Source organism: Limnobacter sp., assembly GCF_043511195.1.
GTDB lineage: Bacteria > Pseudomonadota > Gammaproteobacteria > Burkholderiales > Burkholderiaceae_B > Limnobacter.
Window position 1 is genome coordinate 746,561 of record NZ_CP121330.1, and the last position, 57,671, is coordinate 804,231.

The 57,671-nt window shown below is 51.5% G+C and carries 55 protein-coding genes, 2 pseudogenes and 1 riboswitch (2 of these 58 running past the window's edge); of the genes and pseudogenes, 38 read left to right on the forward strand and 19 right to left on the reverse strand.

Annotated elements, in window-relative coordinates:
- From P0D43_RS03560 to P0D43_RS03585, 6 genes are all read right to left on the reverse strand, one after another.
- On the reverse strand, positions 1–827 hold the 5' portion of the coding sequence (locus P0D43_RS03560) for an aldehyde dehydrogenase family protein (protein ID WP_236550758.1). Its footprint begins 952 nt before the window's first position; 827 of the gene's 1,779 nt are visible here — the first part of the coding sequence; the start codon lies at positions 825–827; the stop codon falls past the left edge of the window.
- Positions 820–2,490 (reverse strand): GMC family oxidoreductase, encoded by a 1,671-nt coding sequence (locus tag P0D43_RS03565; RefSeq protein WP_159567881.1) that lies wholly within the window; start codon positions 2,488–2,490, stop codon positions 820–822. Before P0D43_RS03565 ends, P0D43_RS03560 begins: the two co-directional genes overlap by 8 nt.
- Positions 2,491–2,523: 33 nt before the next feature.
- The gene (locus P0D43_RS03570) at positions 2,524–4,794 is read right to left on the reverse strand and encodes a fatty acid desaturase (RefSeq protein WP_394673250.1); all 2,271 of its coding nucleotides are present in this window, start codon (positions 4,792–4,794) and stop codon (positions 2,524–2,526) included.
- Between the two features lie 179 nt (positions 4,795–4,973).
- Positions 4,974–6,206: an NAD(P)/FAD-dependent oxidoreductase gene (locus P0D43_RS03575; protein ID WP_159567883.1), complete on the reverse strand. Its 1,233-nt coding sequence runs from the start codon at positions 6,204–6,206 to the stop codon at positions 4,974–4,976.
- 123 nt (positions 6,207–6,329) lie between these two features.
- Entirely contained in the window at positions 6,330–7,751 is a 1,422-nt protein-coding gene (locus P0D43_RS03580; protein WP_394673251.1) for a cytochrome P450, read from the reverse strand.
- 15 nt (positions 7,752–7,766) lie between these two features.
- Positions 7,767–8,087, reverse strand: coding sequence for a 2Fe-2S iron-sulfur cluster-binding protein (locus P0D43_RS03585; protein ID WP_159567885.1), 321 nt, complete (start codon positions 8,085–8,087; stop codon positions 7,767–7,769).
- A gap of 134 nt (positions 8,088–8,221) precedes the next feature.
- Between P0D43_RS03585 and P0D43_RS03590 the strand changes: the two genes are divergently transcribed.
- Positions 8,222–9,280 carry an AraC family transcriptional regulator ligand-binding domain-containing protein gene (locus tag P0D43_RS03590; RefSeq protein WP_394673252.1) on the forward strand — a complete coding sequence of 353 codons (1,059 nt, stop codon included), beginning with the start codon at positions 8,222–8,224 and terminating at the stop codon, positions 9,278–9,280.
- Between the two features lie 8 nt (positions 9,281–9,288).
- Here the strand turns inward: P0D43_RS03590 and P0D43_RS03595 are convergent, their stop codons facing one another.
- Positions 9,289–9,945, reverse strand: a complete 657-nt coding sequence (locus P0D43_RS03595; protein WP_159567887.1) for a TetR/AcrR family transcriptional regulator — start codon at positions 9,943–9,945, stop codon at positions 9,289–9,291.
- A 192-nt stretch (positions 9,946–10,137) separates the two neighbouring features.
- Here P0D43_RS03595 and P0D43_RS03600 point away from each other — a divergent pair, with 192 nt between their 5' ends.
- The 4 genes from P0D43_RS03600 (at position 10,138) to P0D43_RS03615 (ending at position 13,756) form a co-directional block, all read left to right on the forward strand.
- Complete coding sequence (locus P0D43_RS03600; protein WP_236550759.1) at positions 10,138–10,677, forward strand: PaaI family thioesterase; 540 nt, start codon at positions 10,138–10,140, stop codon at positions 10,675–10,677.
- On the forward strand, positions 10,674–11,165 hold the full coding sequence (locus P0D43_RS03605; protein ID WP_159567888.1) for a PaaI family thioesterase: 492 nt from the start codon (positions 10,674–10,676) through the stop codon (positions 11,163–11,165). The genes P0D43_RS03600 and P0D43_RS03605 overlap by 4 nt, the downstream gene beginning before the upstream one ends.
- Before the next feature lie 88 nt (positions 11,166–11,253).
- Positions 11,254–12,057, forward strand: a complete 804-nt coding sequence (locus tag P0D43_RS03610; RefSeq protein WP_201301379.1) for an alpha/beta fold hydrolase — start codon at positions 11,254–11,256, stop codon at positions 12,055–12,057.
- A gap of 40 nt (positions 12,058–12,097) precedes the next feature.
- Positions 12,098–13,756 (forward strand): GMC family oxidoreductase, encoded by a 1,659-nt coding sequence (locus P0D43_RS03615; protein WP_394673253.1) that lies wholly within the window; start codon positions 12,098–12,100, stop codon positions 13,754–13,756.
- A 270-nt stretch (positions 13,757–14,026) separates the two neighbouring features.
- Here P0D43_RS03615 and P0D43_RS03620 read toward each other — a convergent pair.
- From P0D43_RS03620 to P0D43_RS03640, 5 genes and pseudogenes are all read right to left on the reverse strand, one after another.
- A pseudogene (locus tag P0D43_RS03620) lies at positions 14,027–14,180 on the reverse strand (IS3 family transposase); the annotation flags it as partial.
- Between the two features lie 26 nt (positions 14,181–14,206).
- Entirely contained in the window at positions 14,207–15,130 is a 924-nt protein-coding gene (locus tag P0D43_RS03625; RefSeq protein WP_394673254.1) for a hypothetical protein, read from the reverse strand.
- Positions 15,131–20,566 carry a hypothetical protein gene (locus P0D43_RS03630; protein WP_394673255.1) on the reverse strand — a complete coding sequence of 1,812 codons (5,436 nt, stop codon included), beginning with the start codon at positions 20,564–20,566 and terminating at the stop codon, positions 15,131–15,133.
- Positions 20,567–20,708: 142 nt separating this feature from the next.
- Positions 20,709–21,512: a DUF3800 domain-containing protein gene (locus P0D43_RS03635; protein ID WP_394673256.1), complete on the reverse strand. Its 804-nt coding sequence runs from the start codon at positions 21,510–21,512 to the stop codon at positions 20,709–20,711.
- A 429-nt stretch (positions 21,513–21,941) separates the two neighbouring features.
- Entirely contained in the window at positions 21,942–22,739 is a 798-nt protein-coding gene (locus P0D43_RS03640) for a DUF3800 domain-containing protein (RefSeq protein WP_341236976.1), read from the reverse strand.
- A gap of 196 nt (positions 22,740–22,935) precedes the next feature.
- Here P0D43_RS03640 and P0D43_RS03645 point away from each other — a divergent pair, with 196 nt between their 5' ends.
- From P0D43_RS03645 to P0D43_RS03680, 8 genes are all read left to right on the forward strand, one after another.
- Entirely contained in the window at positions 22,936–23,988 is a 1,053-nt protein-coding gene (locus P0D43_RS03645) for a hypothetical protein (RefSeq protein ID WP_394673257.1), read from the forward strand.
- A gap of 545 nt (positions 23,989–24,533) precedes the next feature.
- Complete coding sequence (locus P0D43_RS03650) at positions 24,534–24,917, forward strand: hypothetical protein (protein WP_394673258.1); 384 nt, start codon at positions 24,534–24,536, stop codon at positions 24,915–24,917.
- Between the two features lie 285 nt (positions 24,918–25,202).
- Complete coding sequence (locus P0D43_RS03655; RefSeq protein WP_394673259.1) at positions 25,203–26,123, forward strand: calcium/sodium antiporter; 921 nt, start codon at positions 25,203–25,205, stop codon at positions 26,121–26,123.
- A 55-nt stretch (positions 26,124–26,178) separates the two neighbouring features.
- On the forward strand, positions 26,179–26,580 hold the full coding sequence (locus tag P0D43_RS03660) for an SRPBCC family protein (RefSeq protein ID WP_394673260.1): 402 nt from the start codon (positions 26,179–26,181) through the stop codon (positions 26,578–26,580).
- A complete protein-coding gene (locus P0D43_RS03665) occupies positions 26,580–27,434 on the forward strand; it encodes a DNA alkylation repair protein (RefSeq protein WP_394673261.1) in 855 nt (284 codons plus the stop codon). The genes P0D43_RS03660 and P0D43_RS03665 overlap by 1 nt, the downstream gene beginning before the upstream one ends.
- 68 nt (positions 27,435–27,502) lie before the next feature.
- Positions 27,503–28,090 carry an HD family hydrolase gene (locus tag P0D43_RS03670; RefSeq protein WP_394673262.1) on the forward strand — a complete coding sequence of 196 codons (588 nt, stop codon included), beginning with the start codon at positions 27,503–27,505 and terminating at the stop codon, positions 28,088–28,090.
- A gap of 5 nt (positions 28,091–28,095) precedes the next feature.
- Positions 28,096–28,725: a cold shock and DUF1294 domain-containing protein gene (locus P0D43_RS03675; RefSeq protein WP_159567898.1), complete on the forward strand. Its 630-nt coding sequence runs from the start codon at positions 28,096–28,098 to the stop codon at positions 28,723–28,725.
- Between the two features lie 75 nt (positions 28,726–28,800).
- Positions 28,801–29,259 carry an SRPBCC family protein gene (locus P0D43_RS03680; protein ID WP_159567899.1) on the forward strand — a complete coding sequence of 153 codons (459 nt, stop codon included), beginning with the start codon at positions 28,801–28,803 and terminating at the stop codon, positions 29,257–29,259.
- A 47-nt stretch (positions 29,260–29,306) separates the two neighbouring features.
- Here the strand turns inward: P0D43_RS03680 and P0D43_RS03685 are convergent.
- Positions 29,307–29,690: pseudogene (locus P0D43_RS03685) on the reverse strand (SDR family oxidoreductase); the annotation flags it as partial.
- A gap of 25 nt (positions 29,691–29,715) precedes the next feature.
- Between P0D43_RS03685 and P0D43_RS03690 the strand changes: the two are divergent.
- The 17 genes from P0D43_RS03690 to P0D43_RS03770 all read left to right on the forward strand — a co-directional run bounded on the left by P0D43_RS03690 (position 29,716) and on the right by P0D43_RS03770 (position 43,200).
- On the forward strand, positions 29,716–29,826 hold the full coding sequence (locus P0D43_RS03690) for an AraC family transcriptional regulator (protein ID WP_394673263.1): 111 nt from the start codon (positions 29,716–29,718) through the stop codon (positions 29,824–29,826).
- A gap of 48 nt (positions 29,827–29,874) precedes the next feature.
- Positions 29,875–30,432, forward strand: a complete 558-nt coding sequence (locus P0D43_RS03695) for a lipocalin family protein (protein WP_394673264.1) — start codon at positions 29,875–29,877, stop codon at positions 30,430–30,432.
- 3 nt (positions 30,433–30,435) lie between these two features.
- Positions 30,436–30,657: a TIGR02450 family Trp-rich protein gene (locus P0D43_RS03700; RefSeq protein ID WP_341236930.1), complete on the forward strand. Its 222-nt coding sequence runs from the start codon at positions 30,436–30,438 to the stop codon at positions 30,655–30,657.
- A gap of 37 nt (positions 30,658–30,694) precedes the next feature.
- Positions 30,695–30,899: riboswitch (cobalamin riboswitch) on the forward strand.
- A 64-nt stretch (positions 30,900–30,963) separates the two neighbouring features.
- On the forward strand, positions 30,964–31,752 hold the full coding sequence (locus P0D43_RS03705) for a TonB-dependent receptor (RefSeq protein WP_394673265.1): 789 nt from the start codon (positions 30,964–30,966) through the stop codon (positions 31,750–31,752).
- Between the two features lie 35 nt (positions 31,753–31,787).
- Complete coding sequence (locus P0D43_RS03710; protein WP_394673699.1) at positions 31,788–32,822, forward strand: TonB-dependent receptor domain-containing protein; 1,035 nt, start codon at positions 31,788–31,790, stop codon at positions 32,820–32,822.
- 17 nt (positions 32,823–32,839) lie between these two features.
- A complete protein-coding gene (locus P0D43_RS03715) occupies positions 32,840–33,415 on the forward strand; it encodes a bifunctional adenosylcobinamide kinase/adenosylcobinamide-phosphate guanylyltransferase (RefSeq protein ID WP_394673266.1) in 576 nt (191 codons plus the stop codon).
- Between the two features lie 29 nt (positions 33,416–33,444).
- Entirely contained in the window at positions 33,445–34,248 is an 804-nt protein-coding gene (locus P0D43_RS03720; RefSeq protein ID WP_236550830.1) for an ABC transporter substrate-binding protein, read from the forward strand.
- A complete protein-coding gene (locus P0D43_RS03725) occupies positions 34,245–35,231 on the forward strand; it encodes a FecCD family ABC transporter permease (RefSeq protein ID WP_394673267.1) in 987 nt (328 codons plus the stop codon). The genes P0D43_RS03720 and P0D43_RS03725 overlap by 4 nt, the downstream gene beginning before the upstream one ends.
- Before the next feature lie 7 nt (positions 35,232–35,238).
- The gene (locus tag P0D43_RS03730) at positions 35,239–36,027 is read left to right on the forward strand and encodes an ABC transporter ATP-binding protein (protein ID WP_394673268.1); all 789 of its coding nucleotides are present in this window, start codon (positions 35,239–35,241) and stop codon (positions 36,025–36,027) included.
- Between the two features lie 16 nt (positions 36,028–36,043).
- Positions 36,044–36,625, forward strand: coding sequence for a cob(I)yrinic acid a,c-diamide adenosyltransferase (gene cobO, locus P0D43_RS03735; protein ID WP_159567908.1), 582 nt, complete (start codon positions 36,044–36,046; stop codon positions 36,623–36,625).
- Positions 36,579–37,334: a 5,6-dimethylbenzimidazole synthase gene (gene bluB / locus P0D43_RS03740; RefSeq protein WP_394673269.1), complete on the forward strand. Its 756-nt coding sequence runs from the start codon at positions 36,579–36,581 to the stop codon at positions 37,332–37,334. The genes cobO and bluB overlap by 47 nt, the downstream gene beginning before the upstream one ends.
- Positions 37,335–37,336: 2 nt before the next feature.
- Entirely contained in the window at positions 37,337–38,296 is a 960-nt protein-coding gene (gene cbiB / locus P0D43_RS03745) for an adenosylcobinamide-phosphate synthase CbiB (protein WP_394673270.1), read from the forward strand.
- Complete coding sequence (locus P0D43_RS03750; RefSeq protein WP_394673271.1) at positions 38,293–39,264, forward strand: aminotransferase class I/II-fold pyridoxal phosphate-dependent enzyme; 972 nt, start codon at positions 38,293–38,295, stop codon at positions 39,262–39,264. The genes cbiB and P0D43_RS03750 overlap by 4 nt, the downstream gene beginning before the upstream one ends.
- Positions 39,261–40,724, forward strand: coding sequence for a cobyric acid synthase (locus tag P0D43_RS03755; protein WP_394673700.1), 1,464 nt, complete (start codon positions 39,261–39,263; stop codon positions 40,722–40,724). Before P0D43_RS03750 ends, P0D43_RS03755 begins: the two co-directional genes overlap by 4 nt.
- An 18-nt stretch (positions 40,725–40,742) precedes the next feature.
- Entirely contained in the window at positions 40,743–41,819 is a 1,077-nt protein-coding gene (gene cobT, locus P0D43_RS03760; protein ID WP_394673272.1) for a nicotinate-nucleotide--dimethylbenzimidazole phosphoribosyltransferase, read from the forward strand.
- Positions 41,816–42,646, forward strand: a complete 831-nt coding sequence (locus P0D43_RS03765) for an adenosylcobinamide-GDP ribazoletransferase (RefSeq protein ID WP_394673273.1) — start codon at positions 41,816–41,818, stop codon at positions 42,644–42,646. The genes cobT and P0D43_RS03765 overlap by 4 nt, the downstream gene beginning before the upstream one ends.
- Positions 42,646–43,200, forward strand: coding sequence for a histidine phosphatase family protein (locus P0D43_RS03770; RefSeq protein WP_394673274.1), 555 nt, complete (start codon positions 42,646–42,648; stop codon positions 43,198–43,200). The genes P0D43_RS03765 and P0D43_RS03770 overlap by 1 nt, the downstream gene beginning before the upstream one ends.
- Here P0D43_RS03770 and P0D43_RS03775 read toward each other — a convergent pair.
- From P0D43_RS03775 to P0D43_RS03790, 4 genes are read right to left on the reverse strand one after another with little or no spacing between them, the layout of a single operon-like run.
- Positions 43,197–45,098: a hypothetical protein gene (locus tag P0D43_RS03775; protein ID WP_394673275.1), complete on the reverse strand. Its 1,902-nt coding sequence runs from the start codon at positions 45,096–45,098 to the stop codon at positions 43,197–43,199. The genes P0D43_RS03770 and P0D43_RS03775 overlap by 4 nt on opposite strands.
- A 19-nt stretch (positions 45,099–45,117) precedes the next feature.
- Positions 45,118–46,233: a Gfo/Idh/MocA family oxidoreductase gene (locus tag P0D43_RS03780; RefSeq protein ID WP_341236940.1), complete on the reverse strand. Its 1,116-nt coding sequence runs from the start codon at positions 46,231–46,233 to the stop codon at positions 45,118–45,120.
- A gap of 24 nt (positions 46,234–46,257) precedes the next feature.
- On the reverse strand, positions 46,258–47,403 hold the full coding sequence (locus P0D43_RS03785) for an ATP-grasp domain-containing protein (protein ID WP_341236941.1): 1,146 nt from the start codon (positions 47,401–47,403) through the stop codon (positions 46,258–46,260).
- Positions 47,396–48,514, reverse strand: a complete 1,119-nt coding sequence (locus P0D43_RS03790; RefSeq protein WP_341236942.1) for a DegT/DnrJ/EryC1/StrS family aminotransferase — start codon at positions 48,512–48,514, stop codon at positions 47,396–47,398. Before P0D43_RS03790 ends, P0D43_RS03785 begins: the two co-directional genes overlap by 8 nt.
- Positions 48,515–48,691: 177 nt before the next feature.
- Between P0D43_RS03790 and P0D43_RS03795 the strand changes: the two genes are divergently transcribed.
- Together P0D43_RS03795 and P0D43_RS03800 are read left to right on the forward strand one after the other, a co-directional pair.
- The gene (locus P0D43_RS03795; RefSeq protein WP_394673276.1) at positions 48,692–49,537 is read left to right on the forward strand and encodes an undecaprenyl-diphosphate phosphatase; all 846 of its coding nucleotides are present in this window, start codon (positions 48,692–48,694) and stop codon (positions 49,535–49,537) included.
- 19 nt (positions 49,538–49,556) lie between these two features.
- Positions 49,557–50,936: an FAD-binding domain-containing protein gene (locus tag P0D43_RS03800; protein WP_394673277.1), complete on the forward strand. Its 1,380-nt coding sequence runs from the start codon at positions 49,557–49,559 to the stop codon at positions 50,934–50,936.
- Here the strand turns inward: P0D43_RS03800 and P0D43_RS03805 are convergent.
- Positions 50,931–51,596 (reverse strand): TetR/AcrR family transcriptional regulator, encoded by a 666-nt coding sequence (locus tag P0D43_RS03805; protein ID WP_159567923.1) that lies wholly within the window; start codon positions 51,594–51,596, stop codon positions 50,931–50,933. The two genes, P0D43_RS03800 and P0D43_RS03805, sit on opposite strands and share 6 nt — an antisense overlap.
- Before the next feature lie 101 nt (positions 51,597–51,697).
- On the opposite strand from P0D43_RS03805, the gene P0D43_RS03810 reads away from it, so the two are divergent.
- From P0D43_RS03810 to P0D43_RS03825, 4 genes are read left to right on the forward strand one after another with little or no spacing between them, the layout of a single operon-like run.
- A complete protein-coding gene (locus P0D43_RS03810; protein ID WP_394673278.1) occupies positions 51,698–53,155 on the forward strand; it encodes a hypothetical protein in 1,458 nt (485 codons plus the stop codon).
- A gap of 24 nt (positions 53,156–53,179) precedes the next feature.
- A complete protein-coding gene (locus P0D43_RS03815) occupies positions 53,180–54,517 on the forward strand; it encodes a DUF1329 domain-containing protein (RefSeq protein WP_159567925.1) in 1,338 nt (445 codons plus the stop codon).
- Between the two features lie 32 nt (positions 54,518–54,549).
- Positions 54,550–55,107: a YaeQ family protein gene (locus P0D43_RS03820; protein WP_341236946.1), complete on the forward strand. Its 558-nt coding sequence runs from the start codon at positions 54,550–54,552 to the stop codon at positions 55,105–55,107.
- 14 nt (positions 55,108–55,121) lie between these two features.
- Positions 55,122–55,730: a flavin reductase family protein gene (locus tag P0D43_RS03825; protein WP_341236947.1), complete on the forward strand. Its 609-nt coding sequence runs from the start codon at positions 55,122–55,124 to the stop codon at positions 55,728–55,730.
- On the opposite strand, the gene P0D43_RS03830 is transcribed toward P0D43_RS03825, so the two are convergent.
- Entirely contained in the window at positions 55,727–56,398 is a 672-nt protein-coding gene (locus tag P0D43_RS03830) for a GntR family transcriptional regulator (protein WP_341236948.1), read from the reverse strand. The two genes, P0D43_RS03825 and P0D43_RS03830, sit on opposite strands and share 4 nt — an antisense overlap.
- Before the next feature lie 168 nt (positions 56,399–56,566).
- Between P0D43_RS03830 and P0D43_RS03835 the strand changes: the two genes are divergently transcribed.
- Positions 56,567–57,286: a haloacid dehalogenase type II gene (locus P0D43_RS03835; RefSeq protein ID WP_341236949.1), complete on the forward strand. Its 720-nt coding sequence runs from the start codon at positions 56,567–56,569 to the stop codon at positions 57,284–57,286.
- Between the two features lie 34 nt (positions 57,287–57,320).
- Positions 57,321–57,671: the start of an Asp/Glu racemase gene (locus P0D43_RS03840; protein WP_159567929.1), read on the forward strand. Its footprint extends 402 nt past the window's final position; only the first 351 of its 753 coding nucleotides appear in the window; it begins with the start codon at positions 57,321–57,323; the stop codon falls past the right edge of the window.

Below are 57,671 nucleotides of genomic sequence, written 5' to 3' on the forward strand. Positions count from 1 at the left end.
CCCCATACGATCAGGTCATGCGTGGCGGCAGCGCCCGTAATGTGAATGCTCTCCACCAAGGGATGTTCGACCAAATACGCCCCCAGTTGGTTTCCGCCGCGCACAATCCGAAGAGCATTGCGATCAATTAATGGTTTGAACGCAGCGTGTAAATAATCAAAAAGATAATCATTGATCGGGTTGAGTTTAAGCAACACGACCTCGTTTTCAACGAAGAGTTTGTGGAGTGAGTCCAATGGACTGATCGCTGCCACATTGCCTGCTCCTAACACCAAGGCCAGTTTTCCAGATCTTTCACTGGCAGGTAGATCGTAGGCTGAAGCAGCTTTAATCGAAACTTCATTTACGCCGCGCTGCATCCACACCTCTGCCTTTACACCTGATAAAAGCAGTTTGTCCCAAAGGGTATGCGGAAATACTTTCAATGCAAGTTGACCTTTCGCGACACGGCGATAGGGTAGTTGCGCTAGAAATGCCCTGTTCTCTATTTTGGAGAGTGTTTCAATAAGGCCATTGCAAGTGGCCATTACTGCCAACGGACCTGCAAACCATTCTTCCCCTGTCAATGTAGAGCTTGCTGGTAAACGCTTACGACGTGCTGCAATTCCAGCCCAGCCCTCAGATTGTTGAAGAAGCGCAGTCTTAATTTCTTGAAGAATGAGAATGCGAACAGCGCAATCGGTACGAGCCCACTCATGCTTGTTCTCATCAAGAACCAACAAAGCGTCGTTACAGCGTTGAATCTCTTCAGACGCAGTTTTCTCCCCAGAGGTTAAGTTCTGAACGGATATCTGCCCTATCGATAAATTGTCTAACGAGTCAGACATGGCTCACCTCCTTCTCATTTATCCGGGGGCTTGCGTTTGTTTTTGCGATTCGTTTCTTACCAAGGATCATGTCAGCCGCTTTTTCCGCGATCATGATTGAGGGTGCATTCGTATTGCCAGAAACCAAGGTGGGCATAACGCTCGCGTCTACCACTCTCAGTCCCTCTAGTCCATGCACACGTAGCTGTGCATCAACAACCGACATTGAGTCAGTTCCCATTTTACAGGTTCCTACAGGATGATAGATGGTGTCGGCTTTGGCGCGAATTTTTGATTCCCACTGAGAATCACTCATGCCTTCATGCACGCCGAAAAGCTCTTCATGCCGGTAGTTCTCTAATGGTTTTTGCATCAAAATTTCACGTGTGATTTTTGCTCCATTGATCAAAGTTTCAAGATCCCTGTGATCCGATAGGAACTTTGGATCAATCCCCGGATCATCTAAAGGATCGGCCGATTGCAAGAAAACCTCCCCGCGAGAGTAGGGACGAAGCGCGCACACATGGCAAGAAAAGCCGTAGCCTGCATGTAGTTTACGCGCGTGGTCTTCAACTACAGAAATTACAAAATGCAATTGTAAATCTGCACGATCAATTGACTTCGATGATTTTAGAAATGCAGCTCCTTCCGCAAAAGGCGAGGACAGCATACCCGTGCCATTTCGACACCACAAAGTGAGGTGCTTGAAAAATCCCAGCGCGCCTGCCAAACCCAATCCAAAGTTGTCAGTATCGAGTGACTTGAACGCCAGTGTGAAATCCAGGTGATCCTGCATGTTCTGCCCGACACCTGCTAACTCGTGCACCATGCCAATGCCATAGGGCGTGATGTCTTGTGATCTACCCACGCCCGATAACTGCAAGAGTTGGGGGGAGCCAAATGCGCCTGCAGAGATGATCACCTCGCGACGGGCTTTAACCAGAAATTCCTTGCCACTATGCCGATAAAAAACGCCCTTTGCGCGCTGGTTCTCCAAAAGAATGCGACAGGCGTGAGCGTTTGTAAGCACCGTTAGGTTTAAACGCTCGGCCATTATGGGATGAAGGTAAGCGGCCGCCGCTGAGCAACGCTCACCGTGCTTATTCATGTCATGAAATTGTGTTACCTGATACAGCCCGGTCCCTTCATTGTCACCGGTATTGAAGTCTTGCTGCTCTGGTAGTCCCCAGGCTTTTGCTGCTTCAATAAACGCGCGTGTCACCGGTCTCGGGCTGTTCTGATCCGACACATGAAGTGGTCCATTGGCTCCGTGAAACGGATCAGTACCTCGTTCGTTGTTTTCGGCGTCTTTAAAGTAAGGCAATACATTGTCCCAGTCCCAGCCATCACAACCCAAATTTGCCCAGCCATCATAGTCTTGTCTTTGACCTCGGATGTACAGCATGGCATTAATTGCTGAAGAGCCACCAAGTGTTTTGCCACGGGGTTGGTAGCCGATACGCCCATTCAAGCCGGGTTGAGGGACGGTATTAAAAGCCCAGTTATTCAGTTTTCCATATCCGGGGACCATCGCAACCATTCCAGCAGGCGTTCGAATCAAGGAACTTTCTCCACGACCACCAGCTTCAAGCAGACACACAGTTACTGACACATCTTCGCTCAAGCGCGCTGCCAGTGCTGCTCCAGATGATCCACCACCCACGATTACAAAATCGAATTCCATCATAATCTCCAAGCTAAGAATTAGTTGCTTCTATCAAGTCGAAGACGCTATCGAATCAAGAGACCATTGGCGGGGGTCATAGTCGACCAACTCTTTAATTCCACTTCGCTGATTGGCACGAAGAGCCAAGATTCGTTCCTCCTGGGAAGCAAAGTGTCGGTCCCACTCAACTAGTTTTGATGTCATGAGCTTGTGCCAAAGGGGGGGGCAAAGCGTCAAGAAAATTGTGGTCAGGTATCCGCCGATCATCACAGGCGCATCAGGCAGTGGCATCAAGTTCTGGTAGGGCACCTCGCCTTGCGCATGGTGGTGAGAATGGCGACTCAGGTTGAACATGCCCCACGATGTCATTCGACGGTTTGTATTCCAGGAGTGACGTGGCTGAACAGGCTGCTCAGGTAAGCGCACCATGCCGTAGTGCTCCATGTAGTTCACGATTTCAAGTAAGGATTTACCAAATAAAGCCGCCAAGGTGAAGCACAGTGCGCCTGTCCAGCCAGCTACCGAAAACGCGGCTATATTCAACACCACGCTCATGAGCAGGCCTCGCATGTAAGCATTGTGATAAGACAGAATTGGTAATCCCTTTTTGTTCAAGCGTTCAGCCTCAATCTTCGCAGCACTGATATTTCCCTTGATAGTCGAGAGAACCACATGAAGGTATACATTGCGTCCTCGTGGCGCTGTCGCTGGATCATGCTCAGTTGACACATAACGATGATGACCGTAGACATGCTCAATGGCAAAGCCTACGTCGTAACTAAACGCCAGTAGCCAACGACCAACCCACAATGAAATGGGGTCCCAAGTCCGATGTGTCAGTTCGTGACCAACCACAGTGCCCATGAATCCAATTAGAAAGCCGTAGTAAATAATTCCTGAAAAATAGCGATCTACAGACGAGGTCGCTTCTCGTGCCGCAAAGACGTCGTAACCGGTAAGACCCATGACAAATTCACCTAGGCCAAATGGATCTCCTGTCGATATCGTCCACATAAAGCAAAAACCAATCAACAAAAGGAGTGGCAAAGCTAACCACAATTGAACGGTCAAAATCCAGGGCTTGCGGTACTCGGGCGTCACTGTGTCGTCGCCCGTCAATATGTCACCTAGAACATAGAAGCCCAACAAACTCGCAAAACCTGCAGAGATCCAGGCGCCACCCGCCAAATATGCGACGACTGCGATTACTCCCATCAAATGAAACATCATGAACTTCAGATAATCACCAATGGTCGCCGGAGTTCTCTCAATCGAGGGCAAACCAACCGCTCCATAAAAGCCAGTGTTCATAACCTCTCGAACTACGAAGCGATCGGCATGAATACCTTGTGCAGCAAGCTTGTTCTCTTTTAATTCCTTAATTGCAGCATCAATCATTTGAGGCGGGCCACATAAGTAGGCTTGGGTCGCACCCGCTGCTTCCCTACGAATATGGTCCGTGACCAAGCCACGCAAGCCATTCCAGTCGTGATTGGAATGATCTTCACTAAGAATGGGAACAAACCGAAATCCAGGCCAATTCTTTGTGTAAGCGTCAAGACGATGTAATTCGTAGAGATCTTGTTCGGTGCGTGCACCGAACAACAGCGTGACGGGGCGCCGATCGCCCTTGCGCTCCATCTCCTCAAGCATTCCAAGTATTGGAGCCAGGCCACTACCACCGGCGATAAATACAACCTTTTCTTCGCCTTCACGTAGCCAAAAGTCTCCACCTGGACCTCGCATGGTTAGTATTTCCCCTTCGACCAGCTTATCGAATACATAAGTTGAAAACCGACCACCAGGCACTCTGCGAATGGTGAAGCTGGCCAGACCTTGTTTGTCTGGTGCATTTGAAAATGAATAACTACGCGGTGCGTTTTTGACAGAATCCAGCGTCAACTCGGCGAATTGGCCAGCCTTGTAATTGATTGGTTGATCAAGTTGCACGTCAATTCTCGCTATGTCATGTGTCAAGAACTCGCGCTTCACAATGCGTCCCGCTATTGGTGAAGAAGTGATCGCGGCGCTCTCGTCCATTTCCACATCAATGTCCGACTTCAAGCGACTTTGACAAGCCAAAATGTAGCCTTCAGCAATCTCTTCCTCAGAAAGCAGGTACGCGCTCTCAGTCAACTCCTGAACCTTGCCGTCCTTGAGCTTGCATTTGCAGGAACCACATCCTCCAACTCTGCAAATATTGGGAATTTCGATGTTTTGACGCAAAGCAGCTAAAAGTAGCGTTTCGTCGGCTTCAACATGAATGAGTTTGCCGTTTACATTGGCTTTGTGGGTTAAGCCTTTGTTTAGAAATTGAAACATGTCCGCCTTCAAGTGATTGTTATAATATGAAAAATGGCAATAGACCAATGAGGATTATTATGCGTAGGGGGTCATTTTCTGCAAAGAGGTGCATCGGACAAAAAGGGGTTATTTTCTGCCAATCTAGTGCGGCAGCCCCATTCAAATTACCTTGACGGATAACTCAGTCCTGACATGCTTCAGATTAAAGATTTTAGTTCGATATCCAGATCGCTCAACTTCTCGGCATTGACGTTCTTGCCTTCATAAACGAGCTGCTTGCCGACTATAAAAGCCATTGGCATGTTGACCGCGTCAACAGCAATAAGTCGACCTTCACTGAGATAGAACACCGCAAATCCTTTATCTGCGGGGTCGCCACGAACGACACGTTGATCATGATTCTGTGACAAACCTACCATCTGCAGGCGAACGTCATACTGGTTCGACCAGAACCATGGGACATTATCGTATGGCTTGTCCTCTCCCATCAGGGTAGCCGCCGCTGTACGGGCTTGTTCGACAGCGTTGGCGACCGATTCGACTCGTTGCATTTGTTTGAAAAAAAGATTTCGGTGACGGGTACAGTCGCCGATAGCCAGGATGGAGGGATCATTGCTGCGGGTATGTTCATCCACTAAAATACCGTCATCACAAGCCAGTCCAGCGGACTCTGCCAGTTTGGTTTCTGGTACTACTCCTACAGAGACAAGCACAATATCGGCTGGCAAGGTACTCCCGTCCGCCACTACTACGCCAGTCACATGACCGAGATCGTCAGTTGCGAATTCAGTAGCAGTGGTGGTCAACCGCACATCCACTCCCGCGCTGCGGTGCTTTGAATAAAAGAACTCTGAGATCTCTGGTCCTGTGACACGTTGCAATAGGCGTTCTGAGGATTCGAGCACAGTGACGTCTAGGCCTACCTTGATGGCAATTGCTGCCACTTCTAGGCCGATGTAGCCGCCACCAACGATCACCAGCCGTTTACCCGGATTTAGTTGATCACGCAAGACATCAGTATCGGCGATATCATGCAGATAATGAATTCCCTTCAAGTCCGCGCCGGGTATTTTCAGACGTCGCACTCTTGACCCAGTGGCCAGGACAAGACGATCGTATTTCAAAGTGCTCTGATCAGACAAGCGAATGGTTTTGTTATTCCGGTTTATCTGCTCAACACGTATGCCGAGTCGGAGCTGGTGGCCCGCGCTTTCGTACACCAACGACGGTTTCAAATACAGCGACTCTCTGTCAACACTACCCGCTAAGTAATTCTTCGACAGAGGTGGGCGTTGGTATGGGGGGTAGGGCTCATCGCCTACCAGTATCAAATTATGCGGGTATTTTTTTTGAATTAATGTGGTCAGTAGCGCACCTGCTGCATGCCCACCTCCAACGACAACTGTCGTCTCTTTTTCTTTTGTTGTCATGAGCCTCCTCTTCAACATGTTATTGAGACCGGATTATCCAGTTGGTCAATGTTATGGTTGCACCCCCCTAGCAGCGGGCGGGCGTCTCTGTTCGCTTGTAAAGGAATTAACTCGTTTTCTGCGTCAAAGAGATTGTCGCAGTGGGGTCAGTTTAACCATCATCTCCGAATACCCACGCACGAAGTTCGACTGCACTCGTTCGGGCTCACCAACAACTTCTATGTTTTCAAAGCGCTTGAGTAATTCCTCCCACAGGATACGCAGTTGTAATTCGGCCAGACGGTTGCCCATGCATCGGTGAACGCCATAGCCGAACGACAGGTGGTTACGTGCGCCAGAACGGTCGATGATGAATTGATCCGGATCCGTAAACTTGCGCTCGTCCCGATTTCCCGATGCATACCACATCACTACTCGATCACCTTTTTTGATAGTCCGTCCCCCAAGCTCAACGTCTTGCTTGGCGATTCGGCGCATATAGGCCAAAGGTGTTTGCCAGCGGATGATTTCCGACACCATGTTTGGAATTAGCGTAGGGTTTGCTTTGAGCTTCTTGAACTCTTTCGGAAACTGGTTCATGGCTAGTAAGCCTCCACTCATGGAGTTGCGGGTAGTGTCATTACCACCGACGATGAGCAGTGCCAAATTGCCAATAAACTCCATCGGCCGGTTGATCAAATCGCGCGTATCTTCACTGCCTTGTAACAGGCTGATCAAATCAAAACCATGCGCTTCACCAGAGGCGCGGCGCGCCTGCTTATCTCGCCAAAGTCTTGAAAAATCGCGGGCCATGTCGGCTGCAGCGTCGAACATGGCCTCCTCGTCGGTGAACTCGCCACCGGTGGCTGATGCGGCGCCAGCTAAAAGGTCTGACCAGTAGATTAGTTTGTCACGTTCGTCGTAAGGGAAATCCAAAAGGGTAGCCAGCATGCGTCCAGTTAGCTCCTTTGATACTGTTGGTACCCAGTCAAAGGGCTGGCCCGTGCGAAGACTGTCGAGTACATCCCCTGTGCGCGAGCGGATTAGGCTCTCCATTTCTTTCAGGTTCTGAGGAGCCACTACGCCTTGCACGGAGCTTCGCTGTGCATCGTGTTTTGGTGGATCCATGGCGATGAACATTTCCACCGAGAGGCCTTCAGGGGGATCGCCAAGGATGATGACCGGCTCGGCGGAAAACAGGTCATGATGTTTATCGACGAACAAGATGTCCTCATAACGAGTCACCGACCAGAACGGACCGAATGGACTGTTTTCCTGGAAGTGCACCGGGGCTTCATCACGCAGCCTCTTGAAATAGGCGCGCCATTGCCCTTGCCTGTACAAAAACGGATTGCTCACGTCAATGTCATCAATTCGTAGTGTACCTACGTCTGGCAGCGGGTATTCAACAAAGCTTGGTGTGGGCCTGCGCGCGCCAATTGTTTTCTTTTTGGCACGCATCAAAAATTTCAGACCCTGAATTTGCAAATGCATTGGTATCACCTTGGCGGTGGCATTAATCACTCTGGTCTGAATTTGGTCAAATGTTTTGGATTGTGTTGACATGGGGCTCTCCGATATTTACATCTGAAATTCTGGGAGTCGAACGGTCATGCCGTCCATCGCTTCAGTGGTTTTAACTTGGCAGCCCAAACGTGAGGTTTTTGCCCGCTCTGGCGTCATCGATAGCATCTGCTCTTCCCCATCACCGAATGAACCGATCTTTTCGAACCATTCATCTGCGACTATGACGTGACAAGTGCCACAGGCGCATTCCCCGCCACAGTCCCCATCGATTCCTGGAATGGCGTTATCGACAGCGATTTGCATCAATGATGATCCAGCTTTGAATTCGATAACGTGAGTTGTATTGTTATGCTCAATAAAAATGATTTTGCCCACCGCGTTTCTCCTACTAGTAACTTCAATCGATAAGATAGTAGATCGCCGTCAACACAACGGCGAGGTCATTTCTTGACGGCACCGGGTCATTTCAAGACAATGCAGTTATTTTCTTTCCTTGATAGGCGGCGCTGATGACGCGGCAAGCGAATATTTCCCAAAACCTTACAGCCGATATCCCATCAAATTACTCACGACTTATTGCCCGTGAGCTGGATCTGAGCGCTAGACAGCTACCAGTTCTGTTACGTGGAACGGGACTCGGAGTCAGACAGTTTCTGAGGGAGGATGGCTTGCTCTCGGCAACTCAACAAGTTCTGATTTTGCGAAATGCGTTGGTGTTGTCTGGCCAACCCGAATTTGGTTTAATGTTGGGCAAGCGCCTCACGCCGGCGACGCATGGTGCTATGGGGTTTGCCGCTTCAAGCAGCCCAAATTTACTCAGTGCGCTACAGGCTATACATATATTCCTGCCAACGCGGGTAAGCGTCATTGAATTACGTTTGCAGCAAGTTGAAACTCACCTCGAATGCACACTGCATTTTCGGATGTCGCTTGATGCTGACATACAGCGTTGCCTGGCAGATACGATAATTAAAGTTCTTCTGGAGTTTGGTGAATTCATTATTGGTCGACCCCTAAAAGAGGCTGAAATATTTTTCCCCCATCCGGCACCCACGTACCATGCGCTGTACTCCGACTATTTATCGGGGCAGATTCTCTTTGGTTGCGATCATTTAAAACTCAGATTGCCGATGGCGTTGTGTCTGGAGCCGAACGCCTCTGCCAATCATGAAAGCTATCGCTTTGCTTTGCAGCAGTGTGAATCCATGCTCGCGCAACTTCAGACTCACAAACCTAGCTATCAGACGAGAATTAAAAAGATGATGTTGTCCCGTCCGCCCGGAACTCTTAATGAAGATGAAGCGGCAGCTTCTCTATTCATGAGCAAGCGCACCATGGCACGTAAACTCAAAGAGGAAAACACCGGATTCCGGCAAATCCGCGACGAGATTATGTCTCAACAGGCTGCAAGCTACCTGTGTGACAGCAGGTTATCCATTGAGAATATCGCTGTGTTGATGAACTATCATGATAGTGCCAACTTCAGGCGCGCTTTTAAGCGCTGGTTTGACCAACCGCCAGAGACGTTCAGGCTAAATACCAAACCTCAGGCTATGCATCTTAGTTGATTTATGATCTAAATCAACGGTTGATTGAGCTGCTTTAACTGGTGCAAGTGTTCGCCTTGAGCATCTTGATTGATCAAGCCTTTGATAATAGCTTGCCAGACGAAATTGCCAATGTCGTCCGGTGTATGGGAGCCGTTTGGATCAAACCATGTTGCAACCCAGTTGAGGGCACCAAGGCCAATCAGTCGAAGAAGACGACTATCCACGCCTTTCTGAATAACGCTCTGGCTGATCATTGTTTCGAGAATATCTATCCAAAGAGACTCGTACTGGTCACGCAGCTTTATGATTTCCTTCCGTGCCTCTGGACTCAAGGCTCGCCATTCAAACAGCAGCACATAGACCATGTCGGAATCACCCAGCAGAGCTCGAAGATGTGCATTTATGCAAAGACGCAACTTCTCGACTGGGTCATTCGAACTGGCATAGGCCAATTCGACCTCTTCTGTTACCAGGTAAATTCCACGGCGCATCAGTTCAACAAGAAGTGCCTCCTTGGTGTTGTATCGATAATAAAGGCTGCCTGGCAGCATATTACAAGCTTCAGCGATTTCCTTAAGTGAGGTTTTCTCAAATCCCTTTTCGCGAAAAAGTCGTGCTGCATTTGACAAAACATTGCTCTGATCGTCCAATTTATTATCGGGCATAGGCGGTTTTTGAACCATAGTTTGTACATCTCCTAAGTGGGGCCATTGTATTTCTCATCACCGTCAAAATGGACTGACCCTACACACAAATAATATTCCATTGAGTAAGTCGTTGCCCTTCAGCTTGAACATATTCTTGACTTTAGTTGGTTGACCAACCAAAATTAAGATGTGTGTAAATTTCTTGGCGATTACTATCAATGACAATAATTGCTTTCGGTCATTTTTGTGCCAATTTCAAATGTTACTGAGCGTTCAAATCCGATGACTGAGCCAAACAAAGTTCAACAAAATGGTGCCGTAGACACTGCACGGCGTTTTACCGAGCAGGTCCCTCACAATAGCGATCTGGGTATGCAGGTAGTCTCTGTGGATGGCAGCAAGGTGTGTATGCGTCTAGCCCCACAGGCATGGATGTTCGCCGATGCCGAAAAAAGGGAAGTAAGCACGAGTATTTTGTATTCACTAGCTGACTCGGCCAGCGGTCTTGCGGTATTCGCTGAGGCACAGGAGCTAACTCCTATAGCCACGTTGAGTTTGCATATGGATTACCTAAGACCCGCTGTTGATAGTCATTCATTGTTGGCGGTGGCCACTTGCCGCAATCTTATTGACGACGTTGCCTTCATCTATTGTGAAATCTTTTGTGAAGGTGATGATGTTCCGCTAGCAACAGGTAGTGCCACATTTATAAGAAATACCCAAGGCCAACGCTTCCAAGTGGCTGAGGCTTCAAGGGGAAGAGCATGAGTCGTAATGTCGATCCTGCCCATCCTCGCCCCACCCCATTTGACGGAAAGAGCGAGTATGCCGCTTGGCAGACCTTACTTGATAGTATTCCCTACTCCCGGCATTTAGGACTTAAGGTTCAACAACATAATGAGGCGACACTTGTTCAACTGCCTTACCGTGATGCTTTTATTGGCAATTTCATGTTGCCAGCACTACACGGCGGTGTAATAGGAGCCTTGATAGAGATTACAGCGCGTATCGCTGCCCAAAGAGAAGATACGCAACTACGCAGCCCCCGTATTCTGGGAAGCAACATCCACTACCTTCGCTCAGCCACGGCGCAAATTACTTTCGCGAACGCGGAGATTGTGCGTCAAGGTCGGCGTACCAGTTTGGTGAGGGTGAGCTGCTGGCAGGGTGACACGACTGCACCGATAGCAAACGGAGTTGTTCAGTTGCTGTTCTCTACTTCCGAGAAGAATCAAGATGGTATTGGTGACAAATAAATCATGTTTGGTCGAACGAGACGGATTTCTCGCCGCTGATGGTCGAGAGATTACCTTGTGGCGATGGCCTCAGTCTGACGGACGCCCCATGCTTCACTGGGCACACGCGACTGGTTTCCATGGTCGTCTTTATAAGCCACTTCTTGATGAGCTGTCCGTTGAGTGCAACATCATAGCTTGGGATATGCGTGGACATGGAGCAAGTGCCGATGCAGCCGATGCTTCTACATTTCGCGGTTGGGAGACCTACTATCAAGATCTGACCGCGTTGTTGGCAAAGTTGGATGAACCCGTTTGGCTTGGAGGTCATTCAATCGGTGCTACATCAAGCATCATGGCAGCTGCTCGCCAGCCAGACAAAGTGTTGGGATTGATACTTTTAGAGCCGGTGATAATGGATTCTTGGCAAAGCCGAATGTTGTGGTTGTCCAAGCTGTTGCGTCGATCACACCGGTTGTCGCTGGCCGCTGGCGCCGCACGCAGACGGAATGTGTTCGATTCTTATGTCTCTGCTCTGGAAAACTATCGTGGTCGAGGTGGCTTCAAGACTTGGCCCGAGTCTTGGTTAGAGGCTTATGTTCAACATGCCTTTATACAGGATGGAGATCGTCTTCGTCTTGCATGCTCACCGTTGTGGGAGAGCTCCACATTCGCTCAAACCGAGCATAACCCGTGGCCAGGCATTCGTCAGTTGAAGTGTCCTGTTGTTGCAATAGCTGCGGAGCGCGCTTCAACTTTCTCATCATTAGCGCAAAGGCGTCTTGGAAAGATATTGCCCTCAGCCGAAGTGAGGGTTCTGGCTGGAACTACGCATTTTTTGCCTATGGAACAAACTGAGCTAGTTCGTGATGCGATGCTTAAAATCATGTTGCCAAAATACGGCCAGAACTAATTCAGAAATTTATCAAATTGCAGTTGTGAGGAGCAAATTAGTGGACAGGCAAGCTCAATATGATTTTATAGTCGTGGGAGCTGGCTCCTCCGGAAGTGTTTTGGCCAATAGGTTGAGCGAAAATGGCAAGTTCACGGTATTGGTATTGGAGGCAGGGCCTAGCGATAAAACCAACATGTTCATACACATGCCAGCGGGTATGGCTAGTCTTATGCACAGCCATAAATACAATTGGCGATTTTGGACCTCACCACAAGTACATCTGAATAACCGGGTCATGTTTCAGCCACGCGGAAAAACGCTTGGTGGGTCAAGCTCGATTAATGCATGTGTCTATATTCGAGGTCATTCGAGCGACTTTGATCACTGGGCGTATCTAGGTTGCGAAGGATGGGCGTACGAAGAAGTTCTACCTTATTTTAAGAAATCAGAAAAGTTTCAACCTGAGGCGATTACCACTGGTTTGACTCAAGAGGAGTTGGAAAAATATCATGGTTCAGAAGGCCCGTTAAATATAGTCTCGCCGAGCCATAAAAATAAACTTTCAAAAGCCTTCATAGAGGCAGGCGTACAGGCGGGATATCCCGAAAACCTCGATTTCAACGGGGTCAGTCAAGCTGGAGTCGGCTCGTATTACGCTTATCACAAAGATGGTCAACGCTGGAGTAACTCTAGAGGGTATCTTTGGTCCGCTATGTCCCGAACCAACCTGACCGTTATCACTAGTGCACGAGTAGCCCGGGTTTGCATCGACAGTCGAAGCGCCTCTGGCGTTGAGTATTTTCATGAAGGACAACTCTGCAAGGTAGTGGCCAAGAAGGAAGTTATTTTAAGTGGAGGTGCATTTAATTCGCCGCATTTATTGATGTTGTCGGGAATTGGTCCATGGCGGGATCTGATTAAACACAACATCCAGTTTGTACATGAGTTACCTGGTGTGGGGCAGAATCTGCAAGACCACCTGGATGTTTTTCTGGTGATGCGGACACGCAATCGTTTGCCCATCTCTTTACACCCTTTGTCTTGGTTGCGATGTATCAGCGAGCTGGTCAAATATTTAATATTCAAGAGTGGTGAGCTGAGCAGTAACCTTGCCGAGTCAGGTGGCTTCGTGAAGTCTTCCGAGGAAGAACCAATAGAAGACTTGCAACTGCATTTTGTTCCGCTTCCGGCCATTCGACATGGCCTGAATTTGTGGCCACTATTGAAAAGTTATGCGTATTCCATCATGGTTTATGATCTTCGCCCTCTATCCAAAGGTAGGGTTAAGTTGGCAAGCTCAAACCCACTTGATTTGCCAGTTGTTGATCCAAATTACGGGGAACATCAAAGAGATATCGATCGACTGGTTAAGGGAATTCGAATCGTAAGAAACATTGTCTCGCAGCCGGCATTAAGAGGAATGAACCGAGAAGAAATTTCACCCGGGCAGCATCTACAGACGGATGAAGAGTTGCAAAAATGGGTCAGAGAGACAGCGGAAACGGCTTATCACCCAGTGGGCACTTGTAAAATGGGCGTAGATGACATGGCTGTTGTTGACCATCGTTTACGCGTGCACGGCATTGCCAAATTGCGGGTTGTGGACTGTTCAATTATGCCGACCTTGGTCGGTGGTAACACAAATGCCACTGCCACTATGATTGGAGAAAAGGCTGCAACCATGATTCTTGAGGATCACGATCGTGAAAGAGACTAAAGTGCCTTGCATCGGCGTTCGTCTGCAACTCATTTTGTCAGAGACTGAGCCGTGAAAATGTTATTTGAAAGATGGAAAATCTTGAGTACGTAGATTCTGGTGACGCAACTAACCTGACTCCTAGGTTGAAGATGCGGGATGACAATAGAAATTCAACGCAGAATATCTGCTATAACCCTGCGAGTAAACGCAACTGAATTGTCAGGTTTCGTTTGCTTCATATTTTATAGAAGAATCAAACTTCCCTTTAATGCTCCGAGTATTAACGCTAACTTTGGCTGTTGAGAATCTAGACAGCGAACCAGACCATCGATAATGACCACCCCGACTGAATGAATAATGGTATTTTTTCATCATCCACGGTTTCAATGGCTGCGTCGAGCATGTTGCTCACAAGATCTGTATCTGGACTGTTCCCAATAGATCAGCCAGGTGTGCCTGATCAGAAAATTATTTGCAAACATACGTAGTGTCCATTCTCAGGCAAACTTGTTTACGAGTGTCCAACACCTGATAGTGGAACTCGATTTCCATGTTAAATCTTCTTTCCCAGGGCATGTATTTTGCCTGATGATCGATACTCACGAAGTCACTCGGATTGATGTGAAAAGTTTCTTCGCGCTGTTTTCGTATCACTTTTAAGTTGGGTCCAGAACGTGTTGTCTCCATCATCTCACCTGATGAATCATCAGGGCCAACATCTTCGTTAAATTTGATATCTGGTGGCTGTTCATTTTCTTTAGACTGATAATCGGAAGGTTCATTACGTAATGCCTTGATTGTTTTTTGGCTTAAATCATAACTTGTGACTCGTCCTTTAAATTTAAAAATGCGAGTCGTGTCCTCGGGCCCGCTTACCTGTTCTGCGAGATGAATCGTAAGTTCGGTGTTTGTGTCCAGGCCAGAAAATTTATTTAGCTTGATTTGGTTGTGTTCGACTAGATGTTCAAAAATAAATTCGTGAACCTGCTGGGTGATTATTTCTTTGGCTGAATGATCAAGTGTAGTACGGTCATCTTTAACTATACGGTGAATGCTATTGAGCTTTGGTTCGAACACAACGCCCGGCAGGCTCGATACGATATTGACAATGTGATCATCAATCCAATCCAGCCGTTCGAAAATCGCTTCCTCATTTTCCTTTGTCGATGAGATGTGAAAGACAAGTTGCCAATGGCGGAGGTCACTTTCTGAGTCGCTGAGCAAGTTGCCGACTTCAATTGACCTGTCAATTTGATCTCTGTACGTCGCGGCAATTCTGTGGAAAAGTAGTGCCTTCATTGTCTTGAACAATTTGGTGCTTTCAGACGCCTGCCCCTCCGTCAGCGATTGAGGATTTTTCACCCTAAGTTTGTGAACGACATAGAAAGTCATTTAGTAGCCTCCTGCCAACAGATGTACGATCAATCCAATCCAGAAAAACTCAGTATTCGAAAAAGGAACGTCTTTCTTTTGACGCTTGACGCCAATGACCCACACTGTCTCTAAGTCAATATTGAACTTGACTGTTTGACGAACTGGGCCAACTGGTAACCTGAATCGAGTGGTAAGTCCAAGATCTGTCAAAACGTTCCGAATATTGCATTTTTGACTGTGAGAATTTGACCAAAAGAATAGATCTTTGGAGTCGAATCCAAGGAATTGAAGTAGGTCTAAGATGTGAATGAGATTCACAAGATCTTTTTCTTTCATCGACTCGCGGATCACATAATGAGCATCCTCTGTGAAGTTACCGAGTGGGTCAAAGTTGGAGTTGAGCTCAAATGGAATTTGTTTAAGGGCCAATATGTCTGATGTCTTTGCAGGCGTCGCCTGAACTCGGTGGATCAAGTCTGCAGTATCTCCATGATCGGGTAATTGTTTCTCAAGGCGTTCGTAGAAGGCTCGGCTCAGAAAAATACTGTTCGGTTTTGCGTGAGCGAAGCGGGCAGGACGTAGGCTAGGCGGAAATGATCTAAAGATATTTTCAAGAGGATAGAGCCGGCTAGCGATTTTCTGATTGGCAGTTGAATAAAGATTTATTGAGTCGCTAGATTGGTTAAGGTAATCAAGTGATCCTAGGATGTAGTCTTTGACGTTAAAGGTACGCAGCTTTATTGGTTCATCGAGCTGAGGAGCTGGACATTTAAGGCCGTATCTTGAAGTCATTGAGAAGGCGAAACTTTCGCTTTGAACTTCAATGTTTCTGAGCGCGATTTCACAAAATTGACTATTGTAAAAGGAGTCGATAACCTCAAACCCGCGATGTGAATAGGTTTCTAGTAGCGTGATTGTTCCCGCATGCCCGAGAATTCTGCTGGCGACAAATAGTGTTTTGCGATTTACGCTATCGGGTGTTGTATGAATTAATTGTTCGCCATTCAACGGTTTATCAGGATTACAGCAAATTGCACTTTCAAAAAGTCCAAATGTAAGTTCGTCAGCAAAGGTATGTCGAAGGGTGTGAATACTCCCTCTGAAAGTAATATTTCGAATGATTTGGTTTAGATCCAAACTAATCTCGCGCGCTGAGGACTGAAATAAATCGCCAAGGTAACTTGCTTTCGTTGTTATCGCTCGGTGCTTTATTCTTTGCAGGATTCCTTTCTCCTCACTTGTAATTCTAGTTTGAGACAACACATAGCGATTTGAAGCAGGAAATTTAGGTCTAAAAACAGAATCGCCCATCACCCTGAGCAGCGGAGTAGTATCTAGAAGCTGCAGATTGACGGGCTTTAGAAAGAGAGACTCAGTTTTCCTTAGACCAAAACGACGAAGAAGAACAAAAATTGCTTGGAGTGTTTCAGGTTGGGTTTCTTGAATTTTTTTAAAGATCAGATTTAGCTCTTTTTGAGACAAGAGATGCGTGGCTGGATTGTAAACCGTACCTAAGTTGTCGAACTTCACGGACATCAAAGGATTCAGTTCTGGTAGTTTGGAGAAAAAATCTCTAATTTGACGCAGGTCGTCATGAGCGGATTGCAGGATCTGTTGTCTGTCCAGAAGATAGCCGTTAACGGTTTCAATTGCCTCATCGAGTTGTTCTTCATCGATTTCGTGCTCGAGGTTGGTCTCTTTAAAGAGATTTCCAATTCTTCCGTAATAATTGAGCTTGGTGTTTTTTGCCAAACTTTTTCGTCCAGAGGGCTTTCTACTCTCGATATCCTTGGCATAGCTTAAAAGTGCCGATTTACACAAAGAAGGTCTTGTTGCGACTTCTTTACTTAGTCTAAGTATCGCGCCAAGGGCGTCATCCATGATCGCTGCAATATGGCTTGCGACAGATTTACACACTAGCCCCTGTTCATGGAAGTCAGTGGAATTGTCCGGGGTAAAGCTCTCCTCGATGGCTTGGTCATTGCTGCCCCCGGAAAAATTTTCCTTAATTTCGAGTTCTGTGCCGGCGACAAATGAGCTTGTAGCCGTCGCTTGGGAAGGAGGAGGGGCTTTGTTACCGGTATCGAGATATGCGATCGTATCGGTTGTCACAACTTCATGCGAGAGATACTTGGTTGTGAGCGCTAGTCGAGCGTTACTTGCCACGTGATCTGTGTCAGGATCAGTGAGTTGTTGAAAGCTTAGATAATTTGAGCTGCGATGCTTGGTGTCGCCTGAGGCAATCGCGGCCAAACAACCGGGTAATTCGTATAGTTGATAGGATTGCTCAATTTCAGCAAAATAATAAAGCAGGTCTTTTTTGGTGTTAAGCGATGATCCACTGACTCCGAGGCGATTTATTTTAGCCTGCAGGTCACGCCCTAGTTTTTCTAAATTATTGCTGCTCTGGCGAAAGCTTAGTTGATTGACCAGCCGTTCATAATAGTGAATGGACAGGCGATGAAGCTCGTGCCGTCTGACCGAAGCGAGCGGATGGGGCTGCGTATCGACAAAATGAATATCGATAAATGTTTTATCGGATATTGTTCCTAGCAGGTAATTTCCTTTTAAAACCTGCTGAATTGCGACTTTGCAAGTAATGCCATTTAGCTTGATTAGAGAGAGTGCGAATAGAAATTCAAGATTGACCTTTTGTTTTGCCTGTATGTTGGATTGAAGGATCTCCATGACGCCAGGGTGAGACGCTCGATATTCCGAATATTTTCGACAAAAGTCGATCGGTACTCTCTCGTTGACGGTACGGCCAACATTCGAGAAGGATTTCATGTCCAGGCCTGGTGCCATCTTTCGAAGAAACCGGGTTAACTTGTAAAAATAAATGTCAAAGTGAATGCGGTTGCTCAGATCCAGTCGGGCTTGTGTGAGCGCTTTATCAATTCGATCTTGTGTTTTCTCCTCAGCACGCAAGCCTTCAATGATCGATAGCGCATCTTGGTAGGCCCTTTCTGCAATTGCCTTATGTAATGATTTATGTTCTGTCCTTCGCAATTGCAAGCCAAAGCGTTTGGGTATTGACTGCCCTCGCACATCAACGTCTTTGTTACTGAAATCAAAATCAATTGAATCGCCAATATTTAGGAATTCTAGGATCTGATCTGCGAAGTCGCGTACTTGTTGGTGATCCTTCTTCATTGTTCTGAGGCTTGATGCGCCGTAAACCGGGATCTTGTCGTTTTCGTGGCCTAAAAGCCCATCCACAATATCTCTATCGGTGATTTTGCAGTGGTTGCTGACAAAGTGACGCAAGAAATTGGCCTGTAAGGTATCGAAACTCCCAAGGAGCGTTACATCCGCAGGAATACCTTCGATGCCGCCTTCAGTCAGAAAAAAGAAAAATGGGACACCTTGATTGTTTGAATGGGATGGTGCGACAAGTAGTGATTCAATTTGTCTCGAAAGATTTGGTGTGTTGGTTCGAAGTCGGTTGGCGAGGAGTTTAAGACCATTTCGATAGGTGATGCCGATTTCATCAGAGAGTGATTCACAAAGTGGTACAACACGTCTTGGCTCACGTAGCAAAACATCTTTGTCATCTACGATGATGAGATCAAAAGCGTCCGTGAACAGATCGAGATCGCAATATGCATCTTTAACTGGGCGCCCGCCCGTTGTTAGATAGATCCGGAAGATCAAGTAGGTAACCCAAGCATTCCAAGACGTGCGAAGTGATTTGCTATTGATGGTATGCTCTAATTGGCTAACCAAGATAGCTACATCGGCCCTAAATTTCTCAAGATTAAAAGCGTAGGGTGAGCCAGCGACGTTTTTCTCTCCGTGGATTACTGAATAGTAAGCACATTTCGAAGGAAGCTCTGATCGAGCGTTTTTTTGTATCAAAATTGCTGCTGATTCTGGATGCCCTTGTGCAAGGAGCATCAGTCGTCGGCTGCTTTGCAGCCAGGCATTCGATTCAAACCCGAAGTGAACTTTTACCCGATCAATTTTCTCAGGATCGAACTTTTTCTCAATCGCCAGATCGTAGAGGCTCTCATGGGTTTGAATATTCCATTGCTCCTTTAGAAAGTTTTGGAGTTTGGTGGGTAGAGATCTTCGTTCGATCTTATCGGACGGCAAAAGTGTTGAATGAAGAAAAGTCTTTTTGCCCATATGTTGTAGTGATGGACGCAATCTCCAGATCGCCGATAGATCGTCCATGAGTCCAAACTCCGTTTCTGGCAGATGATGGACTTTAAGTGCTAGTGCACCCTCAAGGTTGGCACCGATCTGAAATCCGATCCAAATTAACAGGTCAGCTAAAGTGTCATTGGTGATTTCGTTGGTGCCTCCGGTCTCCAGGGTTGCGTAGGCACCGATATGTTCAGCCCGAAGCGGCAGGTGTGGGTTGGTCGGGAAATAGGTCGAAAGGTTGAAATCAAGCAGTACCTGCCCAATGGCTTTTGCCTCTAGCTGAGGGGTGTCTTGATTGTAGTTTCGTCGTCCCTTGGAATGGCCCTCAATATTTGAACCAGATTGATCGTCCGGTTGCGCATTATTGAAGTTCTGTTTAAAAAGCGCTTTTAACTTTCGGACTTCTTTGCCATCGTCATCGTTTATCCTGTACCTATTCAAATTCAGGGACTGGATCCCTGAAGGAGAGTCTGGACCAAAGTAAAGAACAGGTTTTGCAGACGGAGAAAAGAAATTCAAGTAAATCTTCTGAATATTTCTCTGATATTTCGTTTCGTTATCGTTTGGAAGAACAGTTGTTGATCTTGATAGGCGAAGTTCAGTTTCCAACTTTTCTTTGAATGCTTTTTCACTTTTCGATGGCTTGTCGAAGCGTTGGAATAGATGGATTAGAAAATCACGGTTGTGATTTTCGTTTACTGGCGCAAACGTTTGCCGAAGCTCATTGAGAAATTTAAGGTGGGGCATGCGAAATATAACTCTCCCATGGCTAAAGCAATAGCCTTCAAACAACTGCTTTAATATTAGCAAAGCGGTTTGCGTATAGCCGAAATTGGGATGCTGCTGCCAACTTTGAAAAAGCAGCTCAACAATTGGGTATTCACCGCGTGAAATTGGCTGAGCTCTGAAAATTGGCCGTTTCGTGTTGATCGTTTGAAATTGCTGATCACATGCCTCGAAAGCATCATAGCGTCGGATTATATGTACCAGATGGTGGAGGTTTCTGTAAAAATCGTCCGTGTGCGACCATGCTTGTAAAGTTTCCCTGTATCGCGACGTGCATAGCCAGCCAAGGCAGTGGTGGAGAAAACCCCCTCCCGCAAATGGGATAGTAATTTCCGATTCAACCTTATGATTACGTAGCCCGTTATGAAGACGTAGATCTTCCCCGATTGCCCAACTCCGTCTTAAATTGGTTACAAAGTGAGCGGGAAGGTCTATTTTATCGGTTACCGCTGCAAGCGCATCCTCAAACTGGCCACAGTCTTGGATTAGATTTGGATTCCAGTTGGGGATATTTTTCATATGGAGGTGTCCCAGCTTGACAACTTCGTTGCAAATATCGTTACGATTGCACCGAGAAGACTTGATTTGAACGAGCTATATCGCTTACACTTCGAACAAGTGGATTGGGGGCTCCCGGTCGGCGCTATAGCCTCGGTGGGTTTCATCGGGGCTTTTCGCTTTTTTGGGGTGGATAAACTTTTAAGCCCCAATTTTCATATCCTTGCCCGACGTTTTTTCGACCTCCAGAGCAATAAAACTTCTCCTTCAAGATTTCAAAAGCAGTGTTTGGTTGATCGGGGCGCAGAATGTTAAGGCCAATCGGCCTAGCGACGAGGTCAGCCAGTTGCAGGCCAGGGGAATCCACCTTTTTATCCGCAAAAATAATCTCAAAAGGGAAGTTGATTCCAACGCGATTTGCGCCATCGGTCATCCTACGAAACTCGAGTTCTAATTCGTCGTCTTCCTTTTTACCTCGGCATTCAAAGACTACGTGGGTGAGTTGCTTGTGTTGGCTCTTCTCCTGCAGGAACTCATAGAGTGTCTCCAAACAAAAGCCTAGTGCCAAATGATAGGGGTTCTCGTTTTGGTCAGGCGAGCCTTTGAGTTTTGATTTGTCGATGACACAACTAGCCAGAATAAAGTTGTGGGTCTTGATTAGTTGACTCAGTTCGTCCAGGAATTTGGTTTTTTGCAGCTTGCTTTTGAAGGTGAATACGCCTTTTTCTTTTCTGATGTCGTGTTCATGTAGTACAACCAAGTCATGACCGAAGTGCTGGAACTTGAATTGGTGCAGTGCGGAAACAACGCGATTGGCGTAATGCCTTTTGTGAAATATGCAAAAGGCAAGGACGAAAATTGGATAGTTTGGATCCAAATTTTGCATGCCATGATCACCACTTTCGTCGACATAGACGATGTAGTCACTGAATAAGCTGGGTGTGGTTTGGTCGGTTTTGCTGCTCATTGTGGTCTCGCAGTGACTTTGAAAAGTCTGTGACGAACAAAATTCAGTCGCCTGCGGATGTGCCGCAAAGTGGGCCGAGACTCCAAAAACCACAAAAATAGCGAAATAGTGCCGAGACGTTAAATGGTGTTATCTCACAGTTTGTGTGTGAAAGCAACAGAGTATAAAAATTTAGAGGGTCTTGAAAGCAACTATTAACGTTGTTTCTGACGAAAATAAGTTAAATAAGATACATCTTTTCCCCTTGGCCTCCGAAGGTTCGATCCCCGCCAGCCGCGCCATTCTGTTTTTCCTTGTGAAGTTTCGCTGACGTCTCGCAACCAAATGTTGAATTGTTTGCCAATCACTTGATTCAACAGGCCCATATCGCTTAAACTTCGGGGGAAGTGGATTGGGGGTTCCCGGTCGGCGTTATTGCCTCGGTGCGTTTCACCGGGGCTTTTCGCTTTTTTGGGGCGGGTAAATTTTCAGACCCCAATTTTCATAGCCTTTCCCAACGTTTCGTCTTCCGCCCGAACAGTAAAACTTTTCTTTTAAAACATCAAAAGCGGTGTTGGGTTGATCTGGCCGCAGGACGTTGAGCCCTACTGGACGAGCCACTAAATCCGCCAGTTGAAGGCCAGGGGAGTCAACTTTCTTATCTGCGAAAACAATTTCAAACGGGAGATCAATTCCCAGACGATTTGTGCCGTCGCACATCCTTCGAAATTCGAGCTCCAGTTCATCGTCTTCTCTTTTGCCTCGGCATTCAAAAACGACATGGGTAAGTAGCTCGTTCTGATGTTTCTCTTGCAGGAATTCATATAGCGTTTCAAGGCAGAAACCTAGCGCCAAATGATAGGGATTTTCATTTTGATCGGGAAGACCCTTTAGCCTCGCTTTATTGATCACACAACTAACCAAGATGAAGTTATGCGTGTGAATGAGTTGACTCAACTCGGCTAAAAACATGGTTTTCTGCTGCCTGCTTTTGAAGCTGAAAGCTCCCTTTTCTTTTCGGATATCGTGTTCGTGAAGCACCACTAAATCGTGACCAAAATGTTTAAACTTGAATTGATGTAGTGCAGAAACGACTTGGTCTGAGTAGTGTCTTTTGTGAAAGATGCAAAAGGCGAGCACAAAAACCGGATAATTTGGATCGAGGTTTTGCATGCCGTGATCCCCGCTTTCATCGACGTACACTATGTAATCGCTGAACACTCTGTTTGAGTTTTCGTTTGTCTTCACACCAACATTTATCATAGCGGTTGCCCAAAAAGCCAAGTTCGTTAGATTTGAATCGTATCGAATGCGTATTTTATGCTGGACTTGGAAAGCTCGCCAGCCGCGCCACTACCTACATCTAGCGATTCAAATCCCCGCTTTTTGACACAGCTTCCGCCACGGGCTTGAATGGCAGGCTGTTCAATTCCCTGCTTCGCCCATGTTCAATTCCAGCTTCGGCAAATTGTCGCTAACCCAACCAGCTTTCTACATACCCCTGCCGCAACATTCACTGGTCGATGTGATTACTCACAGCTACGGTATATTGCCAGGGCAAGAGCCGGTTTTTTCAGTGCTGCTGGATTATTTGCTGGCACTGAACCCCACCGTGAAAAACCCGCGTATGGCATTGGGCAGCCAGGCCCCGCGCACGCTTGATTTTATTTCACACGACCCGCATGTGCTGCTGTGTATGAATCCCGAGGTGGTGAAGGCCCGGATTCGCCAAGTGGTGAATGGGGGCGGCGAGTTTGCCCTGATCGACACGGCACGCAACTTTGTACCCACCGACACAGCCGAGCGCGGTGTGTATGAGTTTTTGGCCCGGGCAAGCAACGACACTCAGCATGTCTCCGATTTTGCAGGCTTGGGCCTGGGCGTGCTGGGTTATTTAAGCGGCGTGCAAAATCGCGCTGTGATGGGCCGTTTGCAACAGCTGAATGCCGAGCGATTGGCTGGCCGGTTGAGCGTGCGCCAATACCAGTTGCGCCAGCAAGAGGTACTGAATAACTACCTTAAAAAGCTGGGCTGGATGGGCAGGCACATGCACGGCGGGCAGAACTCGTTCAACCTGCTTTACCAAAACAGGGCGGTGGGCGTGAACCCCTCGCCGGTGTTTGTAAAGCATGCGGAACGAATGGCCAAGTTGAGCAAATTTGCGAAAGGGGGTGGGTTGTTATTGACGACGTTTGGAGCGATGGGGGCGTGTGGAAAGATTGCTTCGGCCGGCAGTGTTCAGAAGAAAAATGAGGTTCTGTGGGTGGATGGAACTGGCATTGTTTTCGGTGCTCTTGGAGGCTTTTATGCTGGTTTGGCTGTAGGGGCGTTCGTCGTAAGTGGTCCCGTGGGCTGGGGTGTTGCACTGGTCGCTTCCGCAATGGGCGGCTACTTTGCACAAGAGGCTGGGAAAGCTGGAGGAAAGGCTTTCTATGACCAATTTGGTAATCAAATGGATCTCGTTAGTGCCTCGGGGGTGGGTCAATTATGCCAATAGTCGATGTAATTGTCTGGATCATGGGTTTCAGCATATTGATCATTCCAGTGTTACTCATTCTAAGTATGGTCCCTCTGACTTGGCTAACGCCGCGGTCTGTTATTGATCAATATGTGCGCCCACCTCATTTCAGCGAGTTTGAATCGGTTGCGTATCGATATTTTCCATCCAGCTGGATTCGGACTTTGTTGTTCTCAATAGCGATTTCAATACCTTGGTTTCGTAGGGTTCGAGGATTCGGTGACATGCACAAGCAAGTGCCATTCGGGTTCAACATTGCTTGCAGATTTTTCGTATATGGCGTGCTCGGTTATCTGCATTTATTTTGTATCACCATGGCGATACTTGCAATTGTCGCAAAGGTTGGTGGCAATGCTTAAGTGTAGGCGATGAAAATTACTTTCTCGCGCGCACTGTGGCACTTCTAGCTGCAGTGGTTGCACTGCTTTTGATGCTTTCGTTTCAATGGTTGGCTGGGTAGTCACTAGCGCAGTAGGAACTTTGCATAAAGTGACATTTGAGTAAGTTTGCGACAGGGGGCAGCTTTGCAGATGATTGACTTTCTACTTCATTTCTTTGCCCTTAGCCTCGTGATCATTCCTGTGATGTTGCCATTGAGTTTGACCTTGCTGACATGGCTCACTCCACAAAGTGTGATTGATCGCTATGTGTGCCCACCCCATTTCAGCGAGTTTGAGTCTGTTGCTTATCGTTATTTTCCAACCAGCTGGATTCGTACTTTACTTTTTTCAATGGCGATTTCAGTTCCAATTTTCAGGCGTGTCCGGAAGTTTGGCCCTATGCATAGGGAAGTGCCACGCGGTTTTAATATTGCTTGCCGTTTGTTTGTCTACGGGGTTGTGGGACACATGATTTTGTTTTGGTGTGCTGTTGGATTCTTGCTGACTTTTGGGAAGTCCTTCGAATAATTGGAGTTTGCCGGTACCCCTCAAATGCAGGGTGGTTTTTCGCTGCTTGTTGAGCAGAACGAGACCGGCTTTGGTTTTGGGTTTTACTGATTTTCCAAGGCGTATGTGAAATTGATCGAATGACTTGCCGTTGAATTGTTGATAATTTAGATTCTGAAACTGTTGTGAATATTTATCGCAGGCTTTTCTTGGTGCTTGCGGTGGTTGTGGTAGATCCTTTGAGCCAACGGGGCTGGTCTACAACTTGTCTTTCATCTTAAACGTGACGGTCCCCAACCATTCCCCATGGACGACTACACAGCTTTACTTCTCGGAGTTGTCTGCGCTGGCCTCGGTGGTGAATTGTTCGTTCGCGGCTCAGTTGGATTGGCCCACTGGGCGCGAGTTTCTCCAGGCATCATCGGCGTCACCGTTGCCGCGTTAGCTACATCAAGCCCGGAGCTGTCGGTTTCGATTAGTTCCGCTTTGGTGGGAAAGCCTCAAATTGCTTTGGGCGACGCGCTTGGAAGTAACGTGGTGAACGTGGCTCTCATTCTTGGGCTGGCACTGATCATTTCCGGAATTCAAAGCCCTCGAGACAGCGTAAAGCGGGACTTCCCCGTGGCTTTGCTGATCCCTGTTTTTACAGCTGTTTTGTTTCTTGATGGTGAGCTTTCCCGAGTCGATGGGTTCTTGATGATCAGCATGTTCATTGCCTGGATCGTGGCGGCCGTTGTCGAAGCAAGAAAGCAACGAAGCGCAGCAGAGGAAGTTCTTGGCGAACAACGTCGGTGGTTGGTTGTTGTTTCTTGCCTTGCCGGTTCTGTATTCTTGGTTGCAGCCGGGAATTTCATTGTTGCCGGGGCAAGGGGCATCGCGGTTGCTTTTGGTGTGGATGAGTTCATCATTGGTGCAACCATCGTGGCAATTGGCACGTCGGTGCCGGAACTTGCAACAACGGTTATGGCCAAGATTCGTGGTCATGATGAAGTTGGGTTGGGAACAATTCTGGGCAGCAATATCTTCAATGGCATTTTTATCGTCGCCGTTGCGGCCATGATTCATCCCATCATCGTTCCCTGGCACGAAGTGGCCATTGCCCTGGTGTTCGGCCTTGTGGCGGTGGCGTTCGGTTATCCTCCGCGCAACGGCTTCATTCAACGAAAGCGGGGTGTATTCTTGCTGGGTCTGTATGTTGCGTATCTTTTTACCATTCTTCAGCAGTAAGAAGCATGATATTAACTTGGCCTGGTTTGCCAATAAATCGCTGGGAGTAAAGTAAGTGGATGCAGTTAAACACATCACCACCTTCATCAACCGAACCCCGGGCGATGTATACGCCTTCGCCTCAAATCCCCAAAATCTTCCGGCGTGGGCTGCCGGCCTGGCCCGCTCTGAAGTCACCAAACAAGGAGATGCCTGGGTGGCCGAAGCGCCTTTCGGCAAGGTGAAGATCAGGTTTGTACCACTGAATAATTTCGGTGTTCTCGATCACGATGTGGAGCTTGATTCGGGCGTGGTGGTGCACAACCCAATGCGGGTGGTTCCCAATGGTGAGGGCAGCGAATTCACCTTAACATTGTTTCAGCAACCGGGTATGTCGCAACAGCAATTCGAGGAAGACGCGCGAGCCGTTGCAGCGGATCTTCACACATTAAAAATTCTTCTTGAATCTGAAAGCTGATGCAGCCCCGTGCTCCTGCTGTTCCAACGGCGCCCAACGCCATTCAGAAGGGCACACCGCTCAAGGTGTTGCTGAACCGGGAATCGATCGAATGCCTGGCGCGAAACATTCTTTACGTTCACAAGACTTTTCCGGTTGAAGCATTTTGCCAGCACGCGTTGGCTAACCTTGAACCGTTAGAGCTGATGCAGCGTGCACAGCACATTGCTAAATCATTACAGCAATTTTTACCTGCCAATTACACTCAAGCAGTGTCTATTCTTGTCGACTCATTCACCCCGGCTGGAACCGAGGTGGGCTCGCTGGGGTTGGCCGGGTTTTTCTATCTGCCGCACAGCTTTTTTATTGCTGATTACGGCTTGGACAAGAGATATAACAATGGAGAAGACCCGTTTGATGTGTCCATGCAAGCCTTGCGTGAGCTCACCATGCGCTTCACCGCCGAATTTGCCATTCGCCCCTTTCTCATTTACCAGCAAGAACGTACCCTGGCACAGGTTAACAAGTGGCTAAGCGACCCCAACCCGCATGTAAGGCGTTTGTGCAGTGAAGGCACACGCCCCAAGCTGCCTTGGGGAAAACGCATTCAGTCGTTTATTGCCAACCCAGAGCCTGCATTGCCCATACTGGAATTTTTGAAAAACGACGAATCGTTGTATGTGCGCCGCAGTGTGGCCAACCACCTTGGCGACATTGCAAAAGACCACCCCGAGATTGCGTTTTCAACTTGCGAGCGTTGGTTGCAAGAAGGTGCGTCGAAAGAATTGAAGTGGGTGGTTCGCCATGCGGTTCGTTACCATGCCAAAAAGGGCCATGCCAGGGCCTTGGAGATTCGAGTGAAGGCGAAGAGTTGAATCAGTGTATCGGCGTTATACGGCTGCTTTGTGACGAAGTAATATGATGTATTCCTTTAAGGACGATAGTGAAATCAAACAAGCTGGAACAACAACTCAATTTCCTGCGTGAAATAGACAAGCTAAAGAGGGTGCTTCGCCAGTCCCCCTTATTGGATCAAAGCCGCAAAGAAAATTCAGCGGAGCATTCATGGCACTTGGCCATGTATGCCCTCATTCTTTCAGAGCATGCGGCTGCCCATGTGAATGTGGCCCGTGTGATCAAGATGCTGATGATTCATGACATTGTGGAAATTGATGCGGGCGACACCCCCTTGCATGGTAAACAAGACGGCAACCAGTTTGAACGGGAACAGCTGGCGGCCAAACGCCTGTTTGGCTTGTTGCCGGATGCACAAGGCGATGAACTCAGCGCCCTGTGGCATGAGTTTGAAGAAGGTCAAAGCGATGATGCGCAATTTGCAAAAGCCCTGGATAGGTTTCAACCGCTGTTGATTAATGTGTTCACCGGTGGTGGTACATGGGTTGAGGGCAAGGTTCAGTATCAACAGGTATTGGAGCGGTATGGTCCTGCGATTCAACGTGGAGCCCCCGCTCTTTGGACGCTTGCGCAAGAATGGGTTGCGGGGCATTTTGACCAATCACCAACTCGTTAAATTTTATGTATATCGAAGGCACCATAAAAACCTGGAATGATGACCGTGGGTTTGGCTTTATTCAGTCTAATGAAGGTCAAGTCGAGGTGTTTGTTCATGCCACTGCATTCAATTCCCGGCACATTCGTCCCCATGTAAACCAACGTGTTTATTTCGACCTTGAACTAAGCCCTGAGGGAAAACCAAGAGCCAAGAATGTTCATTTCTCGCGCCCCGTTTCTGGAAACAAACGTGAACGCACAGATGCCCCCGCGCAGTGGCAGACCGGATCATTTTTAGCGATTCCCGCTTTTGTGTTTTTGTTTGGTGTGGTTAGCTTGCTCTGGAGGCCACCACTGTTGTTGGCTCTGATCTATGTGCTTGCCAGCACTTTGACTTATGTCACCTATGCCATGGACAAATCAGCAGCCAGGAAAGGGCGCTGGCGAACTTCTGAGAGCACCCTGCACTGGTTGTCTTTGCTGGGTGGTTGGCCTGGGGCGTTGATTGCTCAACACATGCTTAGGCACAAATCAAACAAGGCCCCGTTTCGATTTATTTTCTGGGTAACAGTGTTTTTGAACGTAGCCTTGTTTCTGGTACTGGCTTCCCCTGAAGGCCAAGCACATATTGGGCAATTGATACCCGATAAATAAATTTTCCGTACAACTGTCGATTTCACCATACCCCATTCGACTACTTAGGTAGGCACAACTTTCAAGGAGACTACGATGTCGAACAGCACAGGAACAGTGAAGTTGCACAGGGTACTGCGCGCCCCAGCAGAGCGGGTTTACAAGGCATTTACCGACAAAAGTGCGTTGGAGTACTGGAGCCCGCCTTATGGCTTCATTGGCACCATTCATGAAATCGATGTGCGCGAGGGTGGTGGCTACCGCATGTCGTTCAACAACTTTAGCTCTGGCGGTAGCCACACGTTTACAGTGAAATACCTGGAATTGGTACCCAATGAGCGCATTCGCCACACCGACCAGTTTGACGATCCAAACCTGCCCGGCGAAATGGTGGTGACCGTTGAGCTTAAATCAGTGGTTTGCGGCACGGAACTACGCATTGTTCAAGAAGGAATCCCCGCTGTTATTCCGGTCGAGATGTGTTACTTGGGCTGGCAGGAATCGCTTGAACAACTCGCCAAGCTGGTTGAGCCAGATATTCCAGATCATGGCTAATTAATCTGACTGATGAAGCGCTGGGTTTAACGTCTTAATTGGCGTCTTCAGGCAGGTGATGCCGTGGGGCGGACGATAATCTCACTGGTGTCCACATCATTGGGCTGATTAATAACGTGAGCGATCGCTGCAGCGATTGCTTCTGGTTTTAAGGCGATTTCCCGAAAGTTTTTCATGGCTGCAGCTGCAGCCTGGTCACTGATGCTATTGGCCAGTTCAGATTCAACCACACCCGGATAAACGCAAGTCACGCGAAGGCGATCATTTTCTTGTCGCAAGCCGTCTGAAATCGCCCTGACCGCATACTTTGTGGCGCAATACACAGCAGCTGTTGGAACAACATAAAGTCCACCAATCGAAGAAATATTGATGATCTGCCCACTCTTCTGTTCATTCATGATCGGCAGGACAGCCGCAATTCCGTGCAGCACGCTCAGTGTCGCCCAAGTGTCGGCCATGGTGGGCTACGAGAGTCCGTCACAATTCAGTCGAGAATTCAAACGATACTTCGGCCGCACACCTGTGCAGGAAAGTCAGTATAGCCAATCCATTTTGGCTTTGTCTTGAGTGGCGAAACTTCGCAAATATCCTAAGTAATGTGGCACACTTCAATTCATGAAACCTCTGCTGACTTTAGCTACTTCGTTTGCCCTGTCTTGCGTGGCTGTCAATTCAGCACTCGCAGCAGAATCCCCGCAACCTCTTCAAACCATTCAGTCGCTCGACGTGCCCCGTTACATGGGCACCTGGTTTGAAGTTGCCAAGTACCCCAATCGTTTTCAGAAGCAGTGTGTGGCCAATACCAGCGCGGCATATTCACTTCAAAAAGACGGCAAAGTGAAAGTGCTGAACCGCTGCCAGTTGGCCAGCCGCGACATGGAAGAGGTCGAAGGCCAGGTCAGGCAGACCGGTGGCTTGAAATCACCGAAGCTAGAGGTACGCTTTGCGCCAGCCTGGTTAAGTTGGCTGCCCATGGTGTGGGGTGATTACTGGGTGATTGATCTTGACCCCGAATACCAACTGGTTGCAGTCAGCGAACCCAAGCGAGAATTTTTGTGGGTGTTGTCGCGTACGCAGCAAGTAAACCCAGCCAAATACGAGGCGCTGCTGCAACGCCTGAAAGCCAAGGGCTTCGATTTGAACAAGCTTGAACTTTCACCACAAGTCAATTAAGCCATGCGCCGTTTGAACCCCAAGAAGTTGCTGCTGAGCAAGTGGACTGCCGTGAAACCAGTGAACAAAGAAAAACACTTTCTGGTTCGCTCAGTGGTGAAGCCTGAAAGCGATGAATTGCCTGTTGAGCAATTTGAATTGGAGGCGGTGCACTCCGGCCGAACGCAAATTATTCACTGGCGTGATTTGCAAGATGAAGGGCAGTGGATTCAAGGTTGGACGTAGTCGGGCGTATAGCGATGTTTTCTTTGCCCCTTGCTGCTGTACAATCTGCCTTGTTGGTGCTCTTGGAACAGTCCCTGTTCTGAAGTTAAACGGGAAGCTCTTTAGCGCTGCCCCCGCAACGGTACGCAGACAAGCGTCAAGCTTGGCTTTCATCAAAAACCATTGGGTGTTTTCAAACGCCTGAGAAGGTGGTGAGGGTAAGTCTGCCAGCCCGGATACCGGCCAACAACGGGGTGCGCCATTGGCGCACTATGTCCCATGCACTGTCGGGGAAGGCGGTGAGGGTACTCGTCAATCCATTTAACCATGAACTCAATTCGCTTGGGCAAGCTTTGGCTTGCCATGCCGGTGGCCATTGCTGCAGCCGGTCCTGTATTCGCACAAAAAAAACCAACTTTTGATTCCGTGGTGGTCACCGCCACCCGCACCGAACAGCCCATCACCGAGGTGTTGGCCGATGTCACGGTCATTGACCGGGAAACGCTTGATCGTGCCGGGCAAACCTCGCTGCGCGAAGTGCTGGCCCAACAGCCCGGCGTGCAAATGTCGGCCAACGGCAGTTACCGTTCCAACACCAATGTGTTTTTGCGCGGTGCGTCGGCCACTCAAACCATTTTGCTGGTGGATGGTGTGCGGGTGGGGTCTGCAACCAGCGGCGGTTTTTCACTGGAAACCATTCCGCTTGAATCGATTGAGCGCATCGAGATTTTGCGCGGTGCGGCCTCGGCGTTGTATGGCCCCGATGCGGTGGGCGGGGTTATTCAAATCATCACGCGGCAAGCGGGCACGCCCCGGCGGTCGGTTAGTGTGGGTGTGGGCACCGATGGTCAACGGTTGGGTGCGGCGCACTTCAGTGGCAAAACCGGCATGTTTGGCTACAGCCTTGGTTTTTCCCATGAACGGGGCACTGGCATTGATGCCAAAACACCCGCTGCATCGGGGTTGAATCCGGATGAAGACGCGTTTGAAACCAGCAGTCTGAATTTCAGTTTGGTGGCCGATGTGCACACCAATCACCAACTAAAATTTCAAACCTTGTACAGCGAGGCGAGTACGGTTTCGACGGCAACCCGTTTCCCAATCCGCTGGCTCTGAATTCACAAACCAGCGAAGCGATTGCAAAACCGGAACTGAACCAGTCCAGCTTGCAATGGGTTGCCAAATTCACGCCGCGCTGGAAGGCGACCGTATTGCTGGCGCAGTCCGATGACAAATCGGTGAGTGAATACCGCCGTTTGTCCGATGGCGCAGATGCAGGCCGTGCCCGGTTCGACACCAAGCGCGACCAATACAGCTGGCAAAACGATATTTCATTTGGTAGCGATGTGCTGACCTTGCTGGCCGAGCAGCGCACCGAGGAGGTGGACAGCACCACCGACTACGACGTAAAGGCACGCACCATCGATGGTTTCATGGCCGCGTATGCATTGAATCGCGCGCAGTGGGACGCGCTGGGCGTGCTGCGAAGCGACGACAATTCGCAGTTCGGGCGTTTCAACAACTATGCGGTTTCTGCGTGTTACAAACTGAATTCGCAATGGCGTTTGGTGGGCAGTGCGGGCAGCAGTTTTCAGGCCCCCACGTTTAACCAGTTGTACTTTCCAGGTTTTGGCAACCCGGAATTGCAACCCCAGCGCAGCCGCTCCAAAGAACTGGGTGTGAAGTATGCAACCCCGGCCATGGCTGCCAGTGCGGTGGTGTACGAAAACAGGGTGCAGGGTTTCATTACACCGTCTACGGCAGTGCAGTCAGCGCGCGCAACTTTGCGTGGTGCCACCTTCGCAGTAGATCGCCAGTTTGAAACAATATTGGTGAAAGCTTCCTACGATTACACCGACCCCAAAACCGAACCCGACAACAAACGCATTGTGCGCATTGCCCGCCATGTATTCAATTTAAACTTGAGTCGTGAAACTGGCCCCTGGCAGTACTATGGTGAGTTGAAACTGGCCAGCGACCGTGAAGACAGGGCGATTCCTTTCAGCGACCCCAATATTGAACTGGGCGGTTATGGTTTGCTGAACGCCGGGGCAAGCCGCAAGGTGAATCAGGAATTGTCCGTGTCGGCCCGCTTGAATAACATCACCGACAAAACCTATTCACTGGCCAATGGCTTTACCACACCGGGCAGAAACCTGTTTGTGTCGGCCAACTGGTCTTTTTAAGGGGTGAAACCTGATTGATGCACATGCTTGCTCGTTCTGAGTTGATACTGGGTGGTCAGCGCAGTGGCAAATCGCGCCGCGCTGAAAACCTGGCCATTCAATGGCTTGCAGCCAGCCCGCAGCGGCACGCTGTGCTGGTGGCCACGGCCCATGTTGGCGACGATGAAATGCAGCAACGCATTGTGCAGCACCAGTTAGACCGGGCGCAGCGCGTGCCCCGACTGGTTGCTGTTGAAGAAAGCCTGTACCTGCCTGCCGCCTTGAAATTGCACAGCACCAGCAATACGCTTTTGGTCGTGGATTGCCTGACCCTGTGGCTGGTGAATTGGCTCATGCCACCACCCGGTGTGCCCGCACCAGCACAAGGTTTTCAGCACACGGTGGAGCAACTAGTTCACACGCTGCACAGCCTGCCTGGGCCTGTGGTGCTGGTTAGCAATGAAATTGGTTTGGGTGTTGTGCCCATGGGCAAAGAAGTGCGCCACTATGTTGACGAACTGGGGCGCTTGAACCAGGCCATGGCCGACGCCTGCGAACGGGTCACTTTGATGGTGGCCGGGCAGGCAGTGCCTGTCAAAGGAACTTCACAATGAAGCTGCTTTGCCTGCGCAATGTGTTGGCCATGTTGTTGGCGTGTTGTACATGGGCTGCGCATGCTGCCCCACAACGCATCGTCAGCCTGTTGCCCTCGCTCACAGAAAGTGTGTGTGCGCTTGGCGAGTGCAGCCGTTTGGTGGGTGTGGACCGTTATTCCAACTGGCCTGCTTCTGTGCAACAGCTGCCACGCGTGGGCGGTGGCATTGATCCCAATATTGAAGCCATTGTGGCCTTGAAACCAGACTTGGTGTTAATGGCAGAATCGTCACGTGCAGCAGAACGTTTGCAGGCACTGGGCCTGAAAGTACTGATGCTGGAACCCAAAACCCACGAACAGGTGCAGGTGGTCATTGCAAAGGTTGCTCAGGCCTTGGGCCTTGCGCCGACAAAAGCCGAGCAGGTGTGGCGCAACGTGGACGCGGGTGTGTCAGCAGCAGCCAGTTCCCTGCCGCAACATGCGCGCGGCATTCGTGTGTACTTTGAAGTGAACCGCGCACCTTATGCTGCCGGTGAATCTTCTTTTATTGGTCAAACGCTTAAGCGCCTGGGTGCAGGCAACGTGGTGCCCGCTGAGCTGGGCCCATTTCCAAAACTGAACCCGGAGTTTGTGGTGCGTGCCAACCCTGACCTGATCATGGTTGGGCAACGCAATGCGCAAGGCATGACCGAACGCCCCGGTTGGCAGCGCCTGCGGGCTGTGCGCGAACAACGCATTTGCATCTTCAACAGCGACGATGAAGACGCCATTGTGCGCCCCGGCCCCCGCATGGCCGAAGGTGCTCGCCTGCTGGCGCAGTGCATTCTGAAACACAGTGCAGGTGCACCATGAATACACGTGCAAGCCTGTGGTGGGGTGTTTTTTTGCTGGCCTTAAGCCTGTTGTTGTGTGCCCTTGGTTTGGGGGTTGGCAGCACGGGCCTTGAATCGGTGTGGCACATGTGGGCCGACCCCGTGGCCAGTCAAATTGTGCTGGACATTCGCGCACCCCGCACACTGGGTGCCTGGGCTGCGGGTGCGCTGCTTGGGCTGGCCGGTGCCGTGGCGCAGGGCTTGTTTCGCAACCCCTTGGCCGATCCGTTTTTGTTGGGCAGTGCGTCGGGTGCCTCCCTGGCGGTGGCGGTGTCGCTGGCCGCACTGGGTGTGTCGCCCTTTGCCGAGGCCTGGGTGGTGCGGCTGGGCTTGACCGGTGCTGCGTTTCTGGGCGCGGTGGGCGCTGTGCTGCTAACACTGACCCTGGCCAAAGGCGTGCAGCACACATTGCGTTTGCTGTTGGCTGGTGTGGTGGTGGGCATGGTGTTGGGCGCGCTGACATCGCTGATCACCATTGCGGTTCCGCAAACCTTGCAGGCCATGCAAGCATTCATTCTCGGTTCTACCGGTTTTGTGGGTTGGCAGTCGCTGGGCATCATGCTGCTTGTCGGCGTGTTGTGTCTGGGTGTGGCCTGGGCGTTTTCCCGAACGCTTGATGCGCTCACGCTGGGCGAGCACACGGCCCAAAGCCTGGGCATGCCGCTGCGCCCGGCACGCATGGCGCTGATTGCCGTGGTGGCTTTGGCCACTGGCACAGCAGTGGCCCACACCGGCCTGATTGCGTTTGTGGGTTTGGCGGCACCGCACTTGGTGCGCGCTGCCGTGCGAACAACTTATGCGCAGTTGGTGGTGTTGGCCAGCCTGATGGGTGGTGTGCTGCTGCTGGCCGCCGATATTCTGGCCCGTGGCTTGATTGCGCCCCAGGAAATTCCTGTGGGCGTACTGACCGCCACACTGGGTGGTGGCTATTTGCTGTGGTTGATGCACAGAAGGGCGGGGTGACGGGAACATGAATAAACCTGTTGCATTTGAAGTGAATGATTTGTGTGTGTCGCTGGGGGCAGCCCGCCATGCGCGCCCTGTGTTGCAGCAACTGAATGCACGCATTGAAGCGGGTCGATGGACCTGCGTTGTGGGCCCCAATGGTGCGGGCAAATCAACTTTTTTGCGTGCGCTTGCAGGGCTTGTGCCCGTGCAACAAGGCCACGTGAAAGTCAACGGCAAAGCCCTGCACGAATACGCGCACCGCGAACGCGCCAAAACAGTGGCGTGGCTTGCGCAAGGCGGGGCCGATCAGGCTGCCGATGATTTAAGCACTTACGACATCGTGATGCTGGGCCGCTTTCCCCACTTGCCCTGGTTAAGCCCGCCCGGCCCGGCCGACCACGCTGCCGTGCAGCAGGCCATGGAACAAACCCGCGTTTGGGAATGGCGAAACCGCCTGCTGGGCAGCCTTTCCGGTGGTGAACGCCAGCGTGTATTGCTGGCCCGGCTACTGGCTGTTCAAGCCGACATGGTGTTGATGGACGAACCCTTGGCCAACCTGGACCCACCACACCAGGCCGACTGGATTGCACTGGTGCGTGGCCTGGTGGCAGAGGGCCGCACCGTGGTCACTGTGTTGCATGAAATTTCCCTGGCTTTGCTGGCCGAGGACCTGCTGGTGATGCAAGCAGGCCAGCTGCAATATGCAGGCCCCAGCCACGATGCGGCCGCACACCACGCCTTGCAAACCGTATTTGACCATCGACTTTCCATTCACCAGGTGAACAACCGTTGGCTTGTGTTGCCAACCTGACCGCGAGAGAAAACCCATGCAAATTGAAACGCCCCCCACTGAAAAACGCTACGACCGCCCCGAAGGCGAACGGCGTGGTTTGATCATCGTGAACACCGGCGATGGCAAAGGCAAAAGCACCGCCGCATTTGGTTTGGCCATGCGTGCTTTTGGCCGCACCCATGTGCACGGCAAGCTGGTAAAAATTTACCAGTTCATGAAGGTGCCCAGTGCGCGTTTTGGTGAGCACAGATCGCTTGAGCAACTGGGCTTGTCCATTGAAGGGCTGGGCGATGGCTTTAGCTGGAAAAGCAAAGACATTGAACATTCTGCGCAATTGGCCCTGGATGGCTGGGCCAAAGCCCGCGACACCATTCTGGGCGGCGAACATTTCATGGTGGTGCTGGATGAATTGACCTACGGTTTGATTTACGGCTGGATACCCTTGGACGATGTGCTGCAAACCTTGCGCAACAGGCCAAAGGATGTGCATGTGGTGATCACCGGGCGGCGCTGCCCGCAAGAGGTGATCGACCTGGCCGACACGGTGACCGAAATGACCATGATCAAACATGCATTCAAGGCAGGGATTCCTGCCCAACGCGGCATTGAAGATTAAACCCGCCTTGGTTGCAGCCACGCCTTTTTCCCCAGGTGAATCGGCGGCAGTGTACCGCGCCATTCGCGAGCGGCGCGACATGCGCCACTTTTGTGGCGGGCAGGTGCCTACCGATGTGTTGCAACGTTTGCTGTCTGCGGCACACCATGCACCCAGCGTGGGTTACATGCAGCCCTGGCGTTTCATGCGCATTCAGAACCACGACACCCGTGTGCGCCTGCACGCCTTGGTCGAGGCTGAACGCATTCAAACTGCACGTGCCCTTGGGCAACGCGAAAGCGAATTCATGCAGCTGAAAGTGCAGGGCATTCTGGATGCAGCCGAGGTGCTGGTGGTTGCGCTGGCCGATGGCCGCGAGCGCCATGTTTTTGGCAGGCGCACCATGCCTGAAATGGATTTGGCGTCGGCCGCATGTGCGATCCAAAACCTGTGGCTGGCCGCCCGGGTTGAAGGACTGGGCATGGGTTGGGTGTCGCTGTTTGAACCTGCTGAACTGGCCGCATTGCTGGGCCTGCCAGAAGGAGCCAGCCCGATTGCCGTGCTGTGCCTGGGGCCGGTCGAGGGCTATTACGCAGAACCCATGCTGGCGCAACAGCAATGGGCCCAATGCGAGGCCTTGTCGGGTTTGGTGTTTGACGACACTTGGGGCAAAGCCAGTGCTGTATTTGCGAACCAACCCGGCTCACTTCCTGTTAACGAGGACCACTAGCCATGTGGTTTGCTTGCACCCCAATCAACATTCTGGCCGCTGCCATGCTGGTCGCCTTGCTGGTGGACTATTGCTTTGGCGAACCACCCGCACGCTGGCACCCCGTGGTGTGGATGGGCAACTACCTGGCGTGGGCGGGGCGATTGTTTGCACCTGAATTTGGCAAACCAGCCCGCAGTGTGCTGTCGCAATTGACTGCCGGTGCGCTGGCCTGGTGGGTGGGAGTTGCGGGCGTATCCATTCTGGCTGCAGTGGTTTCAATGGGGGCGGCAACAGTGCACTGGGTGGTTCAGGTTGTGCTTGTGGGCTTGCTGCTCAAACCCATGCTGGCCTGGCGCGTGCTGCGCGATGAAGTGCGCGATGTTGAACACGCCCTGCAACGCTCGCTGCCCGAAGGCCAGCAACAGGTGGCGCGTTTGGTGAGCCGCGATGTGAGCAGCCTGAGCGAGGCGCAGGTTCGGCAAGCTGCCATTTCCACGCTTGCAGAAAATTTAAATGATTCGGTGGTGGCCCCGCTGTTCTGGTTTGTGCTTTTTGGTTTGCCAGGTGCTGCGGTTTATCGCTTTGCCAACACCGCCGATGCCATGTGGGGCTACCGGGGTGAACGCGCCGGGCGCGACTGGACCTGGGCCGGCAAGTGGGCCGCGCGCGCAGACGATGTGCTTTCCTGGGTGCCCGCCCGCATCACCGCCTTTCTCATTTGCCTGTTGTTCAAAGGCCGTGGCCTGACCCGGTTGCCCGGTGTTGCGCAACAAACACCGTCGCCAAATGGTGGTTGGCCCATGGGGGCATTGGCTTTGGGGATGAATATTTGTCTCGAAAAAAAAGGGGTGTATTGTTTGAATGTGCAAGGTGATGTGCCACGCAGTGGCCACATCGAAGCCGCCTTGCATACCTGTGCACAAGTGGTGGTATTCATTGCAGTTTTTTGCATGGCAGCTGTTTTGTGGAGGGTGGTATGAACACACGCATACATGGCGGTACCGATGAGCACGGGCCTGTGCCTTTCGATTTTTCCAGCAATGCCAATGCGGTGGGGCCTTGCCCTGCGGTGTTGAATGCGGTTCAACAGGCCGACGCACTGCGCTACCCCGACCCGAATTACACGGCTTTGCGCGCTGCGCTGGCCCATTTTCACCAAGTGGAAGAATCCAGAATTGTGGTGGCGGGCAGTGCCAGCGAATTCATTCAACGCTTGACCACCTGCCAGTGGCGCAAGGGCTGCAGTTCCTACTGGGTACCGCAACATGCCTACGGCGATTATGCGCACGCCGCGCAGGTGTGGGACATGGAACAGGTTGATGATGCAAGCCGGGCAGGACTGGTGTGGCTGTGCAACCCGTCCAGCCCCTTGGGGCAAGCTGAATCGACCGGGATATTGAAGCTTGTCGAGGATCATCCCGACGTTGTTGCTGTGCTGGATTGCGCCTATGAACCTTTGTGCCTTGATGAACAGGCACGCACAAGCCTGCAACAGCGAGACCACTTGTGGCAATTGTGGTCACCCAACAAGGCATTGGGCATGACGGGTATTCGCGGCGCCTACGCGATCGCACCCTTGGGCGAAAGCCGTGCGGTGCGCGCCTTGAACAGCCTTGCACCTTCCTGGCTGATCGGTACGCACGGTCAGGCCATGTTGCAGGCCTGGACCCTGCCGGAAACACAAAGCTGGCTGGCCGAAAGCCGCAGCGTGTTGACGCAATGGAAAACGGATCTGCTGGATTGCCTTCACCAGCAGGGTTGGGAAACCATGCCCAGCATTGCTTCATTTGTGTGTGCCAAGGCACCCCGTGAAATTGATGAAGTGCACCTGCGCGCGCACGGCATCAAGCTGCGTGATGCCACTTCCTTCGGCTTGCCGGGGTGGTGGCGCTTGTGCGCACAAAAGCCGCAAGCCATGGCCGCACTTTCAAAGGCTTTGCAGGTATGAAAGCAGTGTGTGTCATGGTGTTGGGCACCAGCAGTGGTGCCGGAAAAAGCTGGGTGACCACCGCACTGTGCCGCCATTACGCACGCATGGGTTTGAAAGTGGCCCCATTCAAGGCACAAAACATGAGCAACAATGCCCGTGTGGTGGCTGGCCTGAACGGACGGGAAGGTGAGATTGGTTCGGCCCAGTATTTTCAGGCGCTGGCCGCCTGTAGCGAACCCAGTGTGAACATGAACCCAGTGTTGTTGAAACCCGAAGCCGACACCAAAAGCCAGGTGGTGGTGCTTGGGCAAGTGAGCCCGGCGCTGAGCAAAACCCCGTGGCGTGAACGCAGCGCACAGGTGTGGCCACACATTGCGGCTGCGCTCGACACCTTGCGCGCTGAAAACGATGTGGTGGTTATCGAGGGCGCAGGCTCGCCTGCTGAAATCAACCTGCATGCCAGCGACATTGTGAACATGCGCGTGGCTGTGTATGCACAGGCACGTTGCCTGCTGGTTACCGACATTGATCGTGGCGGTGCCTTTGCGCACCTGTACGGCACCTGGGCCTTGTTGCCCGCTGATGAACGTGCATTGATCCGTGGGTTTGTGTTGAATAAATTTCGAGGTGATGCTGCCTTGTTGGCCCCCGCGCCTGAACAGTTACAACAGTTGACCGGCGTGCCCACGGTGGCCACTTTGCCCATGTGGTTTCAGCATGGTTTGCCCGAAGAAGACGGCGTGTTCGATGACCGAAGCAAGGCCACGGGCGCGGTGCACACCACGATTGCAGTGGTGGCGTTTCCCCGCATCAGCAATCTGGATGAATTCCAGCCCTTGAAAAACATGCCCGGCGTGCGTTTGGTGTGGGCCCGCACCCCAGCCGATTGCGCAGGTGCAGACTGGGTTATCTTGCCCGGTTCCAAACACACAACAGCCGATTTGGCATGGCTGCGTGAACAGGGGCTGGATCAAACTGTGGCAAACCACGCAGATCAAGGCAAGCCAGTTCTGGGTATTTGTGGCGGCCTGCAAATGCTGGGCGAAGCCCTGGTGGATTCGCACGGTATTGATGGAAACGCGCCGGGGCTGGGGCTTTTGCCATTGGTCACCTGTTTTGAGCCCGACAAAACAGTGCGCCGCGCCCACCTGCGTTTTGCTGCCGTGCAAGGGCGTTGGGCTGCGTTGGCGCAACAGCCGGTGAACGGTTATGAAATTCACCATGGCCGCACAGTGCAACACCCCGCACTGGCCGAGGCTGGGCAACTGGCCCACGAGGTGTTGCCCGGCTTGGGCTGGCAAAATACCGCTGGCAACGTATTGGGTGTGTATGTGCATGGCCTGTTTGAAGACCCCGCAGTATTGACCGCATTGTTTGGCGCACAAACCCCCACGCTGGAAAGCGTGTTCAATGCTTTGGCCGATTTTCTGGAACGGCATGTAGAGCCAGGCGTGTTGAAAGCACTTATCAAACCCTAATTTTCAGGTATCCCACACATGTCATTTGATTTGCCTGTTGTTCACAACCCCAGCAATACCGTTTTGCAAGCACGGCTTCAAACCCTGATCGACAACAAAACCAAACCGCTGGCTTCATTGGGTCGGCTTGAGGCGCTGGCCGTTCAAATTGGCGTGGCCTTGGGCACTGAAAGCCCTGTGCTTGAAGAACCGCAGCTGATCGTGTTTGCCGGCGACCATGGTTTGACCCGGCAGGGCGTGTCCGCGTACCCCAGCGATGTCACCTGGCAAATGGTGGAAAATTTTCTGGCGGGTGGTGCAGCAGTCAGCGTGCTGGCGCGTCAACATGGTTTGAGTTTGAGTGTGGTGGATTGCGGTGTTCAGCACGACTTCACCGCACGCAATGGCCTTTACATCCGCAAAATTGGATATGGCACGGCCAACAGTTTTGAAGGGCCAGCCATGTCAATTCCCCAATGCGGACAAGCCATGAACAATGGAATGGAATTGCTTCGCAGCCTGCCCGGCAATGTGCTGCTGTTGGGGGAAATGGGCATTGGCAACACATCGGCAGCTTCACTGCTCATGGCCCGTTTCACCGGGCGCGACATTGCTGAATGCACGGGCGCAGGCACTGGTTTGAATGCTGAAGCCGTTCAGCGCAAGGCAAGCACATTGCGGGAAGTGCTGCATCGCCATGAGAATGCCGAATCACCCATGGAGATTCTTGCCGCCATGGGCGGGTTCGAAATTGCCACCATGGTGGGGGCGGTGTTGCAAGCGGCCAGTGAGCGCCGCGTGGTGGTGGTGGATGGTTTTATTGCCACGGCAGCAGTGCTGGTTGCCCACGCAATGTGCCCCAATGTGTTGGCGTATTGTATTTTTGCGCATCAATCGGGCGAGCAGGGCCACCGCAATATGCTCAAATACTTGAACGCGCAGCCCTTGCTTGATCTCGGGATGCGATTGGGCGAAGGCTCTGGCGCGGCCCTGGCCTGGCCACTGCTGGTGTCGGCCTGTGCCTTGTTGCGCGACATGGCCAGCTTCGATTCAGCCAGCGTGTCGCGTGCGGACCTGTCCACTTCTACAACATCAGCAAAAGCGTCATTGGAATGATCCAGATATTCTTGCAATTCATCCGCCACTACCTGCTGGCCGTGCAGTTTTTTACACGCATACCTGTTACTGGCAAGCTGGCTGAATGGGTGGGTTTCTCGCCTGCCATGTTGCGTGCCAGTGCGGCACATTTTCCCGGTGTGGGTTGGCTGGTTGGCGCAAGCAGCGCCGTGGTGTTGTGGGGTTTGGTGTGGGCTTTGCCGGAAGTATCTGCTTCAAGCTGGGTGGCTGCTGCGTTGTGCACGGTGTTTGGCGTGATGTTGACCGGCGCGTTTCATGAAGATGGTTTGGCCGACACAGCCGATGGGCTGGGCGGCAGCCTGGATCGCGAACGTGCACTCGACATCATGAAAGATTCTCGTGTGGGCACCTACGGCGCATTGGCGCTGGTGCTGATCGTGTTGCTTAAAGTCGGTTTGCTGGCCATGTTGTTGCAATTGGTTCCCTTGCCCGCAGCCGCAGCGGCCGTGTTTGGGTCGCATGTGGTTTCCCGCTTTTTGCCGCTATTCATTATTCGCAGCTTGCCGCATGTGGGCGACACGCAGCAATCGAAATCCAAACCCTTGGCCGATCAAATTGGCAACAACAGCCTGTTGGCCGCCGCGGTGTGGGCTGGGTTGGCATTGGCCCTGCTGCATGCGCTTGTACCGGGTATGCCGTGGTGGGCAGGTGTATTGGGTGCAATGGTGGCACTGGGTTATATGTTGCGTTTGCTCAAACGCAGGCTGGCAGGTTTTACTGGCGACGGCCTGGGTGCTACACAGCAACTGTGTGAAGTGGCGTTTTATTTCGGCTTGGTTGTGGCCCTGCCATTGGCACACGCCTGATGAAGCTTTGGCTGATTCGCCATGCGCCGGTGTTGCTGCCTTCGGGCATTTGCTATGGCGCAAGCGATGTGCCCGCCGACAATGCTGCAAGCCTGTTGGCTGCCAAGTTGGCCGCTGAACAATTGCCACAGGGTTTGGTGCTGCGTGTTTCCGGTTTAACGCGTGCGCAGCAACTTGCAAATCATTTGGCGGTGTTGCGGCCCGATTTTCCTGCCGCCACAGTAGATCCTCGCCTGAATGAAATGAACTTCGGTTGCTGGGAAATGCAAGCCTGGGATTCAATACCGCAAGCCGCATTCGATATCTGGCTGGCTGATTTTGATCACCATTGTTTCGGTGGTGTTGAAAGCACGCAAACCGTGTTGCAGCGGGTGGGGCAGGCTTTGCGGGATATGAGAAGTGATGAGTTGTGGGTTACCCACGCGGGCGTTATTCGCGCGGTGCAATGGATCGTTGAACACGGCGTGGTGCCTGTTCAACAGGCTGCAAACTGGCCTGTCACGGTGGTGCAGCCAGGGGGCTTGTTGAGCGTTGAAATTCCAAGTCGACCTTAATCGTTTTTCCAGCGGCCCAACGCCTCAATCATCAACCCCCTTGGCCCGCGCACTTCTTCTTGGTTCGCATACGCCCAGTTCAATGCCTTGCACATTTCATCGGAAAACTCATTCTCGTTTTGCTGGTGCAAGTCCATGAATTTCTTGGACGCCACCATGGCTCGCAACTCCTCCAGCAAGCCCGGTTCATTGATGTAGCGCACCACGCCGTTGACGTAGTTTTCTACCGAGTCGGCCACGCAGTATTCGGCCAAGCCAAGTGAGGCCAAAATATCGTAGTCGCTGCGTGAATGTGGCTCGGCGCCGATCAGGCTGACAACGGGCATACCCAACACCATGCAATCAATGGTGCTTGTTGCGTTGCCAAACGGGAACGGGCTTAGTGCCAGGTGGTTTTGGTTCAGCATGTTCAAATACGCTTCATAGCCTGTGCGGCGCGCCACCACGGCGGTGGGAAAATATTTCTGCAAACGGCGTTCTGTGGACAGGTGCCCCACGCCATACTCATTGGGGAAGAAAGTGAAGCGCACGGGCCGGGCTGACAAGCGTTCAATTTCTTTCAACGCGGTAATAAATCCCAAGTTGATTTTCATGACATTGCAAGGCACAGCAATTGACACAACATCGTCGCTCAACACGGCGGGTGGGGGCAGCTTCAAGTCTTTGTGAGCCTCAGCCACATTGCCTATTTCGCTTTCCAGAATCAGCATGTTTTCATTCACAACGCCTTGGCCGCCAAACACACGGCTGGTGACAAAAGCCATGTCCATTTCGCTGCTGAAACTGCTGGCCGGGTGGCCAAAGCTCATGGCTTGCAGGGGTGCCCAGCGCAAGTTGGCCAATGAAATTCCCCACGAGCGCATGCCCACGCTCATGAACCAGGCAATGTCGGGCGTGCACTGGTTCAGTACGGGCTGAAGGTTCATTTCTTCTTCCGGCACTTCAATGAATTCATCAAACAGCCCAATGGATTGTTCATCGACATCGGCTTTCATCGACACCATGACCATGTAGTAATCGCGTTTCAGGCGCTTGATCATGGGCGCATACCAGCGGTACATGGCGTGTACTGATTTGAATGTTTCTGCAATTACAGCCATCACTGGCTTGTTGTCGATGTTGCCCGCATGCCGCACGCTGCCAACGGGTTTGGCTTGAATGCCTTTGGCTTTGTGCACACGTTTGAACCAGTTGTTCAAGTGCTTTTTGATGTCGTGTTTGCGTGGTGATGTGCCGTAGCTGCACAGCATCCAGATGTTGGAAATCAATGCGCGGTATTGATCAAGTGGGCGAAGTGAATTGTAAGGGTTGTATTCCTCAAGCAGGAAGGTGCGGCCAGCGTCGCCCGTCAGTGTCAACGGCAAACGATCCAGCAACAGGCCAATGGCCAGCAAAGCGGCTGTTTCGGAAGTTTCCAGTGTCAATTCAACCAGGTCACCCGGCTCCAGGTCACCCACACCAGCCAGCAACACAGCACGAACCATGGCAGTGTTGTCGCTTAAGTTTTTGGTTTTTTTATCGCGTGCTTTTTGCAATAGCATGTGCAGGGTGGCCCTGTTGCCGCCGTAGCCAGACACCTCAAATACATAACTCATGAATCGTTTTTGTTTGGTCAGCACCAGCACACTGTTCAGGCTCAGGGTGTGTTTCAGGTCAGTCAACACGTTCACATACAGCGCGGCAAAGCGGGTACACAATTCTGTAGTGCCCTGAATATTCAGTTGCATCAAACTGGCGTAGGGTTTGTTTTGGCATTCGTTCACCAACACGGCCAGTTGATTGATTGTTTTTTCAGCATCTTGCCGCTGCAGGTACACACCGCTTTCAATGGCTTGCAGTTTGGCATCAATGTCATCAAACAGTGGTTTCAGTTGTTCTTCCAGACTGGATGTGGTCATGGTTTAAGCTTTCCCGATCTTAAAGTTCAATGGTGCGCCCGGTAACAGACGCTTGCGCAATGGCTTGGCTCAAGGCCAATCCTTCGGCTGCGACACCCGTGGACAGTGTGTAGGCATTCAGTTTTTCATCGCGCATGGCCTGCGCAATGTCGGCATAGTAGTTCGCAAAGGCTTCAATGAAACCAGACGGGTGACCTGCCTTGAAACGGTTGTAACGGGGCTGTGCAGTGACATCGCTACCCGTGGATATTCGATCCAGCAGCATGCGGTTGCCCGCCTCGTCGGCGGCTTCAATCAATTCGGGTTGTTCCTGGTGCCATTGCAAACTGCCTTTGCTGCCAAATATGCGAATGCGCAAACCATTGCGGTAACCCAGCACGGCTTTGCCATACCAGGCATTCACCATCAGGTTGTTGCTGTAGCTGATTACGGCATCTACTTCATCAATCAAGCCAGGGGCCACATTGGTAATGGCACGCTGCCAGGCGTTCACGGCAAGCGGCGTGTTGCCGCACACAAAGTTCACCAGGCTGTGCAGGTGCACGAACAGGTCAAGCGACACGCAGCTGATGTCACCGTCTTCAAGCCGCCAGGCCTGAATGGCGTGGGTTTTGTTTTGATTGGTCAGTCGCATGTACGAATCTTGCGGCATTTCCACCATGACTTTGAACACATGGCCAATCCCGCCACTTTCCACGCGGCGTTTCATCTCGCGCACAGCCGGGTAGCCGGTGTAATTGAATATTGAAAACACCTGCGTGTTGTCGGGTTTCACGCGGGTCAGCAGTTCTTTGCATTCCTGCACATTGGCCAGTAACGGTTTGTCGGAAATAACGCGCAGATTGTGGTCAAGTGCCAAATGAATGTATTGCGCATGCGACTTGATCGGTGTGGCTATGACCACGGCATCCACTTCGGCGGCCACGGCGTCAATCAGTGCCTCTGCACTGGGGTAAAGCTTGTGTGCAGGCACATTGTATTGGCGACCCGACTCGGCATTGAATTCCGGGTTGCGGCTGAAGCAGCCCGCCACCAGTTCAAATTCATTGTCCATTTTCATGGCAATTTCATGCACGCGACCCACGGCTGAATTAACGCCACCGCCAATCATGGCCACTTTGATGGGTTTGTTCATGTTCAATCTCCTTTGCATGCAGCTTTAACCATTGAAGGTGTAAAGCTTGCGCTGTGTGGCAAGGCTTGCCAGTGTTTGAAGTTCGCTGGCATTGGCGCAGCGTGCAAACAGCAAAGCCATGCGGCCCACCGGGCTGGGCGCAATGAAGTCTCCAGTGGCGGCAATGGGCACCCAGCGCTCCATGTGCACCGGGTGTTTAAAGTGCAGGTGTTGCAGCAAACCTTCGTGTGGCAAGGTCAGTGTATGGCGCAAAATAAAATTCTGTTTCAATGCGCCGGGTGCTGTACGTTGACCCAAAAAACCTTTGGCATAACTGGCCACATAGGGAAAGCCGCTTGAAAGTTCAATCAGCTGGCTGTACAAGTCGCCGGGGCATCGGCGGGTAATTTCAACCAGCCAGAATTTGTCGCCCTTGAGCAAAAACTGGGTGTGCACCAGGCCATCACACAGGCGCAGGCTTTGGGCCAGGTGCTCAATTTCCCGGCGAACGCGGGTGTGCACTTCAGCAGGAAAATCAATGGCCATGTGGCTGGTGTCGACCACAAACCGGTTGGCTGAGCCATGTTCAATCACCACAAAATCTTGCACCACGCGGCCATTCGCCACAAATGCTGAATGGCTGTAAAGCTGGCCGTCCACGTATTCTTCCACCAAACAATCACCGCTTTTTGATTCGGCTTTGGCGGTGGCAATCGCAGTGTGCAACTGCGTGGTTTCGCCTGCTTGCACCACGGCAATGCCGCGGCCACTGTAGGCGTCTACTGGTTTCACGATCACGGCGCATGACGGTGTTTCTTCATTGCTGAATACACGCGGCACCGACAAACCTTCGCGTTGCGCATAGCTGCGAAATTTCTGTTTGTGGTTGATGGTCTCCGTAGCCTCCAGTCGATCAATGCCGGGAAAGTGCAAAGCCTCCGATACTTCGGCACACGAGTAGTACGAGCGGTCGTTGCAGCCTGGCACCAAATACTCAATGCCCAACCGGGTGCACAGGTCAGCCAGTGCAGCGGGGTCGGAATAATCCAGTTGCTGATAGCCCGGCGTGGCTTTGGCCAAAAAGTCGCTGGGCTTGCCGCCCGCAAATAGAACCGTGTGCCCGGCATTGCGAAGGTAATTCAAAATGGGGCCGGATGAGAAGTTGGTGTCAACCAACAGCACCTTAGCCACGGCTGGCCTCGTCGATAATCACGCAAATTCGTGCCACATCTTCCAAAGCCAGGTCGGGGTAAATGGGCAGGCACAGCACCTGTTCCGCCGCTTTGTGGGCGTTGGGTAAATTGCGTTTCGCAGCCGAAGGCAGGCCACGGTACATGGGCATGCTGCTAATTAACGGGAAAAAGTAGCGGCGGCCATTCACGCCGTGTTCTTGCAAACGGGCGTACAGTGCGTCGCGCGAAATCGGGTAATGGGCATTCACGAAAACAGGAAAGTACGCGCCATTCCATTCCACGTTTTCAGGCACGGCCATGTGCTCAATGCCGGGCACATTGGCCAACAACTCGCGGTACAAGGCCTGTATACGGTGGCGTTTTTCAATGGCCTGGTCTACATACTTCAGTTGAAGCATGCCCATGGCGGCATTCAGTTCGCTCATTTTGCCGTTGATGCCGGGGGCCATCACGGTGACTTCATCGGCGAAGCCGAAGTTCTTCAGGTAATCAATGCGCTGTTTGGTTTTGGCGTCTTTGCAAATAATTGCGCCGCCTTCAAAGGTGTTGAACACTTTGGTGGCATGCAGGCTAAGCACAGACAAATCACCCGCATTCAAAATACTCTCGCCGTTTTGTTTCACACCAAAGGCGTGGGCGGCGTCGTAAATTACTTTCAGGCCGTACACATCGGCAATGCGCTGAATTTCACCGGTGTTGGCAGGCAAGCCGTAGCAGTGCACTGGCAATATCGCGCTGGTTTGCGGGGTAATGGCTTCTTCAATGCGGCGGGGGTCCAGGTTCAGGGTGACTGGGTCCACATCCACAAACACGGGTTGCAAATCGTTCCACAACAGGGAATGGCTGGTGCACACGAAGGAATAGGGCGTGGTGATCACTTCGCCTTGAATACGAAGCGCTTTGAGCGCGGTCATCAGGGCAATAGTGCCGTTGCAAAACAGGGAAATGAACGGAACGCCCAAGTGCTCGCACAGCGCTTTTTCAAGTTGCTGGTGGTAAGGCCCGTTGTTGGTCAGTGTTTTGCTGTCCCAAATCTGTTCCAGATAGGGAATGAACTCCGCAAGCGGCGGCAGCGCAGGCTGCGTCACAAAAATTTTCCGATTGTCCATTCCCAAGCCTTTCTATTTGATTTTCTTCATTATGTGGGCAAGGGCTTGTGATCATTTGTTAAATATCAGGCCTCTTTCCCCTTCAGAAAAATGTTTTCCCCCATTCAGGCTTGCTATAGTTCGCATTGAATTTGGCTTGAAAACGGCCTTTATTGATCTATTTACCGGGAATTCACCATGTTTGTTGCCGGCAACGGTGTGGGTTGGCTTGAGGCCGTTATTTTGGGTCTTATTCAAGGTCTCACCGAGTTTCTGCCTATTTCATCCAGCGCGCACTTGCGAATTATTGGCCCCATGTTGCCCTCAGGCCTGGACCCCGGTGCGGCCTTCACGGCCATTACCCAGCTGGGCACTGAACTCGCCGTGCTGGTGTATTTCCGCCACGACATTGCCCGAATATTCATGGCGTGGTGTGCGTCGTTCAAGCGAAACACGCCATTTAATCCAGATGCACGCCTGGGCTGGCTGGTCATTGTAGGCACCTTGCCCATTGCAGGCTTGGGCTTGTTGTTTCAAGACATGATTGAAACCTACCTGCGCAACCTGTACTTAACCGCCATCATCCTGATTGTGTTTGGTCTTATTCTGGGTTGGGCCGACAAGGTGGGCAAACGCCAAACCGAGTTGCGCGAGATGACCTGGCGCGACGGCATTGTGTTTGGTTTTGCTCAGGCCTTGGCGCTGATCCCCGGTGTAAGCCGTTCAGGCGGCACCATTACCGCTGGTTTGCTAATGGGCTACACCCGCGAAGCTGCTGCCCGCTATTCATTTTTGCTGGCTGTGCCTGCGGTGTTTGCTTCGGGCTTTTACCAGCTGTACAAAAGCTGGGGCGTGGCCGGGCCCGTCAGCCCGGCGAACACGGCGTTGGCAACCTTCATTGCCTTTTTTGTGGGCTACGCGGTTATTGTGTGGTTTCTGAAAATTGTCAGTACGCGTGGCTACGGCTTGTTCGTGGTGTACCGTGTGGGGCTGGGTATTGTGGTGTTGGCGCTGTTGGCCGCCGGGGTGTTACAACCCCTTTAAAGTTGTTCAAGGAAGTGGCATGCAGGTGTTGTGGTTCAAACGGGATTTGCGTTTAAGCGACCACCTGCCGCTGTTCGAGGCCATGCGCAACGCCAAACACCATGGCCTGGTGCTGCCCCTGTACATTCACGAACCCAGCCAAATTGCAGATGCGCACACGGCACGCCAGCACCAGTTGTTTGTGCATGAATGCCTGAATGATTTGCAGCAACAACTCAGCGATGTGGGTGGTTACCTGCACGAGGAACTGGGCGAAGCGGTTGACGTGTTGGCCGCACTGCATGCGCAATTCAAATTCACCCACCTGTGGGCCCACCAGGAAACCACCCAGCTTGCACAATATCAGCGCGACAAAGCCGTGGTCGCTTGGTGCAAAAGCGTGGGTGTTCTGTTCACAGAGTTGCCACAGAACAATGTGCAGCGTGCCACTTTCATGGCCAACCCGTTCGCGGAAAAAGTGAATTTTCAAACCTACCTGGACCGTGCTGCGCAAGAAGAAATCAAGAACCCTGCCGGGCGAAATTTGAAAGTATTTTTCGCACCCAAACCCCCTGTTGAATTGAACCGAGCCACCGTACCGCACGCAGCAGGCGAGGACAAACCCTTGCGCATGAAAGGTGGCCGCGTGCAGGCCCGGGCGGTGGCTGCACAATTTTTCACCCCTGCGAAACTGAAAAGTTATCCCTTCTCAATTTCAAGCCCCTTGAAAGCGTGGAATGGTTGCTCGCGCCTGTCGCCTTACCTGGCGTATGGCGTGGTCAGCGACCGCGAGGTGCTGCAAAAACTGAATGCACTGGTGAACACCGTGCACGGTCAGGGCGATGTGGCGCTGATTACAAAAGTGGAAGACGCCGCCCGGTTTTATGTGGACAGGCTGATTTGGCGGCAGGGTTATTTGCAGCAGTTGGAAAACCACACAGGTTTGGAAACCGATGCCTTTTACAGCAATGAACCTGCAGAAATTAACCATGACTGTTTAAATGCTTGGCGGCAGGGGCATACCGGTTTTGCGTATGTGGATGCCTGCCAGCGCTTTTTAAACCAAACCGGTTGGCTGAACATGCGGGCGCGAGCCATGCTGGTGTCATTTGCCTGTGTGCAGTTGGGTTTGCCCTGGCAGCCAGTGGCCTTGTTTTTGGCGCAGCAGTTTCTGGATTTCGAGCCCGCCATTCACTACGGGCAGGTGCGCATTGCATCGGGCACCAGTCATTTTTCTCAAATGCTGGTGTACGACCCCCTAAAACAGCAGGCCGAGCAAGACCCAAAGGGTGAGTTTGTAAAACGTTGGTTGCCGGAATTTGGTACAGCCGATTGCCCTGCACCGATAGTCGACAACACGGAATCTCTGAAGCAAGGCAAAGCACGTTTGCATGCCATGCGTCAGAACCCGCGGTTATGAATTCAAGTTTCCGCGAAGGCCGGCACTGACATAGTCGTGAAACAAGCGACGCATTTCTTTGGGACCATCGGCCTGTGTGGCCAAGGGCAACAAAGCTTCGTCATGCATCACCATTGAAAAGTCGGCCAGGCCATGAATGGCTGTATTCACTGCCAGATGAATTTTGAATCGCAATTGGGTTTCCGAGTATTGCGGCAGCATGTTCAGCAGGGTGGGCGCGTACACGGCCATATACGGGTTGAAAAACCGGGTCAGGAAACGTTGCCCCTGTTCACCGGTTTGCCAGGTAAGGCGCGACAAAAACTGAATGCAAACAGCCCCGGTTTGCCCGCTGGCAAACAGTTTCAGAAACGGGTCAAAAATCAATTCACTCAACTTGGTCCATTCGCGGTGCTCGGGCAAGCCCAGTGCAAATTCTGCGTGGGCCTGTTTGCAGTACACATCCAACTGAGCATTCACAAATTCAACCACTTCCTCAACCAGTTTTTCTTTGGTTTTGAAGTGGTAGTGCACCGCCGAGCGGTTGTTTTGGCCCGATAACTGCCGAATTCGGCTAAGCGTGACCGCCTCAATGCCATGGTGTGCAAATTCAATCAGCGCAATCCGTAACAGCTGTTCGCGAGTATCAATGACAGGTGCAGCGTCGGCAGGTTTGTTCATGTGATTGTTTTTGTGAGTAAATTTCCACTTGATTCGATTAATACCTTGGTATTAATCTAAATAGATTAAATGAACTATAACTAAAAATTCGGGAGACATGCGTGAAACTTTCTCAAGTATTCACGACTGCAATTGCTGGCACTGCGCTGGCTGTGTTGGGTGCCTGTTCGTCAGAGGACTTGGGCACTTCAGCCAACACTTCGGCATCGCCTGCGGCCAGCAACAATGTGCTCAGCAGCGAATCGCTGGTGCAAGCCATGGGCAGTGAAACGCCGCTGGGTTTGGGCTGTGGCTGGATCGCAGCCAGCGACCCTGACAAAGCCAATATCGCGTTTCCCGACAGCGAGGCGAAATACTGGGTTGCTGCAGCGCCTGTGTCTCCGCAAACCCGTTTGAGAATTGATGGGCGTTATCCCGACGCACGCTATTTTTCCTACAACGCTTACGATGCCGCGCTTCGCCCCACCGATGCAGTGGCCGACTTTGAGCTGGCCCCGAATGACAAGGGTCGCGCGGGCAACCCCTTTGCACGCAAGGGCGCAAAGCCCGGTGGCAGCTACACGGCTTATCTGGAATATGGCGCTTCACCCACACAAAACCCGGACACAGTCCGCAAGCCCAACACTTTTTACACGGGTGAAATTGGCCTGGGGCCTGTGAATGTTCCCAATGCCTTGGCCGTGTTCATTTACCGGGTGTATGTGTCGAATACAGGCGAATTTTTCGATGGAGGTGTGGGCCTGCCCACCCTGACGCTTGAAACAGCCGACGGCAGCCGTGAATTGGGAACCCTTCCAAATTGTGTAGAACCTTTGATGCCCAATTTGGGCGGCACGGCGCCACCTTTGGGTTTGAATGAACTGTTGTTGGGTCTGGACTACCCCAATCAACTGACCCTGCCTTTCCCCACGGCCACCAACCCGCCCAACACCTTGAAGTTTTTTAGTTTGGGCGACACGGCATTTCGAATTTTGGGAAATGTAACCGGGCAAGACACCAGCATGGTGGGGGGTCGAATCGACTCCGGCTCGGGCGGCTTTTTAAGCAATGTACACAATGCTTACACCAGCACCGGGTTTGCCCGGCAGTACGGCAATATTGCCATGGTGCGCGCCAAGGCGCCTACTTACCGGGGTCAGCCAGGCGTTGAGTTTGGCCAGGAGCAATTGCGTTACTGGTCGCTGTGTGGCAATGAATTTGCAACCCAACGCTTCACCGATTGTGCCGCTGACTTTCAAGTGCCGCTGGATGAGCAGGGTTTTTTCACCGTGGTAATTTCTGACCCCGCTGACCGCCCCGCCAATGCAACTGCCGAGAACGGGTTCTTGTGGTTGCCATGGGGCCCATATCCTGATCAACTGTTACTCTATCGACACATGCTGCACAATTCCACGTTTGAGGAAGCCATTCAGAACGTGGAAAAGGGCAATGCCTTGGGCGAGACCATGAAAGATTTCGCGCCTGTCGGCATATATTGCGATTCAAACGTTTTTACACAAAGCAACCGCAGTGGCGAGGTGTTCGCCCTGTGTGAGCAAGATCAAAACACCAATCGATAAAACTATCCACAAGGAGACAATGAGATGGCAGTGCAAAAGATGAAATACGGGTTGCTGGCCGCAGCAATTGTTTTAGGGAGTGGCGCAGCACTGGCCAATGACCTGTCTGAACTGGGCAAAAGCCTGACGCCCGTGGGCGCAGAGAAAAAGGGCAATGCCGCGGGCACCATCCCTGATTGGACCGGCGGCTTGGTTAAGCCGCCAGCAGGATTTGATCCAGCAAAAGGCTACACCAACCCGTTTGCGGATGAAAAGCCACTGTTTACTGTTAGTTCCGCCAACATGGACCAGTACAAGGCCAACCTGACGCCCGGTCAAATGGAAATGATGAAGCGTTACCCCACCTACAAAATGAATGTGTACAAAACACATCGCACAGCAGGTTACCGCCAGTCCGTGTACGACAACGCCAAAGCCGAAGCACCCAATGTGAAGTTGGTGGACGGTGGCAACGGTGTGCAGGGCATCAAAAAATCCAATATCCCGTTTCCATTACCCAAGAGCGGCGTGGAAGTGATCTGGAATCACAACTTCCGTGATTTGGGCGGCTCGTTTACGCGCTACTCCGCTGACTTCCCGGTTCAAACCGATGGCTCATTCACCGTGGGCAAGCGTATTGAAACCGTGTCGCTGGCTTCCTTCATGGACAACCCTGAAGAAAACCGCATTTTGTACTTCATGAACCAGATCACCGCGCCTGCCAATGCAGCCGGTGAAGTCGCCTTGGTGCACGAGCCGATCAACCAGGTTGAAGAACCCCGCCTGGCCTGGCAGTACAACCCCGGGCAGCGCCGCGTTATTCGTGCGCCAGAGCTGGCCTACGATTCCCCAGGTATTGGTGCAGATGGTCTGCGTACCAATGACGACCTGAACGGTTTCAACGGTTCGCCCGATCGCTATGAGTGGAAGTTGGTGGGCAAAAAAGAGATGTTCGTGCCTTACAACAACTACAAGTTGGCCGATCAAACCTTGAAGTACAGCAGCATTATTCAGAAAAGCCACATCAATCCTGAAATGGTGCGCTACGAGTTGCACCGTGTTTGGGTGGTGGAGGCCACGCTGAAGCCCGGCAAACGTCATATTTATGCCAAGCGCGTGTTCTACATTGACGAAGATTCATGGGGCGTATTGCATGCTGACCAGTACGACAGTCGCAATAGCTTGTGGCGTGTTCGTGAAGTGTTTGGCACCCAGGCTTACCATGCACCTGCGTTTGTTTCATCTGGCGAGGTGATCTACGACTTGCAGTCACGCCGTTACCTGGTGGGTGGTTTGACCAACGAAGAAAAGTTTGCCGAGTTTGGCAAGAAGTACTCACCTGCCGACTTCTCGACAGCAGCCTTGCGCCGCATGGGTCGTTAATCACGCAGTAATCAGCGATAATCGCGGTTTGAATGTTTCAAACCGCGAGTCGCCCCATGGCCCTTCGAGCCACTGTCTACAAAGTTCAACTGGATGTGTCCGATCTGGACCGCAACCACTTTGCCCAATACCCCCTTACGCTAGCTTTGCACCCTTCTGAAACCGAAGAGCGCATGATGGTTCGGTTGCTGGCCTTTGCCATGCATGCCGGGCAAGACGTTCAATTCGGCAAAGGTTTGTCGGCTGAAGAAGAGGCTGCGGTGTGGGAAGTCGACCCCACGGGGCAAATCAAGGTGTGGGTCGATGTGGGGCAACCCGACGAAAGCCGAATTCGCAAAGCCTGCGGCCGTTCAGACCGCGTGGTGATTTACTGCTACACCCGTTCAGCAGAAGTGTGGTGGAGACAAAACCAGGACTGGTTGAACAAACTGGACAAAGTTCAGGTGCTGCAACTGAGCGTTGAAGACGGCGCAACACTGGCAGGTCTTGCCCAGCGCAACATGAACCTGGCCTGCACAGTGCAGGAAGGCATGGTGTATTTGGGTGAAAGTGCGGTGCAGCCTGTTATTCTGAAAAATGTCTTAGTGTAAGGAGTCAAGCCCACATGTACTTCAACACCTCAGAAATCAGCCCTCGCGACAACTACCAGCTGCTCACCGGTGCTGTGGTGCCACGCCCCATTGCCTGGGTCAGTACCTTAAGTGAAAACGGCATTGCGAATTTGGCACCGTATTCATTTTTCACCGTGGCCAGTTGCAAGCCGCCCGTGTTGTGCGTGGTGCAGGTGAACCCGCGCAACCGCGCCGAGAAAGACACCCTCACCAATCTACAAACCACGCGTGAATGCGTGGTGAATGTAGTTAGCCATGTGTTGGTGGACGCCATGAACACCAGTTGTGGCGATTTTCCGCCTGAAGTGGATGAGTTCGAAAAAGCAGGCTTGAAAAAATCGCTCAGCAAGGCTGTGGCAGCACCCGGTGTAGAAGAGGCACTGGTGCGCTTCGAATGCAATTTGCGCGAAGTGAAGCTGGTTGGTGAGGGCCCCATGGGCGGCTCGATGATGCTGCTGGATGTACTGGGTGTGGAAGTGAGCGAAGCCGCCATGCGGGAAGGCCGAATCGCCAACGATCTGCTGGACGCAGTGGGCAAGCTTGCGGGCGACGGATATTGCACCACCCGCAGCAATTTTGAGTTAGCAAGACCGAAACTTTAAGCCGCCGAGCGCGCCTTCAACAAAGGCAGCGACGCCACCAAGTCTGCAAAGCGCTGTCCTTGCACCATCACATGGCTGCGCAGCAATTCGTTGGCGGTGTCGCCGTCACCGCCCAAAATTGCTTTCACAATTGCATCATGTTCATCCAGTGAAGTGGGAATGCGGCCACGAACTCGCAATTGCAAACGGCGATAGGGGCGTAACCTTCTGCGCAAACCCCAGGCCTGTTCCATCAAAAACTCATTGTGGCTTCCGCGATAAATCACGCCGTGGAATTTGTCATTGAGTTGATAGTATTCGTCGGGGTCGCCGCCTTTTTCCATGGCGGCCTTGCATTCTTCATGGGTGGCGATCAGTTCTTGTTGTTCTTCATCGGTGAGTCGGCGGGCTGCAAGGCGGCCGCACATGCCTTCGAATTCGCCCATCACCTCGAACATTTCCACCAGTTGCTGGGCGCTGAACTGCGCCACCACGGCGCCGCGGCGCGCGCGCAGTTCGACCAAACCAGCTGTGGCCAGTTGGTTCAGGGCTTCACGAATGGGAGTTCTAGACACACCAAAGCGTTCTGCCAGCTCGGTTTCATCAAGATGGTCGCCTGGTGGCAGCTTGCCAAAAGCGATCAACTCTTCGATTTGGTCCCGTACGTCTTCTGACAGTTTTTTCTTCATGGGGTAATAAAAAAAATGAATCAGCGTTATTGACAATGTATACGAGCGGAATTAGTCTTGTATACAAGAAATTAAATAACGCATGCAAAATGCGATGCTCTATATACAATCATAAGAGAGCACAGCCCCAAACACAATGAGTTTCGGGGGAACCTTGAGGAGACATGGATGAGTCACGCAGCCAGCGCTGTCAAAGCGCTTGCATTTGATGTTTTTGGCACGGTTGTAGACTGGCGCGGCAGTGTTGCACGCGAAGTCGCATTGATCGCCCAGCACCTGAACATTCAGGTGGATGCTTTGGCGTTTGCCGATGCCTGGCGCGCAGGGTACGCGCCTGCCATGGACCGCGTGCGCAAAGGTGAATTGCCCTGGATGCACATCGATAGCCTGCACCGCATGATTCTCGACTCCATCGTTGAGCAATTTGGTTTGGCCCGATTGAGCAATGAACAACGCGAAAACCTGAACAAGGTATGGCACCGCCTTGCGCCTTGGCCCGACACCGTGGCTGGCCTGCATGCCCTGAAAAAACAATTCACCATCACAACGCTTTCAAATGGCAATTTTTCATTGCTCACCGCCATGGCCAAAAATGCCCACCTGCCGTGGGACTGCATTGTGTCGGCCGAACTGTTCAAGCACTACAAGCCCGACCCGGAAACCTACCATGGCGTGGCGGGCTTGCTGAACTTGCCCATTGAGCAAGTGATGTTGTGTGCTTCACACCCCAGTGATTTGCGCGCCGCCAAGGCACAGGGCATGCGTACTGCCTATGTGATGCGTCCTTTTGAATTTGGTGAACACGTGCCGCTGCCTAAAGTGGAAGCGGGCGAGTTCGATTTTGTAGCACAAGACTTTGTGGACCTGGCCCGCCAGTTGGCGAGCTAATTGGCAACTTAGGCCCACACACACGGAGTATTCAATGAGCAAGATTTACCGCATTGGCCAAATTGTGCCAAGTTCCAACACCACCATGGAAACAGAAATCCCAGCGATTCTGCGTGCACGCGAAGCCGTGGAAGCCGAGCGTTTCACCTTCCATTCAAGCCGCATGCGCATGCAACATGTGACCAAAGAAGAGTTGGCCAAGATGGACTCCGACTCTGACCGTTGTGCACTTGAGTTGGCCGATGCCCGTGTGGATGTGCTGGGCTATGCCTGCCTGGTTGCGATCATGAGCATGGGTTTGGGTTATCACAAAAAATCGGAAGCGCGTTTGCATGGCCGTACGGTAGAGGCCGGTGGCCCTGCGCCGGTGGTGACCAGTGCGGGT

Coding starts and splice junctions, on each gene's coding strand:
- P0D43_RS03565 (WP_159567881.1), bottom strand. CDS start 2,490: ATGGAATTCGATTTTGTAATCGTGGGTGGTGGATCATCTGGAGCAGCA.
- P0D43_RS03570 (WP_394673250.1), bottom strand. CDS start 4,794: ATGTTTCAATTTCTAAACAAAGGCTTAACCCACAAAGCCAATGTAAAC.
- P0D43_RS03575 (WP_159567883.1), bottom strand. CDS start 6,206: ATGACAACAAAAGAAAAAGAGACGACAGTTGTCGTTGGAGGTGGGCAT.
- P0D43_RS03580 (WP_394673251.1), bottom strand. CDS start 7,751: ATGTCAACACAATCCAAAACATTTGACCAAATTCAGACCAGAGTGATT.
- P0D43_RS03590 (WP_394673252.1), top strand. CDS start 8,222: ATGACGCGGCAAGCGAATATTTCCCAAAACCTTACAGCCGATATCCCA.
- P0D43_RS03595 (WP_159567887.1), bottom strand. CDS start 9,945: ATGGTTCAAAAACCGCCTATGCCCGATAATAAATTGGACGATCAGAGC.
- P0D43_RS03605 (WP_159567888.1), top strand. CDS start 10,674: ATGAGTCGTAATGTCGATCCTGCCCATCCTCGCCCCACCCCATTTGAC.
- P0D43_RS03610 (WP_201301379.1), top strand. CDS start 11,254: ATGCTTCACTGGGCACACGCGACTGGTTTCCATGGTCGTCTTTATAAG.
- P0D43_RS03625 (WP_394673254.1), bottom strand. CDS start 15,130: ATGACTTTCTATGTCGTTCACAAACTTAGGGTGAAAAATCCTCAATCG.
- P0D43_RS03630 (WP_394673255.1), bottom strand. CDS start 20,566: ATGAAAAATATCCCCAACTGGAATCCAAATCTAATCCAAGACTGTGGC.
- P0D43_RS03635 (WP_394673256.1), bottom strand. CDS start 21,512: ATGAGCAGCAAAACCGACCAAACCACACCCAGCTTATTCAGTGACTAC.
- P0D43_RS03645 (WP_394673257.1), top strand. CDS start 22,936: ATGTTCAATTCCAGCTTCGGCAAATTGTCGCTAACCCAACCAGCTTTC.
- P0D43_RS03655 (WP_394673259.1), top strand. CDS start 25,203: ATGGACGACTACACAGCTTTACTTCTCGGAGTTGTCTGCGCTGGCCTC.
- P0D43_RS03665 (WP_394673261.1), top strand. CDS start 26,580: ATGCAGCCCCGTGCTCCTGCTGTTCCAACGGCGCCCAACGCCATTCAG.
- P0D43_RS03675 (WP_159567898.1), top strand. CDS start 28,096: ATGTATATCGAAGGCACCATAAAAACCTGGAATGATGACCGTGGGTTT.
- P0D43_RS03680 (WP_159567899.1), top strand. CDS start 28,801: ATGTCGAACAGCACAGGAACAGTGAAGTTGCACAGGGTACTGCGCGCC.
- P0D43_RS03690 (WP_394673263.1), top strand. CDS start 29,716: ATGGTGGGCTACGAGAGTCCGTCACAATTCAGTCGAGAATTCAAACGA.
- P0D43_RS03695 (WP_394673264.1), top strand. CDS start 29,875: ATGAAACCTCTGCTGACTTTAGCTACTTCGTTTGCCCTGTCTTGCGTG.
- P0D43_RS03700 (WP_341236930.1), top strand. CDS start 30,436: ATGCGCCGTTTGAACCCCAAGAAGTTGCTGCTGAGCAAGTGGACTGCC.
- P0D43_RS03705 (WP_394673265.1), top strand. CDS start 30,964: ATGAACTCAATTCGCTTGGGCAAGCTTTGGCTTGCCATGCCGGTGGCC.
- P0D43_RS03715 (WP_394673266.1), top strand. CDS start 32,840: ATGCACATGCTTGCTCGTTCTGAGTTGATACTGGGTGGTCAGCGCAGT.
- P0D43_RS03720 (WP_236550830.1), top strand. CDS start 33,445: ATGTTGTTGGCGTGTTGTACATGGGCTGCGCATGCTGCCCCACAACGC.
- P0D43_RS03725 (WP_394673267.1), top strand. CDS start 34,245: ATGAATACACGTGCAAGCCTGTGGTGGGGTGTTTTTTTGCTGGCCTTA.
- P0D43_RS03730 (WP_394673268.1), top strand. CDS start 35,239: ATGAATAAACCTGTTGCATTTGAAGTGAATGATTTGTGTGTGTCGCTG.
- cobO (WP_159567908.1), top strand. CDS start 36,044: ATGCAAATTGAAACGCCCCCCACTGAAAAACGCTACGACCGCCCCGAA.
- bluB (WP_394673269.1), top strand. CDS start 36,579: ATGCATTCAAGGCAGGGATTCCTGCCCAACGCGGCATTGAAGATTAAA.
- cbiB (WP_394673270.1), top strand. CDS start 37,337: ATGTGGTTTGCTTGCACCCCAATCAACATTCTGGCCGCTGCCATGCTG.
- P0D43_RS03750 (WP_394673271.1), top strand. CDS start 38,293: ATGAACACACGCATACATGGCGGTACCGATGAGCACGGGCCTGTGCCT.
- P0D43_RS03755 (WP_394673700.1), top strand. CDS start 39,261: ATGAAAGCAGTGTGTGTCATGGTGTTGGGCACCAGCAGTGGTGCCGGA.
- cobT (WP_394673272.1), top strand. CDS start 40,743: ATGTCATTTGATTTGCCTGTTGTTCACAACCCCAGCAATACCGTTTTG.
- P0D43_RS03765 (WP_394673273.1), top strand. CDS start 41,816: ATGATCCAGATATTCTTGCAATTCATCCGCCACTACCTGCTGGCCGTG.
- P0D43_RS03770 (WP_394673274.1), top strand. CDS start 42,646: ATGAAGCTTTGGCTGATTCGCCATGCGCCGGTGTTGCTGCCTTCGGGC.
- P0D43_RS03775 (WP_394673275.1), bottom strand. CDS start 45,098: ATGACCACATCCAGTCTGGAAGAACAACTGAAACCACTGTTTGATGAC.
- P0D43_RS03780 (WP_341236940.1), bottom strand. CDS start 46,233: ATGAACAAACCCATCAAAGTGGCCATGATTGGCGGTGGCGTTAATTCA.
- P0D43_RS03790 (WP_341236942.1), bottom strand. CDS start 48,514: ATGGACAATCGGAAAATTTTTGTGACGCAGCCTGCGCTGCCGCCGCTT.
- P0D43_RS03795 (WP_394673276.1), top strand. CDS start 48,692: ATGTTTGTTGCCGGCAACGGTGTGGGTTGGCTTGAGGCCGTTATTTTG.
- P0D43_RS03800 (WP_394673277.1), top strand. CDS start 49,557: ATGCAGGTGTTGTGGTTCAAACGGGATTTGCGTTTAAGCGACCACCTG.
- P0D43_RS03805 (WP_159567923.1), bottom strand. CDS start 51,596: ATGAACAAACCTGCCGACGCTGCACCTGTCATTGATACTCGCGAACAG.
- P0D43_RS03815 (WP_159567925.1), top strand. CDS start 53,180: ATGGCAGTGCAAAAGATGAAATACGGGTTGCTGGCCGCAGCAATTGTT.
- P0D43_RS03820 (WP_341236946.1), top strand. CDS start 54,550: ATGTTTCAAACCGCGAGTCGCCCCATGGCCCTTCGAGCCACTGTCTAC.
- P0D43_RS03825 (WP_341236947.1), top strand. CDS start 55,122: ATGTACTTCAACACCTCAGAAATCAGCCCTCGCGACAACTACCAGCTG.
- P0D43_RS03830 (WP_341236948.1), bottom strand. CDS start 56,398: ATGAAGAAAAAACTGTCAGAAGACGTACGGGACCAAATCGAAGAGTTG.
- P0D43_RS03835 (WP_341236949.1), top strand. CDS start 56,567: ATGAGTCACGCAGCCAGCGCTGTCAAAGCGCTTGCATTTGATGTTTTT.